Source organism: Flavobacterium sp. PL02 (genome assembly GCF_035013205.1).
Taxonomy (GTDB): domain Bacteria; phylum Bacteroidota; class Bacteroidia; order Flavobacteriales; family Flavobacteriaceae; genus Flavobacterium.
Window position 1 is genome coordinate 173,015 of sequence record NZ_JAYGJP010000001.1, and the last position, 57,671, is coordinate 230,685.

The 57,671-nt window shown below is 33.2% G+C and carries 41 protein-coding genes and 1 tRNA gene (2 of these 42 running past the window's edge); 29 read left to right on the forward strand and 13 right to left on the reverse strand.

Annotated elements, in window-relative coordinates:
* Positions 1-92: the 5' portion of an alpha/beta fold hydrolase gene (locus SHI72_RS00810; protein ID WP_035627608.1), read on the reverse strand. 673 nt of this gene lie to the left of the window's left edge; 92 of the gene's 765 nt are visible here — the first part of the coding sequence; it begins with the start codon at positions 90-92; its stop codon lies off the left edge, out of view.
* Positions 93-468: 376 nt separating this feature from the next.
* On the opposite strand from SHI72_RS00810, the gene SHI72_RS00815 reads away from it, so the two are divergent.
* From SHI72_RS00815 to SHI72_RS00885, 15 genes are all read left to right on the forward strand, one after another.
* The gene (locus SHI72_RS00815) at positions 469-942 is read left to right on the forward strand and encodes a division/cell wall cluster transcriptional repressor MraZ (RefSeq protein WP_035627611.1); all 474 of its coding nucleotides are present in this window, start codon (positions 469-471) and stop codon (positions 940-942) included.
* On the forward strand, positions 917-1,825 hold the full coding sequence (gene rsmH / locus SHI72_RS00820; protein WP_323488743.1) for a 16S rRNA (cytosine(1402)-N(4))-methyltransferase RsmH: 909 nt from the start codon (positions 917-919) through the stop codon (positions 1,823-1,825). The genes SHI72_RS00815 and rsmH overlap by 26 nt, the downstream gene beginning before the upstream one ends.
* Before the next feature lie 17 nt (positions 1,826-1,842).
* Positions 1,843-2,190: an FtsL-like putative cell division protein gene (locus SHI72_RS00825; protein ID WP_039114480.1), complete on the forward strand. Its 348-nt coding sequence runs from the start codon at positions 1,843-1,845 to the stop codon at positions 2,188-2,190.
* On the forward strand, positions 2,181-4,181 hold the full coding sequence (locus tag SHI72_RS00830; protein ID WP_323488744.1) for a penicillin-binding protein: 2,001 nt from the start codon (positions 2,181-2,183) through the stop codon (positions 4,179-4,181). The genes SHI72_RS00825 and SHI72_RS00830 overlap by 10 nt, the downstream gene beginning before the upstream one ends.
* Entirely contained in the window at positions 4,178-5,641 is a 1,464-nt protein-coding gene (locus SHI72_RS00835) for a UDP-N-acetylmuramoyl-L-alanyl-D-glutamate--2,6-diaminopimelate ligase (protein ID WP_323488745.1), read from the forward strand. Before SHI72_RS00830 ends, SHI72_RS00835 begins: the two co-directional genes overlap by 4 nt.
* A gap of 10 nt (positions 5,642-5,651) precedes the next feature.
* Positions 5,652-6,884 carry a phospho-N-acetylmuramoyl-pentapeptide-transferase gene (gene mraY / locus SHI72_RS00840; protein ID WP_039114483.1) on the forward strand — a complete coding sequence of 411 codons (1,233 nt, stop codon included), beginning with the start codon at positions 5,652-5,654 and terminating at the stop codon, positions 6,882-6,884.
* A gap of 1 nt (position 6,885) precedes the next feature.
* Positions 6,886-8,217, forward strand: a complete 1,332-nt coding sequence (gene murD, locus SHI72_RS00845) for a UDP-N-acetylmuramoyl-L-alanine--D-glutamate ligase (protein ID WP_039114485.1) — start codon at positions 6,886-6,888, stop codon at positions 8,215-8,217.
* A gap of 75 nt (positions 8,218-8,292) precedes the next feature.
* The gene (locus SHI72_RS00850; protein ID WP_039114486.1) at positions 8,293-9,597 is read left to right on the forward strand and encodes an FtsW/RodA/SpoVE family cell cycle protein; all 1,305 of its coding nucleotides are present in this window, start codon (positions 8,293-8,295) and stop codon (positions 9,595-9,597) included.
* A gap of 53 nt (positions 9,598-9,650) precedes the next feature.
* The gene (gene murG / locus SHI72_RS00855; RefSeq protein WP_039114487.1) at positions 9,651-10,739 is read left to right on the forward strand and encodes an undecaprenyldiphospho-muramoylpentapeptide beta-N-acetylglucosaminyltransferase; all 1,089 of its coding nucleotides are present in this window, start codon (positions 9,651-9,653) and stop codon (positions 10,737-10,739) included.
* Between the two features lie 206 nt (positions 10,740-10,945).
* Positions 10,946-12,295: a UDP-N-acetylmuramate--L-alanine ligase gene (gene murC / locus SHI72_RS00860; RefSeq protein ID WP_323488746.1), complete on the forward strand. Its 1,350-nt coding sequence runs from the start codon at positions 10,946-10,948 to the stop codon at positions 12,293-12,295.
* Positions 12,282-13,004: a cell division protein FtsQ/DivIB gene (locus SHI72_RS00865; protein ID WP_323488747.1), complete on the forward strand. Its 723-nt coding sequence runs from the start codon at positions 12,282-12,284 to the stop codon at positions 13,002-13,004. The genes murC and SHI72_RS00865 overlap by 14 nt, the downstream gene beginning before the upstream one ends.
* Positions 13,005-13,010: 6 nt before the next feature.
* Positions 13,011-14,393 (forward strand): cell division protein FtsA, encoded by a 1,383-nt coding sequence (gene ftsA, locus SHI72_RS00870; RefSeq protein ID WP_039118455.1) that lies wholly within the window; start codon positions 13,011-13,013, stop codon positions 14,391-14,393.
* A gap of 51 nt (positions 14,394-14,444) precedes the next feature.
* On the forward strand, positions 14,445-16,403 hold the full coding sequence (gene ftsZ / locus SHI72_RS00875; RefSeq protein WP_323488748.1) for a cell division protein FtsZ: 1,959 nt from the start codon (positions 14,445-14,447) through the stop codon (positions 16,401-16,403).
* A 224-nt stretch (positions 16,404-16,627) separates the two neighbouring features.
* Complete coding sequence (locus SHI72_RS00880) at positions 16,628-17,077, forward strand: GatB/YqeY domain-containing protein (protein WP_039114496.1); 450 nt, start codon at positions 16,628-16,630, stop codon at positions 17,075-17,077.
* 78 nt (positions 17,078-17,155) lie between these two features.
* A tRNA-Arg gene (locus tag SHI72_RS00885) sits at positions 17,156-17,229 on the forward strand.
* Between the two features lie 134 nt (positions 17,230-17,363).
* Here SHI72_RS00885 and SHI72_RS00890 read toward each other — a convergent pair.
* Complete coding sequence (locus SHI72_RS00890) at positions 17,364-18,074, reverse strand: hypothetical protein (protein ID WP_052259479.1); 711 nt, start codon at positions 18,072-18,074, stop codon at positions 17,364-17,366.
* Positions 18,075-18,280: 206 nt separating this feature from the next.
* Between SHI72_RS00890 and SHI72_RS00895 the strand changes: the two genes are divergently transcribed.
* The 4 genes from SHI72_RS00895 to SHI72_RS00910 all read left to right on the forward strand — a co-directional run bounded on the left by SHI72_RS00895 (position 18,281) and on the right by SHI72_RS00910 (position 27,237).
* Positions 18,281-18,607, forward strand: a complete 327-nt coding sequence (locus SHI72_RS00895) for a winged helix-turn-helix transcriptional regulator (RefSeq protein ID WP_039114499.1) — start codon at positions 18,281-18,283, stop codon at positions 18,605-18,607.
* Between the two features lie 758 nt (positions 18,608-19,365).
* A complete protein-coding gene (locus tag SHI72_RS00900) occupies positions 19,366-24,798 on the forward strand; it encodes a cadherin-like beta sandwich domain-containing protein (protein ID WP_323488749.1) in 5,433 nt (1,810 codons plus the stop codon).
* 60 nt (positions 24,799-24,858) lie between these two features.
* The gene (locus SHI72_RS00905) at positions 24,859-25,758 is read left to right on the forward strand and encodes a PorP/SprF family type IX secretion system membrane protein (protein WP_323488750.1); all 900 of its coding nucleotides are present in this window, start codon (positions 24,859-24,861) and stop codon (positions 25,756-25,758) included.
* 660 nt (positions 25,759-26,418) lie between these two features.
* Positions 26,419-27,237, forward strand: coding sequence for a hypothetical protein (locus tag SHI72_RS00910; RefSeq protein ID WP_052250148.1), 819 nt, complete (start codon positions 26,419-26,421; stop codon positions 27,235-27,237).
* 190 nt (positions 27,238-27,427) lie between these two features.
* Here SHI72_RS00910 and SHI72_RS00915 read toward each other — a convergent pair whose 3' ends face one another.
* Entirely contained in the window at positions 27,428-27,937 is a 510-nt protein-coding gene (locus tag SHI72_RS00915; RefSeq protein ID WP_323488751.1) for a hypothetical protein, read from the reverse strand.
* 160 nt (positions 27,938-28,097) lie between these two features.
* Positions 28,098-32,162 (reverse strand): alpha-L-fucosidase, encoded by a 4,065-nt coding sequence (locus tag SHI72_RS00920; protein WP_323488752.1) that lies wholly within the window; start codon positions 32,160-32,162, stop codon positions 28,098-28,100.
* Between the two features lie 523 nt (positions 32,163-32,685).
* Between SHI72_RS00920 and SHI72_RS00925 the strand changes: the two genes are divergently transcribed.
* The 7 genes from SHI72_RS00925 to SHI72_RS00955 all read left to right on the forward strand — a co-directional run bounded on the left by SHI72_RS00925 (position 32,686) and on the right by SHI72_RS00955 (position 35,921).
* Positions 32,686-33,255, forward strand: coding sequence for a hypothetical protein (locus tag SHI72_RS00925; RefSeq protein ID WP_323488753.1), 570 nt, complete (start codon positions 32,686-32,688; stop codon positions 33,253-33,255).
* A 200-nt stretch (positions 33,256-33,455) separates the two neighbouring features.
* Positions 33,456-33,842: a hypothetical protein gene (locus SHI72_RS00930; RefSeq protein WP_086895286.1), complete on the forward strand. Its 387-nt coding sequence runs from the start codon at positions 33,456-33,458 to the stop codon at positions 33,840-33,842.
* Between the two features lie 22 nt (positions 33,843-33,864).
* The gene (locus SHI72_RS00935; RefSeq protein ID WP_086895287.1) at positions 33,865-34,167 is read left to right on the forward strand and encodes a hypothetical protein; all 303 of its coding nucleotides are present in this window, start codon (positions 33,865-33,867) and stop codon (positions 34,165-34,167) included.
* A gap of 152 nt (positions 34,168-34,319) precedes the next feature.
* Entirely contained in the window at positions 34,320-34,733 is a 414-nt protein-coding gene (locus SHI72_RS00940) for a DUF4279 domain-containing protein (protein WP_323488754.1), read from the forward strand.
* A 59-nt stretch (positions 34,734-34,792) separates the two neighbouring features.
* Positions 34,793-35,236: a hypothetical protein gene (locus SHI72_RS00945; protein ID WP_323488755.1), complete on the forward strand. Its 444-nt coding sequence runs from the start codon at positions 34,793-34,795 to the stop codon at positions 35,234-35,236.
* A gap of 28 nt (positions 35,237-35,264) precedes the next feature.
* A complete protein-coding gene (locus SHI72_RS00950; protein ID WP_039119806.1) occupies positions 35,265-35,465 on the forward strand; it encodes a hypothetical protein in 201 nt (66 codons plus the stop codon).
* A gap of 69 nt (positions 35,466-35,534) precedes the next feature.
* On the forward strand, positions 35,535-35,921 hold the full coding sequence (locus SHI72_RS00955) for a hypothetical protein (protein WP_323488756.1): 387 nt from the start codon (positions 35,535-35,537) through the stop codon (positions 35,919-35,921).
* Between the two features lie 7 nt (positions 35,922-35,928).
* Here the strand turns inward: SHI72_RS00955 and SHI72_RS00960 are convergent, their stop codons facing one another.
* From SHI72_RS00960 to SHI72_RS01000, 9 genes are all read right to left on the reverse strand, one after another.
* On the reverse strand, positions 35,929-36,792 hold the full coding sequence (locus tag SHI72_RS00960; RefSeq protein ID WP_086895289.1) for a penicillin-binding transpeptidase domain-containing protein: 864 nt from the start codon (positions 36,790-36,792) through the stop codon (positions 35,929-35,931).
* Between the two features lie 203 nt (positions 36,793-36,995).
* Complete coding sequence (locus SHI72_RS00965) at positions 36,996-38,267, reverse strand: acyltransferase family protein (RefSeq protein WP_323488757.1); 1,272 nt, start codon at positions 38,265-38,267, stop codon at positions 36,996-36,998.
* 52 nt (positions 38,268-38,319) lie between these two features.
* On the reverse strand, positions 38,320-39,528 hold the full coding sequence (locus SHI72_RS00970) for an anhydro-N-acetylmuramic acid kinase (protein WP_323488758.1): 1,209 nt from the start codon (positions 39,526-39,528) through the stop codon (positions 38,320-38,322).
* 170 nt (positions 39,529-39,698) lie between these two features.
* Entirely contained in the window at positions 39,699-42,698 is a 3,000-nt protein-coding gene (locus SHI72_RS00975) for a glycoside hydrolase family 3 N-terminal domain-containing protein (RefSeq protein ID WP_323488759.1), read from the reverse strand.
* Between the two features lie 112 nt (positions 42,699-42,810).
* Entirely contained in the window at positions 42,811-44,319 is a 1,509-nt protein-coding gene (locus SHI72_RS00980) for a sodium:solute symporter (protein ID WP_039111542.1), read from the reverse strand.
* 258 nt (positions 44,320-44,577) lie between these two features.
* Positions 44,578-45,405, reverse strand: coding sequence for an N-acetylmuramic acid 6-phosphate etherase (gene murQ, locus SHI72_RS00985; protein WP_323488760.1), 828 nt, complete (start codon positions 45,403-45,405; stop codon positions 44,578-44,580).
* Positions 45,406-45,522: 117 nt separating this feature from the next.
* Complete coding sequence (locus SHI72_RS00990; protein WP_323488761.1) at positions 45,523-46,722, reverse strand: DUF1343 domain-containing protein; 1,200 nt, start codon at positions 46,720-46,722, stop codon at positions 45,523-45,525.
* 273 nt (positions 46,723-46,995) lie between these two features.
* The gene (locus SHI72_RS00995) at positions 46,996-48,729 is read right to left on the reverse strand and encodes a RagB/SusD family nutrient uptake outer membrane protein (protein ID WP_323488762.1); all 1,734 of its coding nucleotides are present in this window, start codon (positions 48,727-48,729) and stop codon (positions 46,996-46,998) included.
* 24 nt (positions 48,730-48,753) lie between these two features.
* Positions 48,754-52,047: a TonB-dependent receptor gene (locus SHI72_RS01000; RefSeq protein WP_323488763.1), complete on the reverse strand. Its 3,294-nt coding sequence runs from the start codon at positions 52,045-52,047 to the stop codon at positions 48,754-48,756.
* Positions 52,048-52,292: 245 nt separating this feature from the next.
* Here SHI72_RS01000 and SHI72_RS01005 point away from each other — a divergent pair, with 245 nt between their 5' ends.
* The 3 genes from SHI72_RS01005 to SHI72_RS01015 all read left to right on the forward strand — a co-directional run.
* The gene (locus SHI72_RS01005) at positions 52,293-53,042 is read left to right on the forward strand and encodes a DeoR/GlpR family DNA-binding transcription regulator (protein ID WP_039119817.1); all 750 of its coding nucleotides are present in this window, start codon (positions 52,293-52,295) and stop codon (positions 53,040-53,042) included.
* A gap of 135 nt (positions 53,043-53,177) precedes the next feature.
* Positions 53,178-55,103 (forward strand): glucosamine-6-phosphate deaminase, encoded by a 1,926-nt coding sequence (nagB, locus tag SHI72_RS01010; protein ID WP_323488764.1) that lies wholly within the window; start codon positions 53,178-53,180, stop codon positions 55,101-55,103.
* Between the two features lie 178 nt (positions 55,104-55,281).
* A protein-coding gene (locus tag SHI72_RS01015; protein WP_323488765.1) for an FAD-binding and (Fe-S)-binding domain-containing protein crosses the window boundary here: on the forward strand, positions 55,282-57,671 show its 5' portion. Its footprint extends 526 nt past the window's final position; the window shows 2,390 of its 2,916 coding nt (coding positions 1-2,390); its start codon is at positions 55,282-55,284; its stop codon lies off the right edge, out of view.

The following is a 57,671-nucleotide window of genomic DNA, read 5'->3' on the forward strand; positions in this document are numbered from 1 at the left end:
CCTCCCATGAGTCCATGTAAAATAACAATAGGTGTCCCTTCTCCAGCTTCATAATAGCTGTATCTGCCTTCTTTTTTGTAATGTTTATCCATCTAACTAAATACCGATTTCAATTTGGACAAATATAGGGTTTAATACATAAATATGGATTTTTGAAAACATTTTTTAACTAGATAATTTTAGTAGAAGAAATAAAAGGCTAAAAATCAGTTGCTAGTTGTTTTAATTTTTTTCTTTTTTCTAAAGAAAATTAGCAAAAACAGATTGGAATTTTATGACAATATCATTTCATTTTTTGTTATGTAGAACCATTCTTACAAACTATTTTAAAATGGCTAATGATCTGACTATGCATAATTTAAGGCTTTTGGGATAAAAGTGGTTAAACTTATCAACAAAGTGGTATATAGTGGTAAATTGTGGTAATATTTTTTATATTTTTGCTGTGTAACATAACCATACATTTTTTTGAACACAATTGTCGGGACATATGAGTGTAAAGTCGATGCAAAAGGGAGGCTGCTAATGCCAGCTCCTTTAAAAAAGCAGTTGGCGACCTCTCTTCAAAACGGATTTGTTTTGAAGCGTTCCGTTTTTCAGACCTGTCTGGAATTGTATCCAATGGAAGAATGGGATTTGATGATGCAGAAAATTAATAAACTGAATCGTTTTGTAAAGAAAAACAATGATTTTATCAGAAGGTTTACCGCTGGAGTTAAGATTGTTGAAATTGATGCATTAGGACGTTTATTGGTTCCGAAAGATTTAATGACATTTTCTGGTATTTCAAAAGACGTGGTGTTTTCATCTGCGGTGAATATTGTTGAAATATGGGATAAAGAGTTATACGAAAAATCAATTAGCGGCGAAGATATGGATTTTGCAGATTTAGCCGAAGAAGTAATGGGAAATATAAATGACGACGACAATGGAATATCATAATCCGGTTTTGCTTCATCCGACAGTAGATGGCTTAAATATTAAGCCCGACGGCATTTATGTAGATGTGACGTTTGGTGGTGGGGGACATTCAAAAGAGATTTTAAACAGGCTAGGGCCAAACGGAAGATTATTTGCTTTTGATCAAGACGAAGATGCTTTGGCAAATGCTTTGCCTGACGAAAGATTTACTTTGATAAATGAGAATTTTAGATTTATAAAAAGGTTCTTGCGTTTTCATGGTGTAAGAGGAGTAGATGGAATTTTGGCAGACTTAGGTGTTTCATCACACCAGTTTGATGTTGCTGAAAGAGGTTTTTCTACTCGTTTTGATGCTGATCTGGATATGAGAATGAGTCAGAAGAATGATTTGAACGCATATCGTGTGGTAAATGAATACGACGAGCAGGATTTACGCCGAGTTTTTCTGGATTATGGGGAATTGAAAAATGCACCAGTTTTGTCAAGAACAATTGTAGAGGCGAGAGAGCACAGACCAATCAAAACTACAGACGAATTAAAAGAAGTTTTGGCAAAATATTTACCAGAAAGAGTTAAAAATAAAATATTAGCTCAGATTTATCAGGCTATTCGTATTGAGGTAAATCAGGAAATGGATGTATTGAAAGAGTTCGTCGAGCAATCGTTGGAGATTTTAAACCCAGGCGGAAGATTAAGTGTTATTTCTTATCACTCATTAGAAGACAGATTGGTAAAGCGTTTTATTAAAAACGGAATGTTTGAGGGAGAGCCAGAACGTGATTTTTATGGAAACTTCACCGTTCCATTTAAGACTATCGGAAAGCTAATAGTTCCAGATGATGCAGAGATTAAAATTAACAATAGGGCTAGAAGTGCAAAGCTAAGAATAGCTGAAAAAATATAGTACTATAATAAGGTATAATGAAACACGGAGTATTTGACATATTAAAAGCAAGATTTCTTATAAATGATGACGCTATTAAAAATTGGCGTTTTATCGTTTTTATCATTCTGCTAGCAATAATAATGATTGCAAATACACAACGATACGAACAAAAGGTTTTTGAAATTGCAAAATTGAATAATGAAGTAAAGGAATTGCGATCGGAGTTTGTAGACAGACGTTCGGAATTGATGAAATTAAAGATGGAATCGACAGTATCGGAAAAAATGCTTGCTAAAGAAATTTATCCATCAACAGTTCCGCCAATTAAGATTGAAGTGAAGAAAGAAAAAGAAAAAAGCTTTTTTAAACGCATATGGCAGTAGACGATAAAAATATATCCTACAGAATTTATCTGGTAGCAGTTTTCATCTTTTTGATGGCAATTGGTATTGTCGTAAAGTTAACCAACATTCAGTGGGTTGAGGGGGATTATTACAGGAAATTAGCCAAGCAACGTACTGTAAAAAACTTCGTTATTCCTGCAAATAAAGGGAATATTTATTCTGCCGATGGAAGTCTTTTGGCAACCTCTATTCCTAATTACGAAATTAGATTTGATGCTGTTACACCAAAAACTGAAGTATTCGAGAAAAATGTAAAATTGCTTTCGGATTCTTTGTCTTTTGTTTTAGGAAGACCAAGTGGTTATTATCAAAATGAATTAAGAAAGGCAAGAGCCAATAAAAACAGATATTTTTTGATAGCTCGAAAATTGAGTTATACAGATTATATGAAAATAAAAGGGTTCCCATTATTTAATTTGGGAGCTTATAAAGGTGGGATTATCGTAGAGCAAGAAACGGTAAGAGAACATCCTATCGGAAAAATTGCCGAACGTACTATTGGTTATGACAAAGGTGGTGTGAACGGAGAATCGATGGGTAAAGGAATCGAATGGGCTTTTAGAAAATACCTGAATGGGAAGGATGGTAAAATTTTAAAACAAAAAATTGCAAAAGGGCAGTGGAAACCTATTCGTGATGTAAACGAGGTAGACCCTCAAGATGGTTACGATGTAATATCGACAATAGATGTTTTTATTCAGGATATCGCGCATCATGCATTGTTAAAACAAGTAGAAGATTACCAAGCAGATCATGGTTGTGTGGTAGTAATGGAAACAGAAACAGGACATGTTAAAGCAATTTCTAATTTAGGAAGAGCAGATGATGGTTCTTATTATGAAACAACAAATTATGCTATAGCCGAATCTCATGAGCCGGGATCAACTTTTAAACTAGTTGATTTAATGGCAATTTTAGAAGATAAAGTAGCAGATACCAGTACTGTTTATGACACTAATGGCGGAACAATAAAGTATTATGGTCGTTCTGTTAATGATTCGCATAGAGGGGGTTATGGTAAAGTTTCATTAGCTAGAGGGTTTGAACTTTCGTCAAATACAGTAATGGCTCAGGCAGTTTATGATAATTATAAGAGTAACCCATCTAAGTTTGTAAATCATATTAACGGATACGGATTAAATAAAAGATTGGGATTGCCTTTTGAAGGAGAAGGAAGACCATATATTCCACAACCAGGAGACAAGCATTGGTCGGGAGTTTCATTGCCATGGATGGCTTTTGGATATGGAGTTTCGGTAACGCCATTGCAAACGTTGACTTATTATAATTCGGTTGCAAATAATGGAGTAATGGTTAAGCCACAATTTGTTTCGGAGATAAAAGAATGGAATAGAACGATTAAGAAATTTGATGTCGAAGTTTTAAATCCAAAAGTATGTTCGCAAGAAACCATTAAGAAGCTAAAAGCTGTTTTGGCAAACGTGGTTAAAAAAGGAACTGGGTCTAAGTTGTATTCGAAAGATTTTTCGATGGCAGGAAAAACAGGAACGGTTAAGGTGAATTACGGAAAAGGTGACAAAGGAAATTTTTATTATGCTTCTTCGTTTGTAGGATATTTTCCAGCAGATCATCCTAAATATTCTTGTATTGTAGTCGTTCATAAACCAAATACATCAAAAAATAATTATTACGGAGCCGATGTTGCCGGGCCAGTTTTTAAAAGAATTGCACAAAAGATATTTACAGATGCACCATCTGCAAATACGATTAAAAAAATAGACGGTAAGATACCAAAACAAGAGAACAATTATAACGCATATTATACCCAGGTACAAAAGAAACAGTCTATTCCAGATGTAAAAGGAATGGCGGGAATGGATGCAATTGCTTTGCTTGAAAATTTAGGTCTTAAAGTAAAAGTTAACGGAATAGGAAAAGTGAAAAATCAATCACTTCAGGCAGGGCAGAATATAGCCAAAAACACAATTATAGTATTAGAATTATCGTGAATATATTAAAAGACATATTATACAAAGTAGCTATTGAATCGGTAACGGGTTCAACAGATATTGCTATTCATAAAATAGATTTCGATTCTAGAAAAATAGAAGCGAATGATGTTTTTGTTGCTATTAGAGGATCACTTTCTGATGGACATGATTATATCCAAAAAGCAATTGAGCTTGGTGCAACGGCTATTATTTGCGATACATTACCAGAGGCTTTAGCAAAAGAAGTTACTTATATTAAGGTTAAAGATACCAATTCGGCTTTGGCTTTTATGGCAGCTAATTATTTTGATAACCCATCAGAAAAAATAAAATTAGTAGGTATTACAGGAACAAACGGAAAAACTACGATTGCTTCATTGTTGTATCAATTATTTAAAAAGGCTGGATTTAAAGTAGGTTTATTATCTACAGTAAAAATATTAGTTGATGAGACGGAGTATAAAGCAACTCATACAACACCAGATTCTATTACAATCAATCATTATTTAAACGAAATGATTGAAGCTGGAGTAACGTATTGTTTTATGGAAGTGAGTTCACACGGGATTCATCAAAAACGTACTGAAGCATTGCATTTTGTGGGTGGGATTTTTACAAATTTATCACATGATCATTTAGATTACCATCCAACTTTTGCAGAATATAGAGATGTGAAAAAGTCGTTTTTTGATTCATTACCAAAAACAGCATTTGCATTATCAAATATCGATGATAAAAATGGGCCTGTAATGTTGCAAAATACAGTTGCTAAAAAACGCACCTATGCTTTAAAATCATATGCGGATTATAAAGCGCAAATTTTAGAAAACCAATTATCAGGATTGTTATTAAAAATTAATGATAATGAGGTTTGGGTAAAATTAATAGGAACATTTAATGCTTATAATTTATTAGCTATCTATGGAACAGCTATTGAATTAGGGATTGATAGCCTTGAGGCTTTACGATTATTATCGGATTTAGAAAGTGTTTCTGGACGTTTTCAGTTTATTGTATCAGATTCTAATATCACAGCGATTGTAGATTATGCACATACACCAGATGCGCTAGAAAACGTATTGAAAACCATAAATGATATTCGTACTAAAAACGAGCAATTAATTACGGTTGTAGGTTGTGGAGGAAACAGAGATAAAACCAAGCGTCCGATTATGGCACAAATTGGTTCAGAACTAAGTGATAAAGCAATATTTACATCGGACAACCCTAGAAATGAAGATCCAGAAACTATAATTAGTGAAATGGAAAAAGGTGTTGAACCTCAAAATTATAAAAAAACATTGGCAATTACAGATCGAAAACAAGCTATAAAAACAGCTTGTCAACTAGCTCAGCCTAACGATATTATTTTAATAGCAGGTAAAGGACACGAAACGTACCAAGAAGTAAATGGAGTACGTCATGATTTTGATGACATGAAGATAGTTAAGGAAATTTTAGCACAACTAAACAAATAAAACCAGATATATGCTATACTATTTATTTGAATATTTAGACAAAACATTAGATGTGCCAGGAACAGGAGTTTTTCAGTACATCACATTTAGATCGGCTTTAGCTTTCTTGCTTTCGTTGCTTTTATCAACAATCTACGGAAAGAGAATTATCAATTTCCTTAGGAATCAACAAGTAGGAGAAACTGTTCGTGAGCTTGGACTTGCTGGTCAAAATGAAAAAGCTGGTACACCAACAATGGGAGGTTTAATAATAATATTTGCTACCCTTGTGCCTGTTTTGTTGTTTGCTAAACTGCATAATATTTATATCGTATTGCTAATTGTAACCACCCTTTGGATGGGAGTAATTGGTTTTGTGGATGATTATATCAAGATTTTCAAAAAAGACAAACAAGGACTTAAAGGAATTTTTAAAGTTATTGGTCAAGTAGGTTTAGGTTTAATTGTAGGGTCAGTGCTTTATTTTAGCCCAAATGTTACCGTAAGAACCGATACTGGTAATAGTGATATTTATAGAGTACAATCAACAACTAGTGTTATAGTTCCAGCATTAATTGAAGAAAAATCGACTGTTACAACTATTCCTTTTTTTAAAAATAATGAATTTGATTATGCTGAATTATTGGCTTGGACAGGCGAAGGATATGAAAAATGGGCTTGGTTAATTTTTATTCCAGTTGTAATTTTTATTATCACAGCAGTTTCTAATGGAGCTAATTTAACCGATGGAATAGATGGTCTTGCAGCGGGAACCTCGGCAGTGTCCGTCCTCGCACTCGGGATATTTACGTTTCTTTCCGGGAATATTATTTTCTCGAATTACCTCAATATAATGTATATCCCCAATTCGGGAGAAATGACCGTTTTTATATCCGCCTTCGTAGGTGCATTAATTGGGTTTCTATGGTACAATTCATATCCGGCATCTGTTTTTATGGGAGATACTGGAAGTTTAACAATAGGAGGTATTATAGCTGTTTTGGCAATTGCAGTTCGTAAAGAAATGCTGATTGTTTTGTTCTGTGGTATTTTCTTGGCCGAAAGTGCTTCAGTAATTATCCAAGTAGCTTATTTTAAATATACAAAAAAGCGTTTTGGCGAAGGACGAAGGATTTTCCTGATGTCGCCATTGCATCATCATTACCAGAAAAAAGGGTATCATGAAAGTAAAATTGTAACCCGTTTTTGGATTGTTGCAATCATGTTAGCCATATTGTCTATCGTAACATTAAAACTAAGATAATATGAGGTTAGTTGTTTTAGGTGGTGGAGAAAGCGGTGTTGGTACTGCTATTCTTGGAAAAAAGAAAGGATATGATGTTTTTGTTTCCGATTATGGAAAGATAAACGAGAGTTATAAAGAAGTTCTTATCATTAACGGAATTGCCTGGGAAGAAGGAAAGCATACCGAAGAATTGATTTTGAATGCCGATGTCGTCATGAAAAGTCCTGGTATTCCTGAAAAATCACCTATAGTTAAGAAGCTTATAGAAAAAGGAATTAAAGTAATCTCCGAAATTGAGTTTGCAAAACCTTTTACTGAAGCCTTAACAGTTGGAATTACCGGAAGTAATGGTAAGACAACAACAACAATGTTAACCTATCATTTGCTAAAGTCGGCAGGATTAAACGTAGGATTGGGAGGTAATATCGGAAAGAGTTTTGCATGGCAGGTAGCCGAAAACAAATTTGATTTTTACGTGCTTGAGCTAAGCAGTTTTCAATTGGACGGGATTATAGATTACAGGCCAGATATTGCGATTATAACCAATATTAGTCCAGATCATTTAGACAGATATGATTATAAGTATGAAAATTATATTAACTCGAAGTTTCGGGTAACGATGAATCAGACAGAAAGTGATTATCTTATTTATGATGGCGATGATGAAGCATCAGCCGAATGGCTTAAAAATAACACGACAAAAGCAAAACTAATTCCTTTTTCATTGACAGAAGAATTCAATGAAGGAGCATTTATAAAAAACAACAAAATGGAAATCAAGATTAACCAAGAAGAGTTTACAATGGATACTGAGTACATTGCTTTAGAAGGAAAACATAATTTGAAAAACGCAATGGCAGCAAGTTCAGTAGCTAAGTTGATGCAAATCAGAAATGCAACAATTCGTGAGAGTTTATCTAATTTTCAAGGCGTTGAACACCGCTTAGAAAAAGTTCTTAAAATTCAGAATGTACAATATATTAATGATTCAAAAGCAACAAACGTAAACGCTACATTCTTTGCTTTGGATAGTATGAATGCTCCAACAGTTTGGATTGTTGGTGGTGTTGATAAAGGAAATGATTATAACGAATTAATGTCATTGGTTCGTGAGAAAGTAAAAGCTATTATTTGTCTTGGAGTTGATAACCGAAAAATTATCGATGCTTTTGGAAATGTAGTTGATATTATGGTTGAAGTTAATAATATGAACGACGCTGTAAAAACAGCACAACGCTTAACCGAAAAAGGTGATGCAGTATTACTGTCTCCAGCTTGTGCAAGTTTCGATTTATTCGAAAACTACGAAGACAGAGGGAAGCAATTTAAGCAGGCGGTTCACAACCTATAAAAAAGTTTAAGGTTTAATGTTTAAGGTTGAGCAACTTTGAACATTAAACAAAAATAACTTTAAACAATATTGAAGATGAAAGAACTAGTAAACAAATTAAAAGGAGATAGAGTAATATGGTCATTCGTGGCTTTATTGGCTTTGTTTTCGTTTATGCCTGTTTTTAGTGCGAGTAGTAATTTGGCCTATTTAGGTCATGGAACAGGAAATACACTAGGGTATTTGGTAAAACATTTGGCTCATATTTGTATTGGTTTTTTAATTATTTACTGGGTACACAAAGTACCGTACCATTATTTTAGAGCAATTTCTAAAGTTGCCTTGCCAGTAGTTTGGCTTTTGTTAGCCTATACACTTTTAAAAGGAACCGTTATTGCTGGAGCAAATGCGAGTCGATGGATACAGGTTCCGTTTATCGGGATTACGTTTCAGACATCTACATTAGCATCGATGGTGTTGTTTATTTTTGTGGCACGTTATTTATCGAAAACAAGAGATGAAGATGAACCTTTTCAGACCTCGTTGATACAGCTTTGGATGCCGGTTTTTGTTACGCTGATGCTTATTTTGCCAGCGAATTTCTCGACAACAGCGCTTATCTTTTCGATGGTATTAATGCTTACGTTTATTGGTAAATATCCCTTAAAATATATAGGATTAATTATAGGTTCGGGAGTTGTAATGTTTTTGTTCTTTCTTCTTTTAGCGAAAGCGTTTCCTGAATCCCGCTTTTTTAGTAGGGTAGGAACATGGGGAAGCCGAATCGAGAATTTTACGACTGATAAACCAGATGAAGATGATTATCAGATAGAGAAAGCAAAAATTGCAATTGCATCTGGAAAATTAGGAGGTTTAGGGCCTGGTAAAAGTGTTCAGAAGAACTTTTTGCCACAATCATCTTCCGATTTTATTTATGCAATTATTGTAGAAGAATACGGTTTAATAGGGGGATTAACAATCTTGTGTTTGTATTTATTACTGATGTTCCGATTTGTAATCGCATCGCATAAAGCCAATACATTATTCGGGAAATTAGTCGTCGTCGGGCTCGGATTTCCTATGATATTTCAGGCGATGATTAATATGGCTGTTGCGGTCGAATTGTTGCCAGTAACAGGACAAACGTTGCCACTTATTAGTAGTGGAGGTAGTTCGATTTGGATGACATGTTTTGCACTTGGAATCATTATTAGCGTTACCAAAAAAGACGAAGAAATTGAAGAAGAGCTGAAAGAAAAGGAAAAAAGAGAAGAAGCGCTTAAGAAATTAATCGATAAACAATTAGAAGAAGAGAATGAAGTAGGGAGTGATCAAGAAGTAGCAGCAGCATATTCTATAGAAGACAATGCAAAGAATCCAATGGAAGCTGTTATGAGGTAGTTAGAGTAAAAAGAGAATATAATAATTTTTAAGATGTAGTAACATTTAAAAATATGACAAAATATAAATTCATATTAAGCGGTGGTGGAACAGGAGGACATATTTATCCTGCAATCGCAATTGCGAATGAATTAAAATTACAATATCCTGATGCTGAATTTCTTTTTGTTGGTGCAAAAGACAAAATGGAAATGCAGAAAGTACCACAAGCAGGATATGAAATAAAAGGTCTTTGGATTGCTGGGTTACAACGAAAATTAACTTTACAGAATGCCATGTTTCCTTTTAAGTTAATGAGTAGTTTATTGCAATCAAGAAAAATAATAAAAGCATTTAAACCAAATGTAGTTATCGGTACAGGAGGTTTTGCGAGCGGGCCATTATTAAAAATGGCAGGTTCGGCAGGAATTCCAACAGTTATCCAAGAACAAAACTCATTTCCGGGAATTACAAATAAGTTGCTTAGCAAAAAAGCGAATGCAATTTGTGTAGCTTATAAAAACTTAGAGCGTTTTTTTCCTGCAGATAAAATTGTTTTAACTGGTAATCCTGTTCGTCAGGATTTAATTGATATTGATAGCAAAAGAGACGAAGCAATTGCATTTTACAATTTAGATGCAAATAAAAAAACATTGTTGGTTCTTGGCGGAAGTCTTGGTGCTCGAAGAGTGAATCAATTAATAGAAAAAGAATTACCAAATATGCTTTCGCAAAATGTTCAGGTAATCTGGCAATGTGGGAAATTATATTTTGAAGATTATAAAAAATACAATCAGCCAAATGTAAAAGTGGTTGATTTTATAGAGCGAATGGATTTTGTTTATGCAGCTGCCGATGTAATTATTTCAAGAGCAGGAGCGTCATCAGTTTCGGAATTATGTATAGTTGGAAAGCCAGTTATTTTTATTCCGTCACCGAATGTTGCCGAAGATCATCAAACAAAAAACGCACAAGCTATTGTAGATCAGAAGGGTGCGATTTTATTAAAAGAATCTGAGTTAAATAGCGAGTTTAGCATTGTTTTTGAAGCGTTGTTGAAGGATGAAGAGAAGCAAAAACAGCTTAGAGAGAATATAAAAAGATTGGCAATGCCAGGTGCAACAAAAGCGATCGTTGCAGAAATTATAAAGTTGATTAAGTAAGAATAATTTATGAGTTACATTTTAATCATATCTTTTTTATTTATTGTATTGATTGGTGTAGCATATTATTTAGATTATAAAAAAAATAAAAAATATTTCAATAAATCAATAAAAAATTTAGGCTCATTAATAGTTATAATTTTGGCTATTTATGTTTTTTCAGAATTGATTAATATGATTTTAGAATAATTTACAAATAATAAGAAATGAATTTAAACCAAATACAGAACGTCTATTTTATAGGAATTGGAGGCATCGGAATGAGTGCTCTGGCTCGTTATTTCAAGAACATTGGAAAACAAGTTTCAGGTTACGACAAGACACCTTCAATGCTTACAAGTGAACTTATCGAAAGTGGGATTAATATTCATTTTGAAGATAATATCAGTTTAATTCCAAGTGATTATTTTGTAGAAAATACACTAGTAATTATAACGCCAGCAGTTCCAACTAAACATTCGGAGTGGAATTACTTTTTAGAAAGAAATTATCAGGTTAAGAAAAGAGCTGAAGTTTTAGGAATCATTACTCAGGGTACTTTTAGTTTTGCTGTAGCAGGAACACATGGTAAAACAACAACATCTAGTATTTTAGGACATATTCTTTACGAAAGTGGAGCTGATGTTACTGCTTTTGTAGGTGGAATTGTTGAGAATTATAATTCGAACTTAATAGGAAACGGAAAAACGGTTACTGTTGTCGAAGCTGATGAATTTGATCGTTCGTTCTTGCATTTACACCCAAATATTGCTTGTATCACATCTATGGATGCGGATCATTTGGATATTTACGGAACAAGTGAAGCTATTGAAGAGTCTTTTGTAGAATTTGCTTCAAAAGTTGAAGATAAAAACAATCTTTTTATAACCAAAGAATTGCCTCTGGAGGGAGTTCAATGTGCTATAAATGAAGATGCTCCGTTTAAAGCGTTTAATGTAAGGATTGCTAAAGGGAGCTATATTTTTGATGTACAAACACCATCAGAAACAATTAAAGATTTACATTTTGGTTTGCCAGGAAAGCATAATTTAATGAATGCGTTAATGGCTATTGCAATGGCAAAAACATACGGAACATCAACCAATGCAATTGCAAAAGCTTTGGCTTCATTTAAAGGAATAAGAAGACGTTTTTCTTATCAGATAAAAACAGATAATCTGGTTTATATAGATGATTACGCACATCATCCGACAGAGATAAATGCAGTTAATCAAGCGGTTAGAGAATTGTATCCGGGACAAAAAGTACTGGCTATATTTCAGCCACATTTATTTAGCAGAACAAGAGATTTTGTCGATGGTTTTGCCAAAAGTTTATCAGCATTTGATGAAGTGATTTTATTAGATATTTATCCAGCAAGAGAATTGCCGATGGAAGGAATTACATCGCAATGGTTAATGGATAAAATGAGTAATTCTAACAGGAAAATAGTTGCTAAAAATGATTTATTAGCATCAATTAAGGCTAGCGATGCAACCATAATTGTGACTATTGGAGCGGGTGATTTAGGAGAATTAGTACCGTCAATTAAAAACATTTTAAATGAAACTAATTAATTGGATAAATCTTCGTTTGGTACTCATGTTCGGAGTCGTTATTGTTTTATTTTCGTTTACTTCTCATAGAAATGGAGAGCGAAAATTGAAGAAATCGACTGTTGTTTTTGTAGGGGAAAACGCTATTTTTGTTAAGCCGGAGGCGGTTAATAAATTGTTAATAGAAAATGAAAAAGATGCTTCTAGCATTAAAAAAGAAGGGTTAGATTTGAATAAGATAGAGAAAGCCCTTAATACGCAAGAGATGATTGAAAAATCAGATGTATTTGTGAGTATTGATGGTATTCTAAAAGCAGTAGTAAAACAGAAGACGCCGATAGCCCGCATTATGAACGGGAATGAGTCGTTTTATATTGATTACGAGGGTAGTAAAATGCCTTTGTCGGATAATTTTACAGCTAGAGTTCCTCTTGTTTCGGGGAACTTAAATGAGAAAAATAACGAAGAATTAGCTACATTATTCCGCATGATTTTTGACGATGCATTTTTGAAAAAAAATATCATTGCGATTCAAATTATGCCTAATGGTAGCTTAAAAATGCTTAACAGAAATTTTAATTACGAGATAGATTTTGGCAGAACAATAAATGTTGAGCGAAAATTTAATAATTATAAAGCCTTTTTTCAAAAGGCAGTTTTGGATAGCTCGTTATACAAATACAAAAGGATAGATCTTAGGTTTACGGAACAAGTAGTTTGCACAAAATAATAGATAATGGGAAAAGATAATATTGCAGTAGGTCTAGATATTGGTACAACCAAAATTGTTGCCATGATAGGTAAGAAGAATGAATATGGTAAGCTTGAGATCCTGGGAATAGGAAAATCAAAAAGCTTAGGTGTTGCGAGAGGTGTTGTAAACAATATTACTCAAACAATACAATCTATTCAGCAAGCGATACATGAAGCGGAGAATAATTCGGGTTACAAGATTAAAGATGTAGTTGTAGGTATAGCAGGACAGCATATTCGCAGTATCCAGCATACAGACTACATTAGCAGAACCAATCCTGAAGAGGTAATTGGCGAGAATGACATTCAGCTTTTAATAGACCAGGTTAATAAACTTGCGATGTTACCAGGTGAAGAAATAATTCACGTTTTACCACAGGAATTTAAAATTGATGGACAATCGGAGATTAAAGAACCGATTGGAATGTACGGAGGAAGATTAGAATCTAGTTTTCACGTTGTAGTTGGACAAGCTTCATCTATAAGAAACGTAGGAAGATGTATTCAGAGTTCAGGAATAGAATTGTCAGGCTTAACATTAGAGCCATTGGCTTCTGCAGATGCAGTATTGAGTCAGGAAGAAAAAGAAGCAGGAGTAGCACTTATCGATATCGGTGGCGGTACAACAGATTTAGCAATTTTTAAAGACGGAATCATTCGTCATACGGCTGTAATTCCTTTTGGAGGAAATGTAATTACAGATGATATAAAAGAAGGTTGTTCGATTATTGAGAAACAAGCTGAATTATTGAAAATTAAATTTGGATCTGCATGGCCAGGTGAAAACAAAGACAATGAAATTGTTTCGATTCCGGGATTAAGAGGAAGAGAGCCAAAAGAAATTTCTTTGAAGAATTTATCAAAAATAATCCACGCTCGTGTAGTCGAAATCGTAGATCAGGTTTTTACAGAAGTAAAAGCTTATGGACATGAAGATCCTCGTAAAAAATTAATTGCAGGAATTGTTCTTACAGGTGGTGGAGCTCAACTAAAACACATTAAGCAATTAGTAGAGTACATTACAGGAATGGATACCAGAATTGGTTATCCAAATGAGCATTTGGCAGGAAATTCTAACGAAGAAATCTCAAGTCCGTTATACGCTACAGCTGTTGGTTTAGTAATGAACAGCATTGAAAATAGAACTCAAAGTGCCGTAAGATTGGACGTTATAGAACAACCAAAGGCACCAGTACATAGAGCTCCGGTACAACAGCAACACTATGAGGTTGAAGAATCTTATGTAGAAACTGTTGAAGAAGTGAAGAAAGTAGTTAAGGAAGAATCGACTGAAACAAAAATAAGAAGATCCTTTTTTGACCGCTATGTCGATAAAATCAAAGATTTTTTAGACAACGCTGAATAAGCGATTTGAAATAATACAAGAATTAATATTTAATATCAAAAAACCAAAAATATGATGGGCAACTCAGAATTTGGAAGCATTTCATTTGATTTACCAAAGAATCAATCAAATGTAATAAAAGTTATCGGTGTAGGAGGTGGAGGTAGTAATGCCATAAACCATATGTTTAAACAAGGAATTAAAGGAGTAGATTTTATCGTTTGTAATACAGATTCACAAGCGCTACAAAATAGTTCCGTGCCTAATAAAATTCAGTTAGGGGTTAACTTGACAGAAGGTTTAGGAGCAGGTGCCAATCCAGATGTAGGACAGCAATCGGCTATTGAAAGTATTGCAGACATCGAGAAGATGTTGGATCGCAATACCAAGATGGTATTTATTACTGCAGGAATGGGTGGAGGTACCGGTACAGGTGCTGCGCCAGTAATTGCACAATTATCCAAGGAAAGAGAGATTCTTACAGTTGGAATCGTTACTATTCCGTTTCTTTTTGAAGGTAAAGTACGTCAGGAGCAAGCGCTTTTGGGTATCGAAAAGTTACGTAAGCAAGTCGATTCATTAATTGTAATTAATAATAATAAGTTAAGAGAAGTTTACGGAAATCTTGGTTTTAAAGCAGGATTCTCTAAAGCTGATGAAGTTTTGGCAACAGCCTCAAGAGGTATTGCTGAAGTTATTACGCATCACTATACTCAGAATATCGATTTACGTGACGCTAAAACAGTATTGTCTAATAGTGGAACTGCTATAATGGGATCATCTACTGCATCTGGAGAAAACAGAGCAAAAGATGCTATTATTTCGGCATTAGATTCTCCATTGTTAAATGACAATAAAATTACGGGAGCTAAAAACGTATTGTTGCTTATCGTTTCAGGTTCTAACGAGATTACTCTTGATGAAATTGGAGAGATCAATGATCATATCCAGGTAGAAGCAGGTTTTAACGCTAATATCATTATGGGGGTTGGTGAAGACGAAACTCTTGGTGATGCTATTGCTGTTACAATTATTGCGACTGGTTTTGATGTTGAACAACAAAATGAAATCGTAAATACAGAGCCTAAAAAAATTATCCATACGCTAGAAGATGAGCAAAGAAGTGTTCATAATTTAACGAATAAAACAGTTACTTCTTTTGATTTGAATGCTGAAACCCCTTCAACACCAAAACCAGAAGAAAAAATAGTTTTTGAATTAATCGATGATACTCCTGCACCTACAGCAGTTGCACCGATTGTTCAAACTCCAGTGATTAACGAAGATGAATTAGTTGTAATGTCTGAATTTATTAAAAATTTAGATGTGACTTTTGAAATCGTTTCTCCAATTACAGATATTGATTTTACTATTTCAGCTCCTGAAGTTGCCCCTGTAAGAGCTGTTCAACATAGAATCGTAGAAAAAGAAGAGCAAACTACTTTTTCTTTTGACTTGCCTCTTTTTAGAACTGAGCCAGAAGTTAAAACTCCGCCAGTAGTAGAAGACACGAGAGTTTTATTTGAATTATCAAATGAAACACGTGATATTAAAGTAAATCAGCCAGTTCAGTTTGTTCCAGTTACAGAACTTTCGGATAAAGGAATTATCAAATATTCTTTGGAAGAGTATATGGAGCTTGAAAATGATTTTACTTCATCTAAACCTGTTGAAAAGGTAATTGAAGAAGTTATTCCAGAAGAGCTTAATATTACAGTTCACCAAAGAGCGGTTGCTCCGGAAACTAATTTTTCTGCAGAGGTATCTCCGATGGAATTAACTATCGAAGAAACACTACGTTTGAGAGCTGACGAAAGAAGAAAGAAATTAAAAGAGTTTAATTATAAGTTCCATAATAACGTTTCTAGAGTTGAAGAACTAGAGAAAGAGCCAGCCTATAAAAGATTAGGTATTGATCTTTCTAACAGTTCACAGAACAACACAAATTCTAGAATCTCTGTAGGAACAGATAGTAATAATGATTTACAGTTGCGTTCTAACAATTCATTTTTGCACGACAACGTAGATTAATACGATAAAATCAAAATGAGGTAACCCGAAAATTGAATTTAATTTTCGGGTTATTTTTTTTATCTTCGCACAGAATTAGAAATTTGACTTCTTTCATAGACTTTTAAAGTGAATTTTATTATCAGTTCGAGTCCTTCGGCTTTGTTCAGGATAAATAAGGAGAGAACAAATTTTAAATAAATATATAAATCTATAAGCCTGGCTTATAAAAAAATAAAACTGAGATGAGTTTACAAACATTAATCATGGACGAAATTAAAACCGCCATGAGAGCAAAAGATACTGTTGCATTAGAAGCTTTAAGAGCAATTAAATCAGAAATGTTATTGGCTGCTACAGCTACAGGATCTAAAGAAGAATTAACGGAAGATGATGAAATTAAATTACTTCAGAGACTAGTTAAAACTCGTAAAGAGAGCGCTAGAATTTTTACAGAGCAAAATCGTCCAGATTTAGCAGAGCCAGAATTAGCTCAGATTGCTGTAATCGAGAAATTCTTGCCTGCACAATTAAGCGAAGAAGAAGTAGAGGCAGTTATTGCAAAAATCATTGCAGAAACTGGAGCTTCTGGAATTGCTTCAATGGGTAAAGTAATGGGATTAGCATCTGCTCAATTGGGTGGAACTGCTGAAGGAAAAACCATTTCGACTATTGTGAAGAAATTATTAGTATAAAAAATCCAAAAAATAAATTCCAAATTCCAAGCTTAAAATTGGAATTTGGAATTTAAAAAATTGAATTTTAAATATTTTGACCGCGTAGTTCAACTGGATAGAATATCAGATTTCGACTCTGAGGGTTGTAGGTTCGAACCCTACCGTGGTCACAAGAAAATTAAAAAGCCTGTAAAATCAATATTTTACAGGCTTTTTTTATGTTCGACAAAATCATCGATAGTTTAAACTGATTGATAACCTCTTTATGTTTATTAAGTTTACCGGTTTGAATCCTTTATAGTTTTTAACTTAGATTTTTAAGATTCAGATTTAAAAGCATTAATTTATTCTGAGTGGTTACTAACTCTTGCATCGATTTTTTTAAATCACTTGGCATATTATCAATTTCATTTTGCTTGGTATAAAAGTCATTTTCATCTTTGTAATGTGTAATACTCACTAAAAGGTTTTTATCTTGAAAAACGGGTAGTCTTGGAAAATCATTTTCAGTCATTTCGCTTACCCAAAGTGTTATATCTTCTATTTCTAAATTTTTAAGAAAAGGAATATATGTAGTGTCAAATAGGTCAATAACCTTTTCAAGTGTGCTGTTACAAATATAAAAATCTACAACGGTAATTGTTTTATCGGTTTTTAGCAATCCACTATTAATTTCTTTCTTTAATGGTCGTAATAAACAAACATTGTCAGAATTTATCATCATCTGGTTTGCACCTTTACCATATTCTTTCCAAGTTGCACTATCAATATAAAAATCATTCAAAAATTTTAATCTAGTTTTCATGTCTGTAAAACCACGAAACCAAACAAATCTATCATTTACGCTATTAATTTTGAATTCTCCCAAAGTGTAGCCACCCATTTCATTCATTTGGTCAACAAATTTGGAATGAAAATAATCACTGAACTTATCGACTAAATTTGGTTTTAATAAATAATTACGGATTTCTAATACTTTTATGTTTACTGAATCTTGTTGGGCTAAATTACTCATATTGTTTTTTTTGCGTTCAATAATATCGATTTGCAAGCAATTATGGTGAATAACATAAATACTGCTAATTGTTTTATATTCATTTTCCTTTAAAGACTATAGTAAATAAAGTAATTTAATATCTTTATTGCAAGTACATACATTTTAGTGATTAAGATACTAATAATATACTATTGTTGATTACCAGTAATTTAAAAAATTAATTAATGGAAAAAAGTTTAAAAAAAGCATATTGTCCAGTTGATTATGCTTTTCAAAGAATAGGCGGGAAATACAAAGGAAGAATTTTATGGTATTTAAAAGATGGTTTGATGAGATATGGTGAATTAAAAAGAATAGTTGAAGGTATAACCCCCAAAATGCTCACTCAAACACTCAAAGAATTAGAAGCCGATGAACTAATTTCAAGAAAGGTTTATGCTGAAGTTCCACCTCGTGTTGAATATACTCTTACTGAAAATGGAATAGAATTAATCCCTTTTATCAATCAAATGAGGATCTGGGGCAAAAAACAAATGAGCTTGGGTAAATAATTGAAATGATTTACCGATTGAGGTAAATTATGTATTCAGTTTTATCAGGGGTAAATTTTCTTTCCTAAACTCTGGAAATCTCTAAGTAAAAGGCTCGAATTTTGTACCGAGGCATTCCCTAAAAAAGGTAAAATACATTATGTATTTTACCTTTTTTTTTTTTTTTTGAATATATGAATTATCACATGTTCTCTTTATGAGTCTTAATTGGTAATCATTGGAACTCAAAGCTTATCATTTTTACCTCTTTTATTCAATTCCAGGATCTACTTTGTGCTATCTATTTGATTAGATTGTTATTGAAGTACAATATTTGAGCATTTTTTGGTTTTTAAAGATTATACTTGTTTATATTTTTAAAATAACACTATATTTCTTATAAATATCTTTATTTGTCAGTTTAAAAACTTTTGAAAGTAAAAACAGATCTTAATTACTGCAATATTTGAATAATATAATAGCGCTAACCCTCATGGTTGGCTAACTCGCCAACTTATAATTGCAATAATTTTACAATCAGGACATTATGTTTTTGGGGTTGTTTTTTTGTACAATTCCTACTTGCTTAAAGTGTTTTTTGAGAATTTTAAAATTAATGTTTAGTGAGTTATGTGCGATTGTTTTTAAAGAGTTGTATTGGTCTTTAAAATTAAAAAAAGAGTGATAAATAAATGAATTTAAAAAATTAAAAAGATGAAATAGAAAATTAGCAAAAATGAATAAAAACTTAAAAAAAAACGAACAGAAATAAAATAAAAATGAACAAAAATTTACTTATAGTATTAGCCATTCTTTTATTTAATATAGGATATGGCCAAGATCTAAAAACATGGACAGGAGCCCAGAGCACTGCATGGGATGATGATGCAAATTGGGCGCCTGAAGGAATGCCGACATTTGACAATGATATATTAATATCAAACGGGCCCAATGTGCTATATCAGCCGATAATATCTATCCCAGGAATTACTTGCGGTACTCTTACGTTGCAAAATTCAACTCCAGGTAGTATTGTTGTTTTGACAGTTAAGGGGTTAGGTGGATTGACTACTGCATCAATAATTATGAATAGTAGCGTAGCTACCAGCAAGTGTAGTTTAAATATCGGCTCAACTGTAACTGTAAAAGGTGATGTTAAAATGAATGGAACTGCGCTTCAAAATGATGTGACTTTTTCCGGAGATGGAAATTTACTAATTGGAGGAATGATGACTGGAGGTTCTTTAAATACTGGTACTGTATCAGATCAAAAAGGAACTGTAACTTATAATGGTACAACAACACGATCTGTTGGTGCATATAGTTATCATAATCTAACGCTTTCTGGTAGTGGTGTAAGAACAATTGGTTCTGGAGTAATTGTAAATGGTACGCTAACTATGACTGGTTCTGCAACAGCTTCTGCTGCGCCAGTTTATGGTGATAATGCAGCTTTAAGGTACAATAGTGTATCGAATCAGACAGTTGGACCGGAGTGGGTTACTCCCTTTGTTTCGAAAGGTGGGGTTCAGATTTCTACTATTGCTCCAAAAGTAGTCACTATAGGTGATAATTTAGAGAAGAAATTTGATAAAGGAGTGTCGCTTATCATAGATTCAGAAGCTTCATTAGTAGTTGGTAACAACAGTAATATGTATTTCGCGGGTAATTTTATGAACAGCGAAGGGTCATTAATAACTGATGGATATGTTTATTTGACAGGTACAAGCAATCAAAATATTGGTGGTTTTGTATCTACAAAGGGAGTTGTTATGAGCAAAACTGCTGGAACAGCTACTTTTACAGCTAATGTTAAGGCAGAAGAATTAACAATTGACGGTATAGGTGGAGCACTTAATCTTGGAAAAAATTTGACTCATACATTTACTAAATGGATTAGAACCCAAGGAACATTAAACGGAGGTTCAAGTATTTTAAAAATTTCAGGAGATGTTGTAGGTAACGGAAGTAATTTTGTACCAGGAACCGGTACAGTAGAATTTAATGGAGGAGCTCAAAATTTAGGATCAGGATCCATAACTTATAATAATTTGGTATTATCAGGAACTGGAGTTAAAACATTTGGTGCTAAAACTACAATAAATGATACTTTTTCTATAGCGACTGGAGTAGTTGCTGATCTTACAGCTGGTTTCGTGCATACAGCTAAAAGTATAAAACTTGGTGGCAATGCAGGATCTGGTGGATCATGGGGAAGCTCACTTTCAAACGCAGTGAATAAAAATAATGTTTATTTTACTTCTAATAGTGGTATCGTAAATGTTGGACCAACAATAGTAGTAAGTACAAATAGCTTACCAGCATTAACGACAATTTATGGCACACCATCAGTATCAAAAAACTTTGATATAACAGGTATCGCAATGCTTGAAGGAATTGTAGTTACGCCATCTTCAGAGTTTGAAGTAAGTACAGATGGAATTACTTTTGCTAATACACTTACTCTTGGAGCGACTGGTAATATTGCGCAATCAAAGATTTATGTTCGATTAAAAGCGACAACTGCAGCAGGAAGTTATTCTTCTGGAAATATTGCTTTAACGAGTAATGGTACAACTACGGTAAATATACCAATAGCGACAAGTACTGTAGATAAAGCAGAATTAACTATCAAAGCAGAGAACAAGGAAAAAGCTTATGGATCAGACAATCCAGTTTTAACAGTAAGTTATGATGGATTTGTAAATGGAGAGACTGTAGCGATTTTAATTAAACTACCTACAATTACAACTACGGCAGTTAAAGGAAGTGTAGCAGGAACAACTTATCCAATCACTGCTACTGGAGCAGAGGCATTGAATTATAAGTTTAAATATGAGCCGATAAATGGATCATTAACTATTACTCCTGTAGCTTTAACTATTACAACAAATGATAATAGTAAAGTTTACGGATCTCAGAATCCAGTTTTAACAGTAAGTTATGATGGTTTTGTGCCTGGTGAAACTGAAGCGAATTTAACCGCAAAGCCTACAATTGCTACTACAGCAGTTACAGGAAGCCCAGCAGGAAAATATGAAATTACAGCTACTGGAGCGGCTTCATCAAATTATAAAATTACATATGTTAATAAAGGATCATTAACTATTACTCCTGCGGCTTTAACTATTACAACAAATGATAATAGTAAAGTTTACGGATCTCAGAATCCAGTTTTAACAGTAAGTTATGATGGTTTTGTGCCTGGTGAAACTGAAGCGAATTTAACCGCAAAGCCTACAATTGCTACTACAGCAGTTACAGGAAGCCCCGTAGGAAAATATGAAATTACAGCTACTGGAGCGGCTTCATCAAATTATAAAATTACATATGTTAATAAAGGATCATTAACTATTACTCCTGCGGCTTTAACTATTACAACAAATGATAATAGTAAAGTTTACGGATCTCAGAATCCAGTTTTAACAGTAAGTTATGTTGGTTTTGTAAATGAAGATACTGAAGCAAGTTTGGCTCCATCAGCTAAAATTGTAACTAGTGCACTTATAGGAAGTGGAGTAGGAACTTATTCAATCATAGCTAGTGAAGCAGTTTCATCAAACTATACCATTACTTATGATAACAAAGGATTATTAACTGTTACTCCTGCTGAGCTAAAAATCACAGCAGATAATAAAGAAAAAGAGCATGGTATTGATAATCCAGTTTTAACAGCAACTTATGTTGGGTTTGTAAATGGAGATACTGTTACAAGTTTAAGTATGCCAGTGACAATTGTTACGTTGGCAGTTAAAGATAGTTCAGTAGGAAAATATGACATCACAGTTAGTGGAGCAAAATCAACAAATTATGATATTACTTTCGTTTCTGGTACTTTAGAAGTGACTAAATCTACTAATGCAGGTTTAACAGATTTAGCTATTAGTGAAGGTAAGTTAAGTCCGGATTTTGCAGAAGGAACTAAAGATTATACAGCTACAGTACCAAATGATGTTAAAACTATTAGAGTTACACCAACTACAGCAGACACTGAAGCAAAAGTAACAGTAAATGGAGTAGAAGTGCCTAGTAGAACTCCTAGCGGAGAAATTACTTTACAAGTAGGTGAAAATAAGATTACCACTATAATAACAGCTCAAGATGGAACTATTAATACTTATACTGTAATTGTTACAAGAGAGCCTTCTAGTAATGCAGGTATGACAGATTTAGCTATTAGCGAAGGTACTTTAAGCCCAGTATTTGCAGAGGTAACTAAAGATTATACAGCTACAGTAAAAAACGATGTTAAAGATATTACAGTTACACCTTTTACTTCTGATACTACTGCAACAATAACAGTAAACGGAAAAGAAGTAGCTAATGGAACTGCTAGTGGAAACATTCTTTTAGAAGTTGGTAAAAATGAGATTACTACTATAATTACAGCACAGGATGGAAAAACACAAGAAACATATACTGTTGTTGTTACAAGAGAGCCTTCTAGTGATGCAGGTTTAGCTGATATTACGGTTAGTGAAGGAGCTTTAAGTCCTGTTTTTAATACAGACACTAAAGGATATACAGTTGATGTGCCAAATGGAACTAACTCAATCATAGTTACACCTACACCAAGAGATCCGGATGCCAAAGTTGAAATGATAGTTGATGGAAAAACGATTACTGATAACGCAGCTCCAATCGATTTAAAAGTTGGTGATAATGAAGTTACAGTAGTTATGACTGCCCCTGACGGAACACAAGAAACATATACTGTTGTTGTTACAAGAGAGCCTTCTAGTGATGCAGGTTTAGCTGATATTACGGTTAGTGAAGGAACTTTAAGTCCTGTTTTTAATACAGATACTAAAGGATATACAGTTGATGTGCCAAATGGAACTAACTCAATCATAGTTACACCTACACCAAGAGATCCGGATGCCAAAGTTGAAATGATAGTTGATGGAAAAACGATTACTGATAATGCAGCTCCAATCGATTTAAAAGTTGGTGATAATGAAGTTACAGTAGTTATGACTGCTCCTGACGGAACACAAGAAACATATACTGTTGTTGTTACAAGAGAGCCTTCTAATGATGCAGGTTTAGCTGATATTACGGTTAGTGAAGGAACTTTAAGTCCTATTTTTAATACAGACACTAAAGGATATACAGTTGATGTACCAAATGGAACTAACTCAATCATAGTTACACCTACACCAAAAGATCCGGATGCCAAAGTTGAAATGATAGTTGATGGAAAAACGATTACTGATAACGCAGCTCCAATCGATTTAAAAGTTGGTGATAATGAAGTTACAGTAGTTATGACTGCTCCTGACGGAACACAAGAAACATATACTATTGTTGTTACAAGAGAGCCTTCTAATGATGCAGGTTTAGCTGATATTACGGTTAGTGAAGGAACTTTAAGTCCGGCTTTTAATACAGATACAAAAGATTATAGTGTAGATGTACCAAATGAAACTGACTCAATTGTAATTACACCTAAATCAATCGATCCGGATGCAAAGGTTGAAATGATTGTTGACGGAAAAACGATTACTGATAACGCAGCTCCAATCGATTTAAAAGTTGGTGATAACGAAGTTACAGTAGTGGTTACTGCTCCTGACGGTACACAAGAAACTTACACTGTAATTGTTACAAGAGAAGATGCTAATGATAAGCCTTCTGATAATGCTGGTTTATCTGATATTGTTGTAAGTGATGGGACATTAAGTCCTGCTTTTAATACAGATACAAAAGATTATAATGTAGATGTACCAAATGAAACTGACTCAATTGTAATTACACCTAAATCAATCGATCCGGATGCAAAGGTTGAAATGATTGTTGACGGAAAAACGATTACAGATGCTACAGCCCCAATAGATTTAAAAGTTGGTGATAACGAAGTTACAGTAGTGGTTACAGCGCCAGATGGTACACAAGAAACATATACTGTTATTGTAAATAGAGCAGATGCTGTACCACAAGAAATTATACCAACAAACATTGTTACTCCAAACGGAGATGGTAAAAATGATTTTTGGATAGTTCCAGGTCTTGATAAATATCCAAACAATTCGGTTAAAGTTTTTGATAGAGCAGCAAGATTAGTGTATTCTAAAAATAATTATAACAATGAGTGGGATGGTACTTATAAAGGATCTCCACTTAATGAGGATACTTATTATTATTTAATTGATCTAGGAAATGGTTCACCTAAAATGAAAGGGTTCATTTCAATTATTAGAGATAACAATTAAGAATAAAATAAATAAGAATAGTAAAAATGGTTAGAAGATAGCCACACAGAAATGAATACAATGAAAATAAAATCAATGAGAGCAATCTATATACAGGTAATTATGTTCCTGATTATATTAGGGACAAACTCCGCAAATGCGCAGTTAACAGAATTCGAGTCTATGTATTTTCAAAACCAATATTTAAACAACCCTGCAATGGCAGGGTTAGATAAAGGGATGAAGTTTAATGTAGGTTACCAAAGACAATGGGATGAAGTTCCGGGAAATCCGATATTAATGAATGCTACTTTCGAATACAATTCCGGAAACAGAACTGGACTAGGGTTAAATGTTAATAGCGACAGAGCAGGTTTAATCAATAGAACAAGGATAATGGGAACTTATGCTTATCATTTACCAACAGGAGTTGACCAAAAGATACATTTCGGCTTGTCTGCGGGTGCAAAATTTTCTGCTATAGATTATAATAAAGTGGAAGGAAGTCTGGATGATGTTGCACTACAGAACTATAACGAGGGTGCCATTTTTGATGGAGATTTGGGTATTGCTTATACTAGCAGATTATTAACAGTTCAGGCATCTTTGCCAAAACTTCATAATCTTTTCTATGAAAATGATAATGGTATTAAAAATTATGCAGATCGTTCTACTTTTTATTCGGCTATAAGTTACAAGATATTACTATCAAATGGAGATGAAAACTTAAATGTTGAGCCATTGTTAGCTTATAGAGGTGTTAAAGGGCACAAAGATATTTTGGATATGGGTGGAAGGTTTAATTTTCCAGATTATAAAATAAACATTTCTGCGTTTTACCATACTAATAAAACTGTTTCTACAGCATTTGGAATTTCGCTTGATGATTTGGGTGTTTTCCTGGCTTACTCTAAATATTTTGGAGCATTGGGTGCTTATGCAAACAATACTTTTGAATGTGGACTTAGTTATAAAATGTAATAAAAGAGTTTGTTAGAATTCAAATAAGAAGCTCCGCTCCTCACACGATTTTTTTATAAAAAAGAGTTTTATTTCAGGAACGAAGTTGAAAATGAATTGGTTATGACTGTTGAGTAATTTAGAGGTGCCTGATGTTTTTGGGATTTAAAAATGGAAAGTTAATGCTAGAGTAAGTTTTGGTATTTTTAATCATGTTTCATAAACTTAGGGAATCAAATGCTTTTCTTTTCAGACCTCTGTCAAGTTTCACAAAATCTGGAAATCTCTAAGTAAAAGGCTCTAATTTTGTATCAAGATTGTTCAAAAAAAAAGGTAAAATACATTATGTATTTTACCTTTTTTTTTATTTCTATAATTACGAAGTCAGTGTTAAAAGAAATATGTAATCATGTTCAAAAGTTGAATATGAAGTGAATATAGTTCCTCTTTAAAATTGTTTTATTTGCATATTCAACGTTCACGTGTAAAATCAGAGTATCTTTACCCATGATTGCGATAAAGAATATGCAGATGATTGATCATCTCTCCTTTTCATAACTTCAAATTCTAGTTTCAAGTCATAATAACAAAGTTCCCAAATACACATTAACTTATTGCTAATTCCATTCCTTTTAGGTTTTTTATTAGTTTTTCGCATTCAACCTTAATTAGCTATAATATATGACATTGATCTCCAAAGAAAAATTTTCTGAAGCTGCTGGCCTTTCTAAAATTCCTATCCCGGGATTATCCTCTTATTTAATGAAAGTAATGAAAATTAACAATTTAAATACTGTTGTAAAAGAAGCAGGTAATCTTGAGGGTGCAGATTTTGCTAATTATGTTTTAATGAAAATTGGTGTAAAAGTCCAATATGATGCTACCGAATTACTAAATATTCCTCGTGAGGGAGCTTTTATTGTTGTTGCAAATCATCCTTATGGAGGTATCGAATCATTAGCTTTATTAAGTACAATTGCAAAAATACGTCCTGATACAATGTATATGGGGAATTTTTTATTAAAGGAAATACCAAATCTTGAAAAATGCATTATCGCAGTAAATCCATTTGAAAATCTGCAAAATTCTGCGAGTATCACTGGATTAAAAATGACACTAAAAGCTTTATCTGAAGGTATTCCTGTTGCAATATTTCCAGCTGGAGAAGTTTCATCTTATAATTTTAAGACAAGTGAAATCACTGATCCAGAGTGGCATCCTGTGGTAGGGAAAATTATCTGTAAAGCTGACGTTCCTATTCTGCCTATATATTTTCATGGAAATAATGGTTTTTTCTTCAGTATGTTAAAATCAATTCACCCGATGTTGCAAACTTCAAAACTGATTTCGGAACTTTTTAATAAACAAGGTCATGCTCTAAAGATGACTATTGGAGAAGTCATTTTTTTAACTAGGGTTAAAGGTAAAGTTTCCGATCCTCTAATGTTAAAAAATCTTAGAAGCAAGTTGTATGCTCTCAAAAATCAGTTACATAATTAAGGAGATTAAAGCTTATTTAGCGCTTGTAATAAACTTTAAAAATTAAATACTTTCTTTTCATACCTCTGTTAAGTCGCTTAAAGCTTGAAAACCTTTAAGTAAAACGTTCAAATTTCACATCGAGGCGTTCATAAAATAAAAAACCTATTTCGTAATGAAATAGGTTTTTTTATGTCTTTGAAATTTCATCTCATTTGTTACTAGAAACAACTCTGGAATCAGTTATAAAATTGTTCCAAACAGTTAGGGAAATTATATAAGATGTTTGATAGCTCGTATCGAAAATAAAGGCTTTATCTTTTACTCTTAAAGTATCAACATTAAACCTTTTTAGTCTTTTTTGCTGCTTATATAAATCGATTATATAATGAGTTTTGGGACAGCAACAGTATCCTTCATTTCTTGTTGAATCAAACCAAGAATCAAATGTATTTATTTTATTTGTATCAACTATTCTGTCTAATCTAACAAGCTTTGTTGTGTCTTGCGAAATATAGCCTTTAATTTTATAGAGAGAAATTTCTATTCTATCCGTTTCTTTTCGTAGCTTTTTAAAATAATTTTTGTGATAGTCTAAAACTAAATGCTTTTGGTCTTTAACGTCTTGTTCTATCTTTGGTTTTACAACTTCATTTTTTTTATTGCAACTACTACAAAGTATTACAATCCCAATAATAATCAGCTTTTCAAGTTTAATCATATTTACAATCAATGTGTTACAGATGTATTTTTTGTTTCAAGTAGTAGCTATCTTTAGATGTAATAAAATAGTTTCTGTATCTCTATCAAATAGAGATACAGTTATTAGCTCATTTCTGTCATTACTAATATATAACTATTTTTATTAGATCAATTACCTATTAAAGCAGATCTTGATAAAAAGTAATGTTACGCACATTAACAGGATCCCATCCTCCGTTGGAAATACGGTGTAATTCGATATAATATATTCCTTCTTCAAGATAAACATCACCCAATTCTGTAATTTGATAGTCCGTAAAACTATTACTAATTGTTGTAAACGGGTACATAATACTTGAAATGTCTTTTATAATCAATTGAAATTTACCAGAACGCCCCGCCAGTTCACTTTTCCAGTGGTAAATACTTGCTTCATTGACTTTTACTCTCCAAGCTACATAAGCATCTGCATTTGTCCATGAGCCAATGTTATAGTTAGGCGGATTTTCTATCTTGATGCCACTACCATGCAATATTGCGTTTTGTGCTGGGAGAACAAGAGTTCTATCGGTATTTTGATTGATAATAGGAGTTGTGTCTATGAAAGGATGAATCGAAATCTGACGTACATTTACAGGATCCCATCCTCCATTTGAAATACGATGTAGCTCGATGTTATAAACCCCAACAGGTAAATTAATCATTCCGATAGATAAGGTCTGATAGTTACTTAAGCCGCTTTTTGTAATTGTAAACGGATAAGGGCCTTGATCTACCCCGTTTACCTTAAGTATAAACTGTCCCGAATAGCCAGATACAATTGCATCAAGGAAGAAGTTTCCGTGTTGGGTAACTTCAACATACCAAGTAGCAAATTTAGAATCATCAGTCCATCCTCCGAGATTATATAGTGGTCCATTTTCAATACTTAGCCCACTTGTAATAGCATCAACCGCATTTAAATTAAGTGTGCCATCTTTGAATTGTTTCACAAAGGAGATGAGAATTTCTACAACAACTGACATTTCTAACACAATAGTTGTACTGATGGTATCCAGAGGATTTTCGGGTAAAGGTATAACATATCCAGATCCTTGGTCATTAGGCATTATATCTAATGCTGTTTTGGTAATATCGGCAAGAAAATATGCTTTGATAACCGTTCCTTCGCGCAAATCAGGAACAACTAAGTTTCTATCTATTGGCCAATTATCGCTAAATACATGTAGGTATAGGTATTGTGTTCCGTCTACAATTTTGCGGGTAACTCGCCCCCAGGGCAATTGTTTCGTATACGGGCTTGCCTGAACTTTTTCTATGGCCATTTTATTTATAGCCATCCAGGCTGCAAATCCACTAAGTCTTTGTATGGCTTCAGATGGAAATGTTCCGTCTCCTTTAGGACCTACATTGAGAAGGAAATTACCTCCTTTGCTCACAATATCAATTAACTTCTGAATTAAATCTTTTTCGGTTTTCCAACGCGGATCGTAAGCATCATAGCCCCAATTGTCATTCATAGTCATACAGGTTTCCCAATCTGTTCCATCTCCGTTTGGAGGCATATTGGGAATGTTTTGTTCAGGAGTAGTAAAGTCTGCCGTCAAACCATCAACCATTCGGTTGTTGAATATCAAGCGTTCTGATCCTGGAATGTTTTTAATGGCTTTCATCATTCTGTAACGGAATTCTGGCGTGCTGCCGCCTCCCATATCCCACCAAATAAGATCAATATCATATTCATTAATCATGGTTTGGAGGTGAGGAATTACAATAGTATTAGTATATTGAGATTTTTCCTCATAAGAAGCTTGATGATTTGGTGTGTTATTTTGAGGCATCCATCCCATTCCTCCCGGATTCATCCAATCCAGACATTGCGAATAATAAAATCCAATTTTTAATCCTGCCGCATGAGCTTCGGTGACCAAATCTTTCAAAACATCGACTGAAATATTGGTATCATCCTGAATATTGTATCCCACATGATGGGTGTGCATCAACGCAAAACCTTCGTGATGTTTAGCAGTAACAACAATATATTTCATACCGGCATCTTTTGCCATTGTTACCCATTCGGTAGCATTAAAGTTTTGTGCGGTAAAATTTTGCTGCCAACGCGTTTTGTATTCAGCTCTGGGAATTTGGGCTGCAAACATAATCCACTCCGCACCATTACCGCGTTTATAAGGTTCTCCTGTAGCGGGATCAATTTTAATAGTTCCATCCGGATTAATCCATTCGGGACGGTAACACGAATAATAATCCTGCATCCAATAATTAGGATTCACATACGTACCTGTTTTCAATAAAGTTGGACCTGTATAATGTCCAGCCAGTCCGGCATAGGTACCCCAATGCAAAAACAGCCCGAAATTTGCTTCACGCCACCATGCCATTCGTTGATCTTTGTGCGCCTTTGTCTCTTTAGTTGTTATATAAAGATTGTTACTTTTCTTCGTGAAAAGATTCTGGTTATCATCCCGACCTCTTACCGAAAAGCAATAAATGTCAAATGAATTTAAGTTGTTTATAGTTACTGAATTGGTGGTCACATTTTCGTGAAAAATATCTTCTTTAAATACATCGTATGAAGTCATTCCTGGAAGTGAATCCCATGATAAAGAAATAGAATTGGTCTGAACATCTGTTGTTATCAGTTCTTTAGGATTGTTGTTGTAGAAAGGATCAATATCAATTTCTGTATCGCTAAAAGTCAATTGATCAATATAAACAATATCTCCAATTTCACGATTATCAGTAAAATCAGGCTGAATACCAAATCTGGTAATATCCTTAACTTTGTTCGTCAATAAATCAAAAACCGCCACACCCCATTCATTTTGTTTATCTAATGGACTTTGAGGTAAGAATTCAGTTGAAATATTAAGTCTGATCTGAGAATTCGGATTATTACGATAATATTTCATGTATAAATACTTGTACTCAGAGAGGGGCGTATTTAGGTTACATACAAATCCTGCCCACTTTTTAGTATTGGCAACTCGTTCTAGTTTTAGGACTTTATTACTTTGGTTTGATCCTGTTTTGTCCGGATTATTTACCACCGTAATCTGCATTTCGCCCGGTGGGTTGGTATTTATTTGATTGGTAAAGTTGATCTGTCCGTTTTCAAAATTATCCAGTAAAAGTGGTTCCCTAATGATTGGACGCGGATAATAATCAGGTTTAAACTGCAGTTTGATTAAAGCTGATTGAATTTCGGGAGCCGACATAAAATAATCCCAAAGCATGCCCGAACGGTAGTTTTCAATCATACAAATAATAGGTCCCTGATCTATAGCCAGATTAAAAGCATCAACCCAATTGGCAGTCTCATTAAAAGAGTCTACAAATCCCGCTTTTTCGTTCCAGATTTTCGTTCCCAACTTTTCATAAAGATATCTAAGGGCGGCTATTGACTCTTTGGGTGTATATGGCATCGAGGAGATCGCAGCTGTTGGGGCAATTACGCCTTTGTCATTTCCGGGTGAATGGGCGCTGTAACTTGTCGGGCCATCAGAAGCAGTTAATCCCCAGGCTTTGTTTTGACCATATCCCGTATATGTAAGCGGGTTTTGTTCGCAATAAGCTCTGTTTATTAATGTATTAGCCTGATTTTGCTGAAAATAATTTACATCATTATAAGTGTCCCTTAAATTTTTAGGATTAAATCCGAGAAATGAATAATGAGCAAAAAATAGAGGGCCACCTTTTGCATTTCCGTTTCCAATAGGAAGCGTAATATCATAAAATTTTTGATTCTTGGTTTTATAAGTACCGCCCGATGACCAGCCGCTTTTCCACAAACTGGGATCGATAGCATGAGTGGGTGAAGCAATAGCCAACAGATACGTAATCATACACTCGTTCCAGCCTACAATACCTAAATTCTTTACATTTTGCAGCTCATTGTTACAATGCCAGTATAGTTTGTTTGATCCGAATGTAAAATAATTCCAATCAACATTGTTCCAAAGTATGTTAATCTTAATAACCAGAGCTTGTTCTGTTACTATTGGTTGGTTAAAATACTGACGTGCCGTAATCAAGCCCTGCATCATAAAAGATGTTTCGACCAAATCACCTCCATTGTCATCTGCGCTAAATGGAATGGTTACACCTGTATTTCCATTTATCCAATGAGCAAAAACTCCTTTGTAATTAGTGGCCGAGTTGGTTAAGAAATCGACAATTTTATCAATACGTTGTCGTCCTTGTTCTCTTGTAATAAATCCTCTCATAAGATTAATTAGATTATTAAGTAAATATTAGGGAAAGGGGCGTGGTATTGATATTTTAAACAACTCATATATCCTGTTGTAGATAATACTGCCAATAACAAACTTTGAGAGTCTGTCGGAAATGAGGCTTTGGATGTTTTGTTGTTTTATGTAATTGAAAATCAATGCTATACGAATACATTGATTATTATTGAATAACACAACACGAAAAAATATTATTTATTTAATTTATTCTCCAATGATAAATTTATCTTTAAATCGTTTTCCTTTTTTATTTCAAGAACTTGTTCTAATAAATCTATTATCGTTAATTAAAAGTATGTCTTATCTTATCATAAATAAAACTACAGACAAATTCGCTATTATCTGCTTTTCTATAAGTTTGTGTATGATTAAGTTATTGATTATAAGTTATGTATATTCTTTATGGAATAGATGAAGTATTAACTTGGGAAGATTAATTTTAAAAAATAAAATTTATGAAAGCTAATGAAAAAGTAAAATGATATATAGAAAATTATTAATGCTAATCTTTTCGGTGCTTATAATTAGCTGTAAAGACAATTGTAAAAACATTGAGAATATACGTTTCTCAACAGACATAGAGAAAATGACGGAATCTAAGCAAATATGTGATGCTGATGTGTCGTCTGGTAAATGGGGATTGAATTTAAAACTAGAATATGATGATAGTAATTTTTCATTATTTGGATTTGATGAAAAAATAAAAATTCTTTCTGACAAAAAAAGAAATATTATACTATGTATTAAGACCAATGAAGCTTATAATTTTGGTGTGGGTTATAATCCTAATGAAAAAATTATGTACGGTATATATGAAATTATTTTTTTAGACAAAGATTTGTTACCTCTGTATTCTATGGGAGAATATGGTTCTTATAAATATGAAGATGATTTAAAAAATAAGGAGATAAAATATTATTTGATTAATAAAGATGAAACATTTTTTCTCAATCTTGATTATAATAATGTTTTAGATATGTATGATAAGTTAAAGAAAAGTCCAATTAAAAGTGATGGAGGAGGGATCAGTCCTTATTATAAAAAGCCTTATTCTTGGGAAATACCATGATGTAAAAGAAAAAAAATATGAAACAAAGGATTCTAAAAGGCACTTTATTGAGCTTTGTCGTTATAATATTTTTGATAGGGGCATATTTATTTTATAATGTTAAGATTAAATCTTCTAATTGGTATAAAGAAAAAGTTTGGAACGAACGTATTAAAGAAACAAATTTAAAGCCTATTTAAGTTTTTAAAACTAAGGAATAAATGAAAAGAAGTTTTATTGTCCTGCTATTGATTTTAATTAATTTACTTGTCATTTTTTATATAGACTATAAGATAAATTTACCCGATTTAGATTATTATCATGGGAAAGACGGAGGGATAATTGTACGATTTCATGTAACTATTGTTATGAGTGTTATCTATTTTTTTATAATGAGTAAAAAGAATAAAATTAGATATTCTATTTATGGATTTATTATCGGAATAGTATCAATGGTCATTTGTTATTTGGCTCTAGCGGAGTTTACAAAATTGAGTGATATCTTTTATCAAATAGTAGCAACCATAGTTTTTATGTCAGCATTTCATTTGATTGAAAAAAGAGGTAAAGTTTATAAGGATAGAAGTAAGGTGTTTGATATTGAATAATTTAAAGAAATAATTTAAGATAATGGAGAATAATACAATACTAGAAAATATTGATTTAATTCAATTTGTTTCAAAAAGACCAGCAATGTTTTCAATTCATAATGTAGAATCTTTCTTTATCTTTTTTAAAGGATATTCAATTGGTAAAAGTGATTCCGTAGTTCACGATTTTTTTGACTCTTTTAGAGATTTTATTCATGAAAAATATGCTGAGGATGGGTTAAAAGATATTGATCCTGAAAGAATCATTAGGCTATATAGTGCTAATGATGGTCACTCTTTAGAACTTTTGAGGATTTTGATAGAAGAATTTATGGAGAGATAATATATTATAAAACAATAAAAAACAAATAGAATAATTAATGAAAATCATAATTAATATTGCGTTGGTATTGTTTTACATTTAATATTATAAAATTCTTTTTAGATTATCACATTTCATAAAAATTACTTTAAAAACCTATAAAATTTAAATACATGGTTGCCAAAACACATATAAAATTAATTTTTTCAATCTATGGAGATGTATTTAATTTAAATGAATTTACTGAACTTGTTGGAATATCACCGACAGCTTGCTGGAACAAAGGAGATTTAATAAAAAACAATAAGAAAGAAAAGAAAAGATTAGAGTCAGCTTGGGAGTATTCTATTAACAATATTGACACTATATACTTTGAAGAAATATCAGACGAATATGTTAAGTTATTTATTGATAAAGTTGACAAAATACTAGTATTTAGTGAAAATAATAAATTGACAATAAAGTTTGATATTGTATTAGAAATAGTAAAAGATAATGGAGTTGTGATGTCTTTTAATAGAAATTTCTTAGCGATAGTAAATAAGTTAGACGCCGAAATTGAGGTAGATACTTATATTTTGGATTAGGATAATATATGATACATGAACGATGTGTGCATTCAATGCAAAAAAATAAAATGTTTTCTATGTCATTAGGGCTTACAAACCAGATAAGTATAAAATATATTTTCGTTATTGTTTTCTTTTTAAATGCTTGTGCGAATAAGAATGAGTGTCAATGTTTAGAAGGTGATGAAGACATGATTATACAGAAGTATTCTGCTAAAAAAGAAAATGTTCAAATCTGCTATGTTAATCAAGGCACATTTGGAAGAGTTATAGATTTAAAAATATGTGATAAAAATAGTAATTTATTGATAGAAAAGATTACGTTAAGAGGTGAAGATTACCGTCCTACTATTGATAGTATTATAAATTCTACTGTATATGTTCATTATTCATATCCAAGAAATGAGATGGAAAATAAGATAGAAATACTAAAATTTGAGGATGTTGTTTTGGGTGATGCATTACTTGATAAAAAGAAGCTAAAATATAAATATGTTTTTCATAATAGAAAACAGAAGTAATTTAAAATTAAAACAAAGAGAATAACTAATGAAAATCATAATTAATATTGCGTTGGTATTGCTTTACATCTTACTTGTGTTTTTTGCCGTAATTTGGTTTCTTGCCCATGGTTCAGGTCACAAAATACCACTCGAAACAGATTTAAGTATAGCAGGATCTATAGTATTAGATATTCTAGTAATAGTAGTTTTGAGATTTGCTAAAAAACGGATAACAAAAGAGGAATAGGTTTAATGATTTTGTATTCAGTTAACCAATGAAATACACCAACTGGAATTCATGAAAACAATTAAAAATATGAAGAATTTATATGTAATTATTTTGTTAGGAATTATAACAGGTTGTTCTTCTAAAATTGATGAAAATCAAATAATAGGAAAGTACGAAATAGATAAATTTGTAATAAGAGATTCATTAGTTAAAGTTAAAGAATATAGATTGTTATTATTAAATCCAGACAAAACTTTTGAGCTAAAGAATTATGATAAAAAAGAAAATTCTAAAGGTACTTGGAAAGCTGAAAAAACTATGAATGATGACGGAATTATCATAGCGTTTAGTTTCTTAAATCGAAAAATAGAAGGAAAATTAAATGGTAGCGGTAACATAATTACTTTTAATTATCCAAATGATTTGTACTTAGGAAAGTATAGTCATTTACTATATGTAAAATTAAATAAGTAGGAATAGGTTAGGGGTTTATAATCCCCAAATCCCTAAACACAGACTTCGTGATATCTTTTCGGCAAGGACCGAAATTAGTACTATTTAGCTTTCTGTCTTGTATAAGGCGTGTTGCAAAAAAGTAAACCCCACTTTTATTTTCGATGTAGCCAACCCACCAACCCGTATTGATTTCATTTTCTCTAGTCCAGCCAGTTTTGGAGTGAATAGTATATTCTGGATTTTGTTCGGTTATCATGACCTTTTTTACTATTTCGATGTTTCGCTTAGAAAAAGGAAGGTTTCCTTCGTAGAATCTTTTGATAAATTCCACTTGATTGATTGGCGAAATTCCAAAAGCACCAAAATTCCAAAAGTCAGCATCTGTTTGTGAGAGGTCAAGATTACCGTAATGACAAAGGGATAAATATTTTTTGTAATTGGCTTTGCCAATTTTTTTAGCTAATTCTATAAACGCCCAACCAGCCGAAACTTCAAAAGCTTCTTTTACCGTTATATCATGATAAATAGTAGGGCGATAATCATATTTTATAGTATCGGTACTTCCTGGCCATTTCACTATCTCATTCTCACTAGCAATAGTTTCTGTTTCTAATGCAATAAGCAGATTAATGATTTTAAATGTCGATGCTGGTAACGTTTCCTTTTTTGTATTGATAGTGTCGGATAAAATCCATTTATGATTGTTATTGTCATAAATCGAAATCGAGCCATCGACATTACAATTATCAAAATATTTTTTAAAATCCTCACGTATTAAAACTTTATCGCTACTTGATGTAATTGAGGAATTGTCTTTTTTCTTGTTCGATGAACAGGAGAAAAGAAGTCCAATAAATAGCAATCCAAATAACAATCGTTTCAATTTCATTTTGGTGTTTTAAAATGTATTCTTGACTATATTTTTAGCCACAGATTAAAATGATTTTATAGATTTCTGTATGAAAAGTATTGCCACGAAGTGCACTAATTTTTTATGTCAATTGAACATAGTGAATGTTCTGATTCGTTAAAATTCGTGCACTTCGTGGCAATCCAAGAAAACAAAAAACTAAAAAAACTTTACTATATGTTTTATACTTTAAAAATCAGTTTCTTTTTATAGAAAACCCAAAGTATAAGTGACCAAAAAATGGCGTATGATATTGCATAAGCTAATGATGCATTCAATGGGTTTTCAAAACAAGGCGTAATTCCAAATTTGTAAATCAAGGCTTGAAGATTGATTTCTTCTGTAGCTATATCTGGACTATGAACTTTAATAGAACTCAAAACTCTAGGGATTATTCCAGAGAAGTAAAAAACAATCATTGGATTTACTCCCCAAATTAAAAATAGTTTAGTCCATTTTTTATAGTTTGCTACATCTATTATATAGTATAATATGGTTAAGCATATTGTAGCTATACCAGCGGTATATAAAACATAAGAACTTGACCAGAGTGATTTGTTTATTGGGAATATTATGTTCCAAAGCATACCGATAACTAAGAGTACAATTCCTGAGATTGCTAATTTTTTTAGAATTTCGGTTTTTGTAATCTGTAAGTTTAATATTTGTCCAATAAACATTCCGAGAATTCCGGTTCCAATAGCTGGTAAAGTACTTAAAATTCCTTCTGGATCCCAAGTTTTAGAGAAACTCCATAAGTGCCCGTTTAAAAGTAAATCGTCTAACCAAGCAGCTAGATTCGTGCCTTTATCAAAATTGGCAGCACCAAATCCGGGAACGGGAACAAAAGCCATCAAAATCCAGTACCCCAATAAAATTGAAGCCGTAACGAGAAGTTGCGTTTTTAAATTTGTTTTTAGATATAAAAGTGAAGTGAAGAAATATACAATTCCGATACGTTGTAAAACACCAGGGATTCTTACGTCTTCAAAGGCTTCTATTTTGCTATATGCTAAGAATAATAATAACGCAAAGATTCCAAAAACGAGGTATGTTTTAATTTTTAAAGTAAAGTTTCCTAAAAGGGCATAGGCTACAGCAAATGTTATACTTAATCTAAGAAGTAACAAAGGGATTCCTTCTAGTCCAAACAATTGAATTCGGCTGAAATAATTTAAAGATAATCCTAAACAGAATATTCGTAAGGAACGAACCAAAATTTTATTAAAAACTCCTGAGTCAAAATGTTTTGTAGGCATTGCAAACGGGATTGCTGTTCCCATTATAAAAATAAAAAAGGGAAAAACTAAATCGGTAGGAGTACAGCCGTGCCATTCGGCATGTTCTAAAGGGGGATAAATAGATGCCCAGCTTCCTGGATTATTAACAATAGTCATTAATAAAATCGTAAATCCTCTAAATACATCTAGTGAAATTAAACGTTCTTTTGTCATTGGTTTGGTTTATTTTATTATTTAAAAGTGAAACTTTTAATAGTTCTTTATTTTAACTTGGAAAAGAAATTTTACCCATCGATACAGACGGAATTCCTTTGCGTGTTCCAAAATCTGATGTTCCGCCAGAAACAGTTTCATTTGCCAAAATCGCAAATAATATTGCCTCTTTTGCATCTCCTGAGATTCCTAAAACATCGGTATTTAAAAAAGTACAAGGCAATAGTTCTTTTAGCCAACTTACTAATAATGGATTATGTGCGCCTCCGCCTGACATATAAATCGTAAAACTTTCAACAGGATGTGTTGTGTTGTTTATAGCTGTGTGTATGGCGCTGGCTATCGTTTCGGCACTAAATCGGGTTAGGGTTGCCAATAAATCTTCAACAGAAATATCGTTTGTATTGCTTTCGGTTTGGGCTTTTCGAACATATTCGATATTAAAAAGCTCTGGGCCTGTAGTCTTAGGGAAAGATGCAAGGAAGAACTCATCGGCTTTTAAAGCTTCTAAAAGCGAAAGGTTTATTACTCCTTGTTTCGAGATTTCGGCATCTTTATCATAGGCTTTATCAGGAAATGAAAGTCTGGTAAAGGCATCGATTAAGGTGTTTCCAGTTCCTGTATCGGTAACAAAAACTTCTTCGGGATTACTGCTTGATGGCAAATAGGTAAAATTTGCAATTCCGCCCATATTAAGCATAATACGATTTTCTCCTTTTTTTCCAAAGAGGAAATAATCACCATAAACGGCAAGTGGAGCTCCTTCGCCTCCTGCAGCAAGATGCTTTTGACGAAAGTCTGACAGTGTTATAATTCCAGTTTTGACAGCAATATGGTCTCCGTCACCAATTTGTAAAGTAGCGTTTGGGAACTTTTCTTGTTGGTGTAAAATCTTTGGTGCATGAAAAACAGTTTGACCATGCGAGGCTACCAAATCTACTTTATCTGTTGGAACTCCCCAACGGTCTAAACATTCCAAAATCATATTGGCATGAAGAACCCCAATCCATTCATTTAATAAAACTAGCTTTTGAAAATCAATGGTTTGTTTAGCAAATACGGTTCTGATTTCTGATTTTATTTCTTCAGAATAATCAATGGTATCGAATTGTACTAATTGAACTTCGGTGTTTTCACCAGAACCAGAGATTTCGCATAAAGCCACATCAAGGCCATCCAAAGAAGTACCAGACATTAATCCGATAATAGTTCGGGAAGGTTTTTGAGCAATTTTATACAGTGATTCCAGATTTGTGTTCATGATTTTTGTTTTTAAAAGTTCATTTTAATATCCTTTTTAAACCATGTAAGTAATGTAAGTTCATTTAAACTGTATTTTGAGGAGACTCTAATATGAACTTATATTTCTTATATGGTTAAATTTAATACAGGTTTTATTTAACCTTTGATTGATATAAATAGAACTGTTTTTTATTTTATAATAGCATCCTGAATTATTTGCTGAATATCTTCTCGGATTTTTCCTCTAGCTAATTTATTCTCATCATTAATAACTTCGGGATAGGTTCTATTGGATAAAAATACATAAACAATTTCTGTTTCTGGATCAACCCAAGCTATGTTTCCAGTAAATCCGGTATGTCCAAAACTAGATGGAGAAACACAGGCACACGTAGGACCTTTTTCGTTTGTTCTTTTATCAAAACCTAAACCTCTTTGTACTCCTTTGTCGGCGTAATAACAAGTATTAAAGGCATCAAATGTTTGTTCTGAGAAATATTGTTTATTACCATAATTTCCTTTTTGTAAAAATAGCTGCATCATTTTAGCAACATCCATAGCGTTGGAGAAAATCCCAGCATGACCCGCAACTCCGCCTTCCATCGCTGCAGCCATATCGTGTACATATCCCTGAATAACCTGGTGTCTGAAATAATTATCAATTTCGGTAGGAGCAATGTTGCTTCTGTCAAATCTGTCTATAGGATTGTAAAGCGTATTGTTCATTCCGAGTGTATTGTAAAAATTTTGCTGACTCAGTACTTCTAATTTCTTATGCGTTTTTCTTTCTAAATATTCTTTCAGGATAATAAAGGTAAAATCGCTATATCTGTATTCTTTTTTTAAGGATAAAGGACTATCGGCAATGATTTTCATGATGGTGTCATGATAGTCATTTCTAATAAAAAGATTGTCTGCAACTTTTGTAGAAAAATCAGATTCGGCTACTCTGCGATAGTATTTAGCCGAAGGTTTCCCTTCGCTATCCAGCGTTGCTTTGTAAAACGGAATCCAAGCCTGAAGTCCTGCATAATGAGTTAGTAAATCCTTGAAGCTGATATTTTCTTTATTTGTTTTCGCGAAAAGCGGCACCATATCTTTTAATTTGGTATCCAGGTTTACTTTTTCATTATCATACAATTGCATTACGTTAGGCAATGTCGAAATCATTTTTGAAATCGAAGCTACATCGTATAAATCTGAGTTTGTAACTTTTCGGGTATTATCATAGGTTTGACTACCGTATGATTTCTGGAAAATAACACTTCCTTTTCTAGCTACAAGTACCTGCATTCCCGGAGTCATTTTTCCATCAATTGCTTTTTGTGCGATAGCATCAATTTTAGATAAAATAAGCGGATTCATACCTACATTTTCTGGCTTTGTAAAACCCAAACGATTTATTTTTTCGGTAGTTAAACCATCATTTACATTAAAAGATGTATTGATAGACACGGGTAGTTTTCCTTTGGCAGGGATGGCTCCAAATAATAATTCTGCCGAAACTATCTGACTGATATCTGAGTTTTGATAAGAAACTACTAATCCTTCGATATCATCAAAATTAGTGATTGGCAATAGTGAATATGGTTTTGTGAAAATATCCAAAATCACTTTATTGTGTTTTGCAATTTCTTGTAACCAAATCAGTTCAGTATCTGTGAAATTTTGTTTTTCCCAAGTTTTATTTACTTTGTGAAAACCAATAATAACAAGGTCGTATTTTTTTAATTCTTTATTTAAGCTATCTATGTTCGTGTTGGCAACTTCGGTAACTTCTGTGTATTTTTTTAAAGTAGTAACAAAATCACTATTAACATCTTCTCCTAGTTTTACATACGCTATCTTTTGTTCTAAATCTTTGATAGGAAATATTTCCTTTTCATTTTTTAAAACGGTAATAGCGTTTTCGTATAATTTATAATGCAAAGCATCATTTTGCGGCGGATTAAGCTCGTCGTATATGTTTGCCATATCGATAGGTTTGTATTTGTTTAATCCTGCTTTAAATTTATAATGCAATATTTTTTTTACCGAATGTGCCAAACGTTCCTCGGTAATAACCCCTTCGTTATAGGCAACTTCAAGTTTCTGAAATGCTACAGGAACATTTTCTGAACAAAGCAAAATGTCATTTCCTGCAAGTAGTACGGCAATTTCCAGATCCCCAGGGCCTTTAAAATTACTTGCGCCTTTCATGGCTAAACCATCTGTAAAAATTAAACCTTCAAAGCCTAATTCTTTTTGAAGCAGATTGGTTACTACATTATAAGAAGCTGAAGATGGAAGATTTGGTGTTGGTTCCAGACTTGGAATATTAAGATGTGCAACCATAACAGATACTAAGCCTTCATCGAAGATTCGTTTGTACGGATACAATTCGACTAACTCAAGTCTGTCTTTTGTGAAATTAACCAAAGGCAATGCGTGGTGAGAATCTGTTGAGGTGTCTCCATGTCCAGGGAAGTGTTTTCCGGTACTAAAAACACCTTGACTTTGCACCCCTTTCATTAAGGCAATGGCTTTGTCGCTTACATTAACTTTGTCTTCGCCAAATGAACGGTTTCCGATAATAGGATTTTTAGGATTGGTGTTGATGTCAAGAACTGGAGCGAAATTAAAATGGATTCCGATTCGTTTGTTTTCATTGGCCATGTTTCTTCCAACATTTTCAATTAAACTTAAATCCTGAATTGCTCCTAAAGTCATATTCCAAGGGTAACGATAGGTAGAGTCTAATCGCATACCCAATCCCCATTCGGCATCAATCCCTACGAACAAAGGAACTTTTGCTTTAGATTGGTACTGGTTGGTTAATTTAGCCTGACGAACAGGACCTCCTTGAAAAAATATAACTCCACCTACTTTATAGTCTTGAACTAATTTATTGATTTGATTGGTATGAACAGAATCTTTATTAGAATAGGCAGAAATCATAAATAGTTGACCTATTTTTTCCTGAACCGACATTTTATTGTAAATACTATCAACCCAAGCAGTTTCTCTGTCTGAATCTTTAAAGAATGTTTTCTTTTCGGATTTACTTGGAGCAATGTAAACTACTGTATCTGCTGGGGAGGTATCATTTTTTGAATCTGTAACTGTATTGTTTTTTCTGGAAACGCCACAATTGGTGATTAAAAATAAAAATGTGGCACAAAGGCTAATTTTTATAAAGTAATCTTTCATATCATTATTTTTTGGCAATTGAATATTTAGAGTCTGTTTAAATTTTAAACAGGCTCTAGCTTATTTAAAAGCGTTCAATTGATTAGTTAATTAGTTTTGTTTTTAAGGGGGGTTAAAAACTTATTTTTTCGCTACTGCGTGAACTAGTCAGGAACAATCCTAAGTAAGTTATTAAACCATTTAGCACGATTAATTCATTATCAAATACATATCCTGCAAACAATACTTTTGAATTTTCATTTATTAAATATGTGAAGAAAGGAGATAATAAACAGATAAATGGAACAAGTTTATCATTTACATTTCTTGATTTCTGGAACAATCCAAATGCATATAATCCTAATAATGGACCATAAGTGTAGGATGCAACCTTAAATATCATTCCAACTACTGAACTATCATTGATGGAATTAAAAATGATTATTACGAAGAAAATCAATGCTGAGAAGCTGATATGAACCAAGTGTCTTGTACGTACTGAGTTTTTCTTATTGCTATTTTCGGCTTTGTCCATGCCTAAGAAATCAACACAAAAAGAAGTTGTTAATGCTGTTAATGCTGAATCTGTCGTAGCAAATGTTGCAGCAATAATTCCTAATAAGAATACAATTGCCGGAATTGTGGCTAAATGATTTAAGGCTATTTCTGGGAAAAGTAAATCGGTTCTTGGTTTACCTGTAATTAAATCGGTTGGGATTGCAATTCCGTTTTTGTTAGCATAAATGTATAGTAAAGCTCCAACACTTAAAAAGAAGATATTGATTATAACGAAGATTCCTGTAAAGGTAAACATGTTTTTTTGCGCTTCGCCAATGTTTTTACAGCTCAGGTTTTTTTGCATTAAATCTTGATCAAGTCCTGTCATTGCTATAGTAACAAACATTCCTCCTAATATTTGTTTTATAAAATGGAATTTGCTTCCCAGAAAATCATCAAAGAAAAATATTTTAGAGTAATTACTATTCTTAACTTCTTCAAAAGCACCAATAGCACTTAAATCCATACGATCACAAATAAAATAGATGGTAAGAAAAACTGAGGTAACTAAGAAAAACGTTTGTAAAGTATCTGTTATAATAATGGTTTTTAGTCCACCTCTATAAGTGTAAGAAAAGATAAGAATTAAGGACATTAATACTGTAAAAGCGAAAGGAATACCATAAAAATCGAATACAAAACGCTGTAATACAATTACCACTAAGTATAATCTGAATGCTGAACTAACGGTTCTACTAATCAGGAAAATAGAAGCTGCAGTCTTATAGCTGTAAAACCCCATTCGTTGTTCTATATACCCGTAAATAGAGGTTAAGTTCATTCGGTAATAAAGCGGCAATAATAACTTTGTAATTATTATAAACCCGATTGCATTACCCAATACAAACTGAAAATATTTGAATTGTTCACCACTCGCAGCACCAACTTCTCCAGGAACAGAGATAAAAGTTACTCCAGAAAGAGCAGTTCCTATCATCCCAAAAGCAACTAAATACCATTTTGAGTTTTTATTGGCTGTAAAAAAAGCATCATTTCCATCATCCTTTCGGCTCACTCTATGCGAGATATAGAATAGTGTTCCGAAATAAATGATAATAAGAAGAAGGATAGTACTTGGTGTCATTTTATCTTTTGTGGTTTAGTATTTTATAAATTTACTTGTTGGGCGTAATTAATTTTTAACACATAGAAACATAGATTTTGTAATCTTAAAAAAGGCGTTTCACTTGTTTAAAACACACAGAGTTTGTTATGTGAAAGAAATGTATTTCTCTTTGTAATTTTTAACACATAAAATCTATGTTTATATGTGTTAAATAAAATTTTCATGAGTTATATCCAACGTGTATAAATCTATAAAAGATTTTGATTAGTTTGGTTATTAAATTTCCAGATCTTTATTTTCTGCCAATAAAACGGCTCTTACGCTTTTGTGTTTTTTTAATAATTCTGAAGCTAGTTTCTCATCAATATGAAGTTCTTCTACAATCATTTCGACACCTCTTTGTACTAGTTTTTTGTTAGACAATTGCATGTCTATCATTTTGTTACCGTAAATTCTTCCTAGTTTAATCATAACAGATGTTGAAATCATGTTTAAGACTAATTTTTGTGAAGTTCCCGCTTTCATTCTTGTGCTACCTGTAAGGAATTCTGGCCCTACAATTAGCTCAATAGGATGATCAGCTTCTTTAGAAATAAGACTTGCGCTATTACAAGAAATACTCCCTGTAATGATATTATTTTCTCTTGCTTTTTTTAATCCTCCAATAACATAAGGAGTATTTCCTGAAGCTGCGATTCCTAAAACGACATCTAAACTCGAAATATCATAGGCAGATAAATCTCTCCAAGCCTGATCAATATCGTCTTCGGCATTTTCTACCGCTTTTCTAATGGCCGAATCACCTCCAGCTATAATACCAATAATCCAATTATCTGGAACACCAAAAGTAGGAGGACATTCAGAAGCATCAAGGATCCCGATTCTTCCAGATGTACCTGCGCCGATATAAAATAGTCTTCCGCCAAGTTTCATTTTAGAAACGATAGCATCTACTAATTTCTCAATATTAGGGATTTGTTTTTCGACAATCTCTGCTACTTTTTTATCTTCATTATTTATATTGGTAAGCAACTCATTTGTGCTCATTTTATCTAAGTTAGAGTAAAGTGATTCACGTTCTGTATCGGGATTTATTTTTGCCATTTTATTTTGTTTTTAGCTAATTTTTTTAATTTTTTAATTTTGTTTGGAACATATTTTATGATTGGGCATCATAAAAAACAGTCCAGAATTTATTTGACAATAAATAAGGGGTATGATTTAGTAGATTAGGTATTTTGTGCGCATTTTTTTAAATGCTTCTAAATCCTTCTGCCAGGTCTTTCTAATTTTATCTTCAGAAATTCCGCTTTCAATTTGCTGTTGCAATTTTTTTGTTCCGGCAAGTTTTGTGAAAAAAGGATTGAAGAATTTAGTTTTATCACTAGTGTTTTGGTAAGCTTTAATCAACCATTTTAATTCTAAACGTGTTAGTTTAGGATAAGATGTTAAATCCTCACCAAAGCATTCTTTCCCATTATAAAGTGGGTCTTTGGCTCCAAAATTTGGTTTAGGAGTAAAGCTAAAATTAGTTTTTGTTAAAAAAGGAGAACCATAAATCTGGAATTGTTTCTCGGTTCCACGCCCCATACTTACATTAGTTCCTTCAAAAAGACATAAACTAGCGTATAGGTTTATAGATTGATCATTTGGTAAGTTTGGTGATGGTTTTGCAAGCAAGCTATATTCCATTTTTCGGTTATAATCAACACAAGGAATAACGGTTAGCTTACATTGTACTTCATTTTTAAGCCATTTTTCGCCATTAATCATTTGAGCATATTCGCCGATAGTCATCCCGTGAAGTAGTGGGATAGGGTGCATGCCCACAAAACTTGTAAATTCTTTTTCTAAAAGTGGCCCATCGACAATACCTCCATTAGGATTTGGTCTGTCAAGAATAATAAGCGGAATCCCGTTTTCTGCACAAGCTTCCATTACATAATGCAAAGAAGAAATATAAGTGTAAAAACGTGCTCCAACATCTTGTAAATCAAATATCATAACATCGATTCCTGCTAATTGTGCTGCTTTTGGTTTTTTATTATCTCCGTAAAGAGAAATGATTGATAGTCCGGTTTTTGGATCTTTTCCGTCTACAACATGTTCGCCAGCATCGGCAGTTCCTCTAAACCCATGCTCGGGAGCAAAAATGGTTTGAACAGCAATTTTTTTCTCTAATAAAAAATCTACCAGGTGAGTTTTGTTAGTCAAAATCCCTGTTTGATTTGTAACGATTCCTACTTTTTTATCTTTTAATAAGGGTAGGTATTTTTCATAATTATCGGCTCCGGTTTTAATTGCCGGTGCGTTTAATTCCTGAGTGTTGTTTTTTGTAATTGTTTGTAATGAACTGGAATATGATGTTGTGTAAAACATTGATGCTACAATAAGAACACATTTAGCTATGAATTTTATCATTTTAAATTACAGTTTAATAGTTAGAAGGCAGAAATTGACTAAATAAAGTTAGATTATTATTTGATTGATATTCTGTATTTTTTTGATTGTTGTTGTGTGGTTTATTGTAGTAGCGTTTATCTGAGTTTGTCAGATTAGGGATTTTATTTTCGTCGGTTTATTAATTGATGTCTTCGTTGCACGAAATAATAATTTTAAAATACTACCTCTGGAGTTTTCCATGACCAGAGGTAGTTTATTATTTTGTTAGTATTCAGTTTTTGAGATTCTGAATTACCAACCTGGGTTTTGTTTTAATTCTACCCCTTGAGCTTTATATAAATCAATATCGTTTGTTGGGATATTCATTAAATAATGTTTGGCTTCAAAGGTTCTTGTACTTGCAGGGTATATTTTTATATATCCGTTACCATCTACTACAACTTGTGTTCCTACAGGTGTTCCTATTCTTGCTCCAAGATTTACATCTATATTTTTTGAAGTATCAAGGTAATCTCCTTTTTTCCAACGGTAAATATCCATTTGTCTAAGCGTTGTCCAGCTCATAAATTCAATCTGACGCTCACGACGTACTTCCCATATAAGAGGGCTAACAGAACCTGAGATTTGCTCTAAAGTTGCCGTTCTTCTTGGGTCATTAATTTGTATTCCTCCTGCAGAAGCATTAATTCCGTCTGTAGTTAAAGGCGCAATTCCTGCACGGACACGTACTTTATTGATAGACATATCAAGATCAGTATTTGTAGCAGTACCAAGTTCTGCGCAAGCTTCAGCATAATTTAAATATACTTCGCTTAAAGTAAATACAGGAGCATCAGTATAATTACGTCCTCCTGTAGTAACATCGGGACCTGTTGTTGCAGGGTTGTTGTATAATTCAAACACATATCCAGACATTGAAACTAACGTAGCTGCACTAAAAGGTTTTCCTTTATAACCATAACTAGTAGGATTTACAGTTTTACCAAAACGAGGATCTCTGTTAGTAAAAGTTTTTGTAATGTCATCATCACCTGTGTATTGGCTGTTTCCTACTTGTTGTATTGGTAATCCATTTGTAGTTACATAACTATCAGCAGCCCATTTTGTTAAGCCATATTGTATGGTTGACGTATTGGTATAGTTTTGAAGAGAATGCATCAATACGTTTGATAAATAACGTTTTGTAAGTATCACCTCTGTATTACCAGCCAATTCAACAGAGTTGTAAAGAGATTTCCAATCTGAGTTTAATTTATAACCCCCATTATTCATCACAGCAAGTGATGCTGTTTTGGCTTTGTTAAGATAAGCACTTCCATCTTGACCTAAATGATATTTTCTGTACGTTCCTTCGTAGATACAAATGTTACTTAAAGCAGCATAAGCGGTATATTTATTTACAGTTGTATTTTTATCATCAACTGGAAGTAACAAGTCTATAGCTTCTTCCATATCTTTAATGGCCTTGTCGATAACTTCTGCTCTTTGCATTGAAGGCGAATATACAGCATCATCATTTTGAGCTAAATATTTATCGGTGTATGGAACATCTCCCATTTTTTGTACTAAACGGAAATAAGTATAGGCTCTGAAAAATTTAGCAACTCCTATGTAATGATTCTTTTTTACCTCGGCCATAGGAACGCCAGGTATTTTTTCTAGCATTAAATTACAACGACGGATCAGTGTGTAATATTCATTCCAGGAATAAAGGTTAGTAGTACTTGCTGTAACTGGCATTTGATAAAAAGTAAAAGCTGATAGGTTATCATCTACTTTAAAATCACTTCCGTGATAATAAAAAGATGAAAGTCCAATTGTTGTACCGTTACCGTAACCATAAAATGTATCATAATTAAGCCATGAAAAAGTTTTTACGTTGTCTTCAGATTGCCAGAAGTTCTCGTTTGTAAATTTATCTGCAGGCTCATCTGTCAAGTAGTCCGAACAACCAACGGCGCTCATTGCCATTATAGTTGCTGCAAACATCAGCTGTAATTTGGATTTTATATTTGATTTTTTCATTTTAAAAATTTTGAATTGTTAGTATTAGAAAGATAGCTCAACACCAAAAGACCATGTTTTGGTAAAAGGATAAGCTCTTCCCCAGAAGATTTCCGATTCGTCAAGTTCAGGATCTACAGGAAGACGGCTATCTGCCCAAGTCACTAAGTTTTCACCCGAAGCATATATTCTTAATTTTTCTAATCCTGCTTTTTTGATGAATTCTTTTGGTAAAGAATAACCAAGAGTAACATTTTTAAGACGTAAATAAGACATATTAAGTAAGTATCTTGTTTGAGTTACGAAGTTATTCATACCATTAGTAGCACCACCAAAAGCTGTCGATTCGTTACCATAATAAGGATTTGGCCAGTAAGCTTCAGTATTATCAGGTGTCCAATAGTCAGATTGGTTTGCATACATTTGTTGAGGTGCACGATAGAAAGGTAAAACAGCATCTGAGGCAGCCCAATAATCACGTTTAGCTACCCCTTGGAAGAAACCAGAAATATCAAGTCCATAGAGTTTTCCGCCTAAAGTTACTCCGTATTTGTAACGAGGAGTTGAGTTACCAATTTTACTTAAATCTCCATGATCATCTGCAGTTCCTGCTCCACGTGATATAACACCATCACCATTTGTATCTACATAATGTACATCACCAGGTCCGTATTTAAAATTACCAAGCATAGTTTTAGAATAATCAACACCATTTACCGTTTTACCATTATTAGTAAACACGTCACTAGATTGTAAAAGTCTATCACTTGTTAAACCCCAGATCTGACCAATTTCGTAACCATCATAATAAGGATATACACCAGGTGAAACTAAGCCTAGTAGTTTAGAAGTATTATTCCATTTTGTAATCACCGATTTAAAATCTGATAAAGCCACATCAACAAATACCGAAGCATTTTCGCTAATATTTTTATTAAAGTTCAAAGACAATTCCCATCCTCTTGTTCTCATGTTTCCTGAGTTTGTTTGAGCAGAAGTTTGACCAAATGAACCTGGAAGCGTAATACCTGGAGCAAGCATTCCTTTTGTATCACGTTGGTACCAGTCAAACGAAGCGCCAAGCATATCAAATATTCTAATATCTATACCTACATCCTTAGTATATACTTTTTCCCAAGTTAATGCTGGGTCAACATTAGTTGGCAAATCTGTAGAAGGAGGTAATACGGCTCCACCATTTATCCACGAAGGATTTTTAGTTTTCATTATAGATAAGAAAGCATTGTTTCCGATGTTTTGGTTTCCAATAGATCCCATAGATGCACGTAATTTAAGGTCGTTTAACCATCCGCGTGTACCTTCCATAAAACTCTCATTAATAATTTTGTATCCTATAGATGCCGAAGGGAAGAATCCCCATTGTTGGTCTGTAGGGAATTTAGAAGAACCATCATAACGAGCATTTAATTCTAATAAGTAAATTCCGTTATAATCATAATTTACACGACCAAAGAAACCTGCAATAGAATAGCTTGTTACATTTGGATTCAAATCAGTATTTGTAGCTCCAGAAACAAATTGTTCTCCTACAGCAAGGTTAAATTCTGGTTTTGTTTTGTCTAAAAGTGTATTTCTTCTGGCATACGTACGAGAGAAATCTTGCCACTCTGAGTTAAAACCTCCTAAAAATTTTAAATTATGTTTGTTAAATTGCTTTTTATAGTTCGCATAAATATTAACAACATTTGTTCTTGTTTCTGCTTTTGATTGTGCTACAAAATCATTTCCTGCTTCAAGAGTTGCAGGTGTAGCTGTTTGTATTGTTGTAGCGTCGTATGGCATAGATGACCAGCTATCCCAAGCCTGAAATTTACCTCCGTTTTGTTTTCTGGAGTAATAATCAGTAACACTGCTTATCTCAGTAATTATATTAAGATCTTTTATAACTTCGGCTGTAAATTTTGCACTTAACCTGTTATTGTATTGATCATTTTCGTTCATAGACGCATTAGATAAATACCCTCCGGCAGTACGGAAATTATATCCTCTATAGGTTCCGAAGTTTGGAGTATATTGTCCCCAACGAAGTGCATAACCAAAATAACCTCCATATTTTGTATCATCAGTACCAGAACCACCATAATAGTTAAATGGCTGATCGTAAGTGCTGCGAATAGTCATTACTTTGAAATCTGCTGTAAGCCAATCCGTTAATTTTGTAGTAAATCCTAAATTGATATTTGTTCTCTTTCTAGTTTCCTGATTTACTCTTAACATACCTTGTTGGTCTGTAATTGCAAACGAAGCAAAGAATGAACTTTTATCTCCCAGATTACCTTGAGCAGAGAAATTGTGAGAAGTTTGAAGCGCATCTTTTGCATACATTTCTTTATTAGCATCCCAAACTCTGTAGAAATAAGGCGTACCATTTTTAATTTCCCAATCTTCACCATAAACCATTTCATTGCTAGTACGATTGTTTGCATATTTCTCTTTCCAGGTTTTAATTCCGGCAAGTAAAGTGTTGTAATTTGCTCCAAAAAATTCTGGTGTAGAACCATCAGTACGCGTTCCTGCAGCAATTAGTCCAGGAATTTCGTCTGTGGGGTCTAAGAATTGTAATGTAGAAATCGGGTTGGTAAAAGCAGTGTTTCCGCTATAAGAAAATCTAACTTTTCCTTCTCCTGTTTTTCCTCCTTTTGTAGTAATAAGTACTACCCCAAAAGCGGCACGAGCACCATAGATAGAAGCCGAAGCTGCATCTTTAAGTACTGTCATCGTTGCTACATCATTAGGGTTGATAAGAGATAAATCTGTAGGAACTCCATCAACTAATATTAAAGGATCGTCAGAGCCATTATCATTTACAGTTCCAGATCCACGTATGTTTATTTTTGCCATACGATTAATATTTCCTGAGTTAAAACTAACATTTACACCAGGCGTAGTACCCTGTAATGCCTTGCTTATATCAGTTAGAGGTCTGCTGCCAATAGTTTTAGCAACATCTATAGACGCAACAGCACCAGTTACGTTGGTTTTTTTCTGAGAAGAAAACCCTACGACAACTACTTCGTCTAATTTTGAAGCGGTTTCAGAAAGATCAACATTAACCTTTTGTTGTCCCTCTATTTTTACCACCTTAGTTTCAAAACCCATGTAGCTAAAGCTAAGGCTTTCTCCTGGTGATATTGCGATACTGTAGTTACCATCAAAATCAGTAGAGCTACCTTTTGCAGTTCCCTGAATAAGGACACTCACTCCAGGAATAGGAATCCCATCCGCTTTGTTTTTTACAGTTCCGGTTATTGTTTTTGTTTGCCCAAATGTTACTTGAATGAACAAAACCAACAATGAAATAAGGAATAATTTTTTCATGATAATTTGGTTTTTTTAATGGTTGTTGAGCAAATATATTTATTTATTGCATATAAATGCGGTATTTTATATTTATTTTCAAAAATTAACTAAAATACCGCAAAACAATGCAGTTTTTACATGACAATACTCTATAAGGTCTATAGGAGATTCAAAATATGCAAACTATTGCATATACTAAGTAGTCCTCAGCTTTTGAATTGAATTATTTGATATATTTGCCCTGAATTTTTAATTTTTAAAAAATGCTGAAAGCCGAAAGACATAAATACATAATGACTAAACTCCTTGAAGAACAAAAGGTTGTTACGACGGATTTGGCTTTAGCTCTAGATCTGTCAGAAGATACTATAAGGAGAGATTTGAATGAATTAGACAGTAAGAATCTTCTTGAGAAAGTTTATGGAGGTGCTATACAGCCTACAGAAAAATCTGTTGATGTTTTTGATATTGTCATATCGGCAGAAGAAGAAAAGAAAAAAATTGTCACAAAAGCGTTGTCATTATTGCATGATGGACAGGTTATTATAATGAGCGGAGGTAGCACCAATCTTGTGTTTGCGAAGCTAATTCCTTCCGATTTAAAGGCTACAATCTATACTTATAGCTTGCCAATAGCAATGCAATTATCACAGCATCCTAATATAGATTTAATATTTATAGGTGGAAAAATGCAAAAAAACGCAATGGTTACTATCGGTATGGATGTAATCCAGGTTTTGTCTAAGATTAAAGCCGATATCTGTTTTATTGGAGCCAGTAGTATTAATGTAAAACAAGGATTAACAGAGATAGGGTATGAAGTGTCTATTGTTAAAAAAGCAATGATAGAGTCTTCTGACAGAGTAGTTTCGATGTTTTCTTCGAATAAATTAAATACTAAAATGCCACATGTTGTTTGCGAACTTAGCCAGCTAGATACTATTGTTACAAACCTTGATCCAGAAGATCCAACGCTGGAAGAATATAGAAAATCAGGAGTTTTTGTGTTGTAATTTGAGATTCAATCAGTAATTTCTGCGTTATTTTACGGTATTTTAATTTAATTTTGTTAAATAACGCAAAATAATGTATTCGTTTTGTTTTTTGTATATATTTGTTAAACTAATTTTTTAACTAAGAGATATATTATGAAAACCAATACTTCTTTGGCTTACGACATACCTGGCAAATTTGAAGAAACCCGATTTGAGAAAAATCATAATGTGATTTTTGACAATTCAATTGTAGGTTCAAAAGCAGTTGCTCAGGAAATAGCCGAATTAATACGTTCAAAACAAGCCAAGAATAAAACTTGTGTACTTGGTCTGGCAACAGGCTCATCCCCTATAAAAGTATACGAAGAGTTAGTTCGAATGCACAAAGAAGATGGTCTTAGTTTTTATAATGTAGTTACTTTTAATCTGGATGAATATTATCCAATGACCAAAGAGAATCGTCAGAGCTATCATTATTTTATGCATCAGTATCTCTTTAATCATATTGATATAAAACCAGAAAATGTAAATGTTCCAGACGGAACTATTGTTTTAGAAGAACTTAATCAATATTGTGTTGATTATGAAATGAAAATAAAAGAAGCCGGAGGGCTTGATTTTCAGCTTCTGGGAATTGGTCGTACAGGACACGTAGGATTTAATGAGCCAGGATCACACATTAATTCAGGAACCAGAATTATAACCCTAGATCATATTACCAGAGTAGATGCTTCATCAGACTTTAATGGTATCGATAACGTTCCTAAAAGAGCAATCACAATGGGAGTTTCTACGATTCTTAGATCTAAAAGAATTGTTTTGATGGCTTGGGGACAAAATAAAGCCGAAATTATTAAGAGAACCATTCAAGGAGATATAAGCTCAGAAGTTCCTGCTACATTTTTGCAAAATCATTCTAATGCTACTTTTGTATTAGATCAGTCTTCAGCATCTGAATTAACACGATTTGAAACCCCTTGGTTAGTAGGCGGATGTACCTGGACACAAGAATTAAAAAGCAAAGCAATCGTTTGGCTTTGTAGAGAAACCAAACAATCTATATTAAAACTTACCGACAGAGATTATAATAATAATGGTATGTCAGATCTTTTGGCACAAGAAGGTTCTGCTTACGATTTGAATATTAATATGTTCAATGTTTTACAGCATACCATCACAGGTTGGCCAGGAGGAAAACCTAATACAGATGATTCACATCGCCCAGAGAGAGCCAATCCGGCTAAGAAAAGAGTAATCCTTTTTAGTCCACATCCAGATGATGATGTTATCTCGATGGGAGGAACATTTTCTAAATTAATAAAACAAGGACATGATGTACATGTAGTATATCAAACTTCCGGAAATATTGCTGTTACAGATGATGAGGCATTAAAGTTTGCCGAAGTATGTAGCGATTTTGTCGGAAAAGAGATTGAAGGAGTTAATTTTTCATCGGTTATTAATTTCCTAAATAATAAGACAGAAAATCAAATTGATTCTTTGGAAGTTCGAAAATTAAAAGGACTTATAAGAAGACGTGAGTCGTATGCAGCCACGAGATATATTGGTTTAAAAGATGAAAACACTCATTTCCTTGATCTTCCTTTTTATGAAACAGGTCAAGTAAAGAAAAATCCGTTAGGTACTGAAGATATTGCTATCGTTAAGGATATTATTGCTAAAATAAAACCACATCAAGTATTTGCAGCAGGAGATTTAGCAGACCCACACGGGACGCATGAAGTATGTTTGAATGCGATATTTGCAGCAATGAAAGAATTAAAGTCAGAACTTTATATGAATGATTGTTGGTTATGGTTATATAGAGGAGCTTGGCATGAATGGGATATTCACGAAATAGATATGGCAGTACCATTAAGTCCATCAGAAGTATTATTGAAACGTCATGCAATTTTATACCACCAATCTCAGAAAGACAGAGTAATGTTTCAAGGAAATGACTCAAGAGAATTCTGGGTTAGAGCCGAAGATCGTAATAAAAATACAGCCATTTTATATGATGAATTAGGACTTGCCGAATACGAAGCAATCGAAGCATTTAAACGTTTTGATTACTAATAATTTGTGTTAGTTTAATAAATTATAATATAGATTTCCAACAAAGGATTATAATCCTGCAAGATTTTGTACCGCAGACCTGACGTTTTTTAAAAGAAGTTAGGTCTAATCTTGCTAACTTGCAAAGTGAAAAAACACTTTGAAATACAATAATAAAACAATAGCAATATCATATTAAATGTCTGATACTCTTCAACTACAGCAATTATCCGATTCATTAGAAGGAACTCTTTTTTATGACGAGCTTCATAAAAAATTATATGCCACTGATGCATCTGCTTATAGAATTATACCACAAGCAGTAGCAGTTCCAAAAACAGAAGAAGATATTGTTAAAATTATTCGCTTTGCAGCAAAAAATAAAATTTCAATAACGCCCAGAACGGCAGGAACTTCTTTGGCAGGGCAAACTGTAGGGAACGGAATAATTGTAGATGTATCTAAACATTTTACTAAGATTGTTGCTTTTGATGCTGCTAAGAAAACCATAACAGTTCAGCCCGGAGTAATTCGCGATGAACTGAATTTGTATTTAAAACCACACGGATTATTTTTCGGACCTAATACTTCGACCACAAATCGATGTATGATTGGCGGAATGGTAGGAAATAATTCATCAGGAACAACATCAATACGTTATGGAGTAACCCGTGATAAAATAGTTGAAATAAAAGCGGTTTTAAGCGACGGAAGCATTGTTGTTTTTAAGGAAATGACTTCGGAGGAATTTATAGAAAAGACAAAAGGAGATTCGCTGGAAAGTAAAATCTACAAAGCGATTTATGAAGAACTTTCGAATAAAGAAAACCAGGAAGAAATTGTAAAAGAATTTCCAAAACCTGAAATTCACAGAAGAAATACAGGATATGCAATTGATTTATTATTAAAATCAGATTTGTTTTCGGGTACAGAAAACAAAATAAATCTAGGAAAGTTACTTTGCGGAAGTGAAGGAACTCTGGCATTTACCACAGAAATCACACTGAAAGTAGATGATTTGCCACCAACAAATAATGTTATGGTTGTAGCACATTTTCATACTATTCAGGAAAGTTTAGAGGCCGTAGTTACTGCAATGAAACATCATTTGTACACTTGCGAAATGATGGATGATACAATATTAGATTGTACTAAAACCAATAGGGAACAAGCTAAAAACAGGTTTTTTATTGTGGGAGAACCTAAGGCAGTTATTATGCTCGAAGTAGGATCACACCATAGTATGGAAGATGCCGAACGACAAGCAGATGCTTTAATTAAAGATCTTGAAGAAAATAATTTTGGGTATGCTTTGCCTAAAATTTATGGAACCGATATTGATAAAATAAATGACTTACGAAAAGCAGGACTCGGACTTTTAGGAAGTATTGTTGGTGATGATAAAGCTGCCGATTCTATAGAAGATACAGCGGTTGAACTAAGTGATTTACCTAATTATATAGCAGATTTTTCTGCCATGATGCAAAGACATGGGCAAAGTGCTATTTATTACGCACATGCAGGAGCGGGAGAAATTCACTTGCGTCCAGTTTTAAATTTAAAAACAAAAGAAGGATTACACCAATTTAGAAACATTGCTACCGAAGTGGCTATTTTGGTAAAAAAATATAGAGGTTCACTAAGTGGAGAACACGGTGACGGAATTGTTCGTGGAGAGTTTTTGCCATTTATGATAGGCGAGAAGAATTACGAATTATTAAAAAGAATTAAAAGTGCTTTTGATCCGCATACAATTCTGAATGTTGGAAAAATTGTGAACGCTTTTAAAATGGACGAAAATCTGCGGGTAGAATCAGGAAGAGTAGAACCAGATATTAAAACAATTCAGGATTTCTCGGACAGTATGGGGATTTTGCGTGCAGCCGAGAAATGTAACGGTTCAGGCGATTGCAGAAAGTTACCTTCGGCTGGAGGAACTTTATGCCCTAGTTATCGAGCTACGAGAAATGAAAAAGATACGACTCGTGCTAGAGCCAATGCGTTAAGAGAATACCTAACCCATTCGGAGAAAGACAATAAATTCGACCACGAAGAATTATATAAAGTATTTGAGTTGTGTGTGAGCTGTAAAGCCTGCGCAAGCGAATGCCCAAGTAATGTAGATGTAGCGACTTTAAAATCGGAGTTTTTATACCAATACCAAAAAGCAAACGGATTTTCTGTACGAAATAAAATATTTGCTTTCAATTCTAAACTTAATAAGCTGGGAAGCATAGCACCTTCCATGACAAATTTTGTAGCCAATTTGGGCTTGGTTAAAAAAAGTATGGGAATTGCATCTCAAAGACAAGTTCCATTATTAGCACCAACAACTTTTAGAAAGTGGTACGAAAAAAATAAAAAATCAACAGTAAATAGTCCTTTTGCAAATGGAGCAGTATATCTTTTTTGTGATGAGTTTACCAATTATTATGATGTTCCAGTTGGGATAGATGCCTATGAATTGCTGACAGGACTAGGCTATGAAGTAATAATTGTAGACCACGAAGAAAGCGGAAGAGCATTTATATCCAAAGGATTCTTAGAAGAAGCACAAGAAATAGCTAATAAAAACGTAGGTATTTTTAA

What these genes read in the sequence shown, in the direction of transcription:
- rsmH (WP_323488743.1), top strand. Translation starts at nt 917, where the DNA reads ATGACGACGACAATGGAATATCATAATCCGGTTTTGCTTCATCCGACA.
- SHI72_RS00825 (WP_039114480.1), top strand. Translation starts at nt 1,843, where the DNA reads ATGAAACACGGAGTATTTGACATATTAAAAGCAAGATTTCTTATAAAT.
- SHI72_RS00830 (WP_323488744.1), top strand. Translation starts at nt 2,181, where the DNA reads ATGGCAGTAGACGATAAAAATATATCCTACAGAATTTATCTGGTAGCA.
- mraY (WP_039114483.1), top strand. Translation starts at nt 5,652, where the DNA reads ATGCTATACTATTTATTTGAATATTTAGACAAAACATTAGATGTGCCA.
- murD (WP_039114485.1), top strand. Translation starts at nt 6,886, where the DNA reads ATGAGGTTAGTTGTTTTAGGTGGTGGAGAAAGCGGTGTTGGTACTGCT.
- SHI72_RS00850 (WP_039114486.1), top strand. Translation starts at nt 8,293, where the DNA reads ATGAAAGAACTAGTAAACAAATTAAAAGGAGATAGAGTAATATGGTCA.
- murG (WP_039114487.1), top strand. Translation starts at nt 9,651, where the DNA reads ATGACAAAATATAAATTCATATTAAGCGGTGGTGGAACAGGAGGACAT.
- murC (WP_323488746.1), top strand. Translation starts at nt 10,946, where the DNA reads ATGAATTTAAACCAAATACAGAACGTCTATTTTATAGGAATTGGAGGC.
- SHI72_RS00865 (WP_323488747.1), top strand. Translation starts at nt 12,282, where the DNA reads ATGAAACTAATTAATTGGATAAATCTTCGTTTGGTACTCATGTTCGGA.
- ftsA (WP_039118455.1), top strand. Translation starts at nt 13,011, where the DNA reads ATGGGAAAAGATAATATTGCAGTAGGTCTAGATATTGGTACAACCAAA.
- ftsZ (WP_323488748.1), top strand. Translation starts at nt 14,445, where the DNA reads ATGATGGGCAACTCAGAATTTGGAAGCATTTCATTTGATTTACCAAAG.
- SHI72_RS00880 (WP_039114496.1), top strand. Translation starts at nt 16,628, where the DNA reads ATGAGTTTACAAACATTAATCATGGACGAAATTAAAACCGCCATGAGA.
- SHI72_RS00890 (WP_052259479.1), bottom strand. Translation starts at nt 18,074, where the DNA reads ATGAGTAATTTAGCCCAACAAGATTCAGTAAACATAAAAGTATTAGAA.
- SHI72_RS00895 (WP_039114499.1), top strand. Translation starts at nt 18,281, where the DNA reads ATGGAAAAAAGTTTAAAAAAAGCATATTGTCCAGTTGATTATGCTTTT.
- SHI72_RS00900 (WP_323488749.1), top strand. Translation starts at nt 19,366, where the DNA reads ATGAACAAAAATTTACTTATAGTATTAGCCATTCTTTTATTTAATATA.
- SHI72_RS00905 (WP_323488750.1), top strand. Translation starts at nt 24,859, where the DNA reads ATGAAAATAAAATCAATGAGAGCAATCTATATACAGGTAATTATGTTC.
- SHI72_RS00910 (WP_052250148.1), top strand. Translation starts at nt 26,419, where the DNA reads ATGACATTGATCTCCAAAGAAAAATTTTCTGAAGCTGCTGGCCTTTCT.
- SHI72_RS00915 (WP_323488751.1), bottom strand. Translation starts at nt 27,937, where the DNA reads ATGATTAAACTTGAAAAGCTGATTATTATTGGGATTGTAATACTTTGT.
- SHI72_RS00920 (WP_323488752.1), bottom strand. Translation starts at nt 32,162, where the DNA reads ATGAGAGGATTTATTACAAGAGAACAAGGACGACAACGTATTGATAAA.
- SHI72_RS00925 (WP_323488753.1), top strand. Translation starts at nt 32,686, where the DNA reads ATGCTAATCTTTTCGGTGCTTATAATTAGCTGTAAAGACAATTGTAAA.
- SHI72_RS00930 (WP_086895286.1), top strand. Translation starts at nt 33,456, where the DNA reads ATGAAAAGAAGTTTTATTGTCCTGCTATTGATTTTAATTAATTTACTT.
- SHI72_RS00935 (WP_086895287.1), top strand. Translation starts at nt 33,865, where the DNA reads ATGGAGAATAATACAATACTAGAAAATATTGATTTAATTCAATTTGTT.
- SHI72_RS00940 (WP_323488754.1), top strand. Translation starts at nt 34,320, where the DNA reads ATGGTTGCCAAAACACATATAAAATTAATTTTTTCAATCTATGGAGAT.
- SHI72_RS00945 (WP_323488755.1), top strand. Translation starts at nt 34,793, where the DNA reads ATGTCATTAGGGCTTACAAACCAGATAAGTATAAAATATATTTTCGTT.
- SHI72_RS00950 (WP_039119806.1), top strand. Translation starts at nt 35,265, where the DNA reads ATGAAAATCATAATTAATATTGCGTTGGTATTGCTTTACATCTTACTT.
- SHI72_RS00955 (WP_323488756.1), top strand. Translation starts at nt 35,535, where the DNA reads ATGAAGAATTTATATGTAATTATTTTGTTAGGAATTATAACAGGTTGT.
- SHI72_RS00960 (WP_086895289.1), bottom strand. Translation starts at nt 36,792, where the DNA reads ATGAAATTGAAACGATTGTTATTTGGATTGCTATTTATTGGACTTCTT.
- SHI72_RS00965 (WP_323488757.1), bottom strand. Translation starts at nt 38,267, where the DNA reads ATGACAAAAGAACGTTTAATTTCACTAGATGTATTTAGAGGATTTACG.
- SHI72_RS00970 (WP_323488758.1), bottom strand. Translation starts at nt 39,528, where the DNA reads ATGAACACAAATCTGGAATCACTGTATAAAATTGCTCAAAAACCTTCC.
- SHI72_RS00975 (WP_323488759.1), bottom strand. Translation starts at nt 42,698, where the DNA reads ATGAAAGATTACTTTATAAAAATTAGCCTTTGTGCCACATTTTTATTT.
- SHI72_RS00980 (WP_039111542.1), bottom strand. Translation starts at nt 44,319, where the DNA reads ATGACACCAAGTACTATCCTTCTTCTTATTATCATTTATTTCGGAACA.
- murQ (WP_323488760.1), bottom strand. Translation starts at nt 45,405, where the DNA reads ATGGCAAAAATAAATCCCGATACAGAACGTGAATCACTTTACTCTAAC.
- SHI72_RS00990 (WP_323488761.1), bottom strand. Translation starts at nt 46,722, where the DNA reads ATGATAAAATTCATAGCTAAATGTGTTCTTATTGTAGCATCAATGTTT.
- SHI72_RS00995 (WP_323488762.1), bottom strand. Translation starts at nt 48,729, where the DNA reads ATGAAAAAATCAAATATAAAATCCAAATTACAGCTGATGTTTGCAGCA.
- SHI72_RS01000 (WP_323488763.1), bottom strand. Translation starts at nt 52,047, where the DNA reads ATGAAAAAATTATTCCTTATTTCATTGTTGGTTTTGTTCATTCAAGTA.
- SHI72_RS01005 (WP_039119817.1), top strand. Translation starts at nt 52,293, where the DNA reads ATGCTGAAAGCCGAAAGACATAAATACATAATGACTAAACTCCTTGAA.
- nagB (WP_323488764.1), top strand. Translation starts at nt 53,178, where the DNA reads ATGAAAACCAATACTTCTTTGGCTTACGACATACCTGGCAAATTTGAA.